Below are 56230 nucleotides of genomic sequence, written 5' to 3'. Positions count from 1 at the left end.
TCACGCCGGCCGGCTACCAGCGCATCCGCGACGAGCTGCTGCACCTGATCGATGTGGAGCGGCCGGAAGTGGTGAAGGTGGTGCACTGGGCCGCGTCCAATGGCGACCGCTCGGAGAATGGCGACTATATCTACGGCAAGCGGCGCCTGCGCGAAATCGACCGCCGCATCCGCTTCCTGACCAAGCGCATGGACGCAGCCGAAGTGGTCGATCCGACCGTGCATCACGGCAGCGACCAGGTGTACTTCGGCGCCACCGTCACCTATTGCAACGCGGCCGGGGAAGAGCACACGGTCACGATCGTGGGCATCGACGAGCTCGATCCGCTGCATGGAAAGATCAGCTGGGTATCGCCGGTGGCGCGGGCGCTGACCAAGGCGCATGTCGGCGACACCGTCGCCCTGCAGACGCCGGCCGGCCTGGATGAGCTGGAAGTGCTGGAGGTGGCTTATCCGGCGCCGTCGGCGTAGCCCGGTTGTGCCCGGAACGCCGGCCTGGCTGCACCGTAGAATGCGCCCTGGCTACGGCACCCGGACCGGGCAGGGCGCGGCATCGACCAAGGATGCAATACCCCTTTGGGGATTGCATCCTGCGGCCGGCCTGCCTGCTAGAGCGCAGGCCGGCGCTTGCCGGCGCCGTTGACGGCCTCGAAGGCATGCGCCATCTGCAGCAATGCCAGCTCGCCCTGGTGCCGGCCCATGATCTGCAAACCCACCGGCAGGCCTTCCGCGGTGAACCCCGCCGGCACCGACATCGCCGGATGGGTGGTGGCGGTGATGTAGTAGCAGGAACGCATCCAGTCGATGTAGTTGTCCATCTTCACGCCGGCGATCTCGTCCACATAGGGCTGGTCGATGTCGAACGGCGGCACCTGGTTCACCGGCGCTATAAAAAAATCATATTTCTCCATGAAGCGGTGCATGCGCATGAACAGCGCCGTGCGCAGCTTCTCGGCCCGCGCCAGCTGGGCAGCGCTGAGCTTGCGGCCGGCCTCGATGTTCCAGACGATGGTGTCCTTCAGCACGCCCGGATGACGGTCCATGATGGCGCCGTAATGCAGCTCGAAGGCATAGGCCCGCAGCGCCATGAAGATGTCGTGGGCGTCGCGAAAATCCGGGCAGTCGTCCTCGACGATGCAGCCGAGGTCCTCGAACACCTTGCGCTGCGCATCCAGCACCTTCGTCACCCGCGGGTCGACCGGCAGGCCGCCCAGGTCCATGCTCCAGGCGATGCGCTTGCCGCGCAGGTCGCTTTCCAGCGGCATGCGGAACTGCTCGCCGCCCTGGCTGATGGCCATCGGGTCGCGCGCATCATGGCCTGCCATCACCGACAGGTGCAGCGCCAGGTCGGCCACATTGCGCGCCATCGGGCCATGCACCGACAGGTTGCTCCAGCCGTTCTGCGAGGGAAAGTCAGGCACCCGGCCGACCGAGGGGCGCATGCCGACCACGTTGCAGTAGTTGGCCGGGCAGCGCAGCGAGCCGCCCATGTCGGTGCCGTCGGCCAGCGGCGCCATGCCGGTTGCCAGCGCCACCGCCGAACCGCCGGACGAGCCGCCGCAGGTCTTGCTCAGATCATACGGATTGCGGGTGGCGCCGAAGACGGCGTTGAAGGTCTGCGAGCCGGCGCCGAACTCGGGCGTGTTGGTCTTGCCGACGCTGATCGCGCCGGCCGCCTGCTGCCGCTCCACCAGCAGCGCGCTGCGGCTCGGCACATAGTCTTCATGCACCCTGGAGCCGTAGGTGGTGCGCATGCCGCGGGTCATGATGAGGTCCTTGTGCACCACCGGCAGGCCATGCAGCGGGCCCAGCGGCTCGCCGCGCGCCTGCGCCTCGTCGGCCGCCAGGGCCGCGGCCATCGCCTGCTCGGCATGCAGGGTGACGATCGCATTGACCTGCGGATTGACCGCTTCGATGCGCGCCAGGTGCGCTGCCATCACCTCGCGCGCCGACAGCCGGCCGGCGCGGATCTGCGCCGCCATCTCGACGGCGGAAAGAAAACAGAGATCGTCGTTCATCGTCAGTACCCCAGTGATTGCGGCAGCCACAGCGCCAGTTGCGGAAAGGCAGTAACAAGCAGCAGCGCCACCAGCATCGACGCCACCATCCACAGGGCCCAGCGCACGGTGGACTCCATGGTCACGCCGGCAATGCGGGTGGTCACCATCAGGTTCACCGCCATCGGCGGCGTGAACTGGCCGATGGCCATGTTCATCGTCAGGATGATCCCGAACCAGACCGGGTCCCACTTGTAGGCCGCAACGATGGGCATCAGGATGGGCAGGAACACCAGGAAGATCGAGACCGCATCCAGCAGCATGCCGGCAATCAGCATCATGATGGTGATCATCAGCAGCATCAGCGCCTCGTTCGAGGTGAAGCCCAGCAGCAGCTTGGCGAAGGCATCGAAGGCGCCCAGCGTCGAGCCGGCATGGGCGAACACGCCGGCCAGCGAGATGATCAGCAGTACGACAGCGGAAATCTCGGCCGATTCCACCAGGACTTCATACACCTTGCGCATGGTCAGCGTACGGTACACGAAGAGGCCGACGAAGAGACCATAGAAAGCCGCCACCACCGCCGCCTCGGTTGGCGTAAACAGCCCGGTGCGCAGGCCGCCGAGGATGATCACCGGCGCCAGCAGGCCCCAGATCGCTTCCCTGAAGCTGTCCCAGAAGCGCGGGGTGGGCTCGTCGGACGCGGTGCCCCAGCCGTTCTTGTAGGAGAAATACAGGGTCGGCATGATCAGCGATAGTCCCGCCATGATGCCCGGAACTACGCCGCCGGCGAACAGCGCCGGCACCGAGGCCGAGGGCACCAGCACGCTGTAGAGAATCAGCGCCACCGAAGGCGGGATCAGGATCGCGGTGGAACCGGCGGCGGCGATCAGCGTGGCGGAAAAGGTCTTGGGATACCCCTGCTTGAACATCGCGGGAATCATCACCATCGCCACCGCCGCCGCATCGGCCGGACCCGAGCCGGATATGCCGCCCAGGAACATGCACACCAGGATCGCGACGATCCCCTGCGCGCCGCGCCGCTTGCCCACCACGGCGGAAGCGAAGCGCACGATGCGCAGCGCCACGCCGGCGCGCTCGAACATCATGCCGGCCAGGATGAAGACCGGCAGCGCCAGCAAGGGATATTTGGCAATGCCGTTGTAGGCATTGGTCGGCACCGACATGATGCCCAGGCCCTCGATCAGAATGACCGCGGTGCCGCTGATGCCCAGCGCCACCGCCAGCGGCGCGCCGATGGCCATCAGCAGCGCAAAGCCGAGAAAGAGTATCAGGCTGCCTTCGGCGATCATGGGCGGCCTCCGGCGCGTGCCACGCGGATCAGGCGTCCCAGGATGCGCAGGCAGATCAGCACCGACAGCAGGGGCAGCCAGATGCTGTAGATCCACTGCGGTATGCCGATGCCGGGCGAGGTGGTGTCGTACTGCCAGTCATCGAGAAACAGGAAATAGCCATACCAGGCCATGACGGCGAACATCACGATGCCCAGCGCCATCGACAGCATGTCGAAGAGGCGCGACATCGGGCGTGGCAGCCGGTCGGTGATGAAGGTCATCTTGATGTGGCGGTCGCGGGCAAAGGCGGCGGCGGCGCCGAACAGGGTCAGCACTACCATCAGGAAGATCGAGAATTCTTCGGTGAAGGCAAAGGACACGCTGGTGAAATAGCGCACCAGCACGTTGGCAAAGGTAATGATGCAGATGAGGGCCATGGCCAGGGCGGCACAGGCTTCCTCTATCCTGAGCGGCACCCGCGGATGGTCTTCCGGGACGTCGTCTTTTTCAGGCAATTCACTCATGGTTTCTGGGCAGGAGGCGGCCAGGGGCCGCGTAAGAAAAACGCCGCCGGCGGGGAAGGCAGGCGGCGGGCGTAATGCGGAAGGCTTACTTGCGGCCGGCGATGTCGGCTTCGGCCTGCTTCACCAGGTTGGGGCCAATGGTCTTGGCCCACTTTTCGTAAACCGGCCGGGTCATCTGGCGGAATGGCGCGAGTTCGGCTTCGGACAGGCGGGTGATCTTCACGCCCGTGGCTTCGACTTCCTTGTAGGCGCTGTTGTCGGAAGCGGTCAGGCCTTTGCGTGCCAGCGCGGTTTCTTCCTTGCCTGCCTGAACGGCCGCGTCGCGCACCGCGTCCTGGTCTGCCTTGCTCCAGCTTTCCCAGACCTTCCGGTTGACCACGAAGATCAGCGGGTCAGCCACATAGCCCCAGACCGTCATGTATTTCTGGCCGACCGCATGGATCTTGGCGCCGGTAAAGACCGACACCGGATTCTCCTGGCCATCGACCGCGCCGGAGGCCAGCGCCGGCTGCGCATCGGCCCAGCTCATCTGGGTCGGATTCGCGCCCAGCGCGGTGAAGGTGTCGTTGAACAGCGGCGAGCCCACCACGCGGAACTTCATGCCCTTCATGTCGGCCGGCGTGCGGATCTCATGCTTGGAATTGCTGATCTCGCGATAGCCGTTTTCACCCCATGCCAGCGGCACCACGCCGTTCTTTTCCAGCACCTTGAACAGTTCCTTGCCGGTCTGGCCCTGGGTCAGCGCGTCCAGCGCCTTGTAGTCGGGCAGCAGGAAAGGCAGCGAGAACAGGTTCAGTTCCTTGACCTGCGGCGACCAGTTGATCGACGAGCCGACCGCCAGGTCGATCACGCCCTGGCGTATCGCGGTGAATTCGCGGGTCTGGTCGCCGGCCACCAGCGAGGTGCCGGGATACATCTTGATGTTGATGCGGCCCTGGGTCTTTTCCTTTACCAGCTCGGCCCAGCGCTCGCCGCCCTTGCCCCATGGGAAAGCGGTGCCGAGCACGGTTGAAAGGCGGTATTCGGGCTGGTACTTCTGCTGCGCGAACGCAGGCACGGATACGGCGAATGCGGCAGCGATCGCCGCGACGAACAGGGTTTTCTTCAAGATGTTCTCCAAGTGGCTGGCGGCTACATTCCACGGGAAACGCCGCTCTGAATAGGGTGCGCGAGGCACCCGCTGTTTTACAGCAATCTTGTGAGGGAGGCAACTGGAGGGGGCGATAGCGGGCTTTTGGGTTCGGCAGCGGGGCGCGTGAGTAAAGTTCGGCTTCATTGCCGGGACGAACAACCAGTCATGCAACAGTGCTGCGCTTTGGTAGATACTGTTATGCCCGTCAAGCCCCATGCAATGTTGAATCAAAGGCTTGCCGTGACTTAAGCACGCCGAAGGCGACATGGATGAGCTTGCGCATCATGGCGCCGATGATGAGCTTGGGCGGCTTTCCTGCTGCGGCCAGGCGCTGGCGGAACACCTTGCCCCACTTGGTCCTGTACAGGGTCACCATGGCAGGCATGTAAAGCGCCTTGCGCAGGAAGCTGTGACCCACCTTCGATCGCCGTGGCTTGCCCCTGACGCTGCTGCCGGACTCATGCTGACGCGGGTCCAGCCCGGCGAATGCCACGGCCTGCCGGGCATGGTCAAAACGCTGCAGATCGCCATAAAACGCCAGCAGGCACGCAATCGTGCGCTCGCCCAGCCCCGGAATGCTGTCGAGCAGTTCCTGCTTGTCCTTGAGGTCCGGGTCGTTGTCCATGTGCTGGCGAATCTGCCGGGCCAGCTTGTCGATTTCCTTGTCCAGCCAGGCGATGTGGCTGGCAATGCCGGCCCTGACCGCTTCGCGCGCCACGTCCAGCCGGTTGCTTTCCTGGGTGCGCATGTTCTGCAGCGCATCCAGGCGCAATACCATGGCCCGCAACGCCTGCTCAGTCGCTGAAGGCGCCTGCCATAACGCCGGGCGGCGCTCGAAGCAGAAGCTGGCAATCAACTGGGCGTCGACCCGATCGGTCTTGGTGCGCACCAGGTGCGAGGCGCCAAAGGCCTTGATCTGCGCGGGATTGACCACGCTCACGGGCAAGCCCTGCTGCGCCAGATACGCGGCGACTTCTTCCCAATACACGCCGGTGGCTTCCATGCAGACATGGGCGGCTGCGCCGCCATGCTTTTGCAGCCACTCGAGCAGGGCCGCAAAGCCGCTGGCGTTGTTGGTGACGACCTTGTTGCGATGTTTGCCATCCGGCAGGCGCAAAGCGCAATCGAGCTTGGCCTTGGCGACATCGATTCCCAAATGATACGAGTGCATGCAACGTCCTCTCATGATCTACCTTGTCAATGCGGGCTGCCGGCAAGCCGGGCCAAAGATACTGTCCGATCTTTTTTGCGAGGGTGGGCGGCTGCTGCAAGAATCTACGACACTGGATCGCGTCCTAAGGGTGCAATCGGCATCCAGCCGCCCGTTCCTCAGGTGCCCCTGAAGAACTGCTACAACGATGCCGGGTCTTGCCATGCAAGACCGTCGGAATTACTACACAACCGAACTGACGGAATAATACAAGGGTGCAATACCCGAAGGGCATTGCACGGTGGGCCGCAAGCCGAAATGGCCATATCGGCCGGCTTCCCTGATCGACCAATGGTGGAATGACCCTTCGGGGTATTCCACCCTACGAAAAAGCCGGCCTCGAGAAATTCGAGGCCGGCTCTGTGGGGACAAGGCGTCGTTCAATAACGCCATGGATTGTCGGGGCGGCGGTCGTGGCGGTTGGGCACGCCATCGCCGTCGCGGTCCCAGCGCGGACCGTAGCGGTGATCATATCCATGCCGTTCGCGCCATTCGTCGCGGTACAGCGGGCGCGGTTGCACATATACCGGCCCGGGCTGGACGTAGACCGTGCCCGGCTGCACGTAGCCGTAGCTGGGCGCGCCATAGACCGGCGGCGGGGCGATGTAGCGCGGCGGCGGCGCGATGTAGCGCGGCGGTGGTCCATAGGGCGAGGGTGCGACATAGGCGCCGGGAACGCCGACATTGATGTCTACATCCACCCGCGCCATCGCCGGCGCGGCAGCAAGCAGCGCGGCGCCAGCCAGCAGGGACAGCATTGCGGAAGAAATGAGCTTCATTGCAATCTCCATTCGTAGGCGCCCATTAAAGCGCTAAAACCGCAGCGCAGGCGCTGTGCAGCGGTAAGCGTCGTTACAAGATGTATCTGCGGAACGGTGTATCCGTAACGCCTGACGTAAGAAAGCGCTTACATCCTTAAGCGTGGATGTCTGATTCCTAATATCCGGCCGATGGCAAAGAATACAACACCCGATTCTTTCCGAGGCATCCAATGAACCAGCAGCCAGGCAATCCGCCGTTACATGCCGATCAGCAATCCGTTGCCGGCGCGCTGCAGAACGACGAGCAGCGGGTGCTGCCCGTCATCGAGGAACAGCTGGATGTGCGCAAGGTCACGGTGGAAACCGGCGCCGTGCGCGTCAGAAAGATCGTGCATGAGGAAAGCCGCACCATCGACATGCCGCTGACGCAGGAGGAAGTGAGCATTACGAGGGTGCCGGTGAACCGGATCGTGGAAGACAAGTTCCACTCCCGGCAGGAGGGCGACACGCTGGTGATTCCGGTGTTCAAGGAAGTCGTTACCAGGCATCTGGTGTTGCTGGAGGAAGTGCGCATCACGACCCGGCGCCATGTCGAGCAGGGTGCGCAGGAAGTCAGCGTGAAGCGGGAAGAAGCGGTGGTGGAGCGTTATGACGCAGAGAGCGGAACCTGGAAGCCCGACACTGCGCGCTAGCGTTAGCCACTTGTCACAGAACCAAGCAGCCAACTCAAGGAGCAAAGAAATGGACCAGACAGTGATAGGCGTATTCGATACGTATGACCATGCCGAGCGGGCCAAGCAGCAATTGATCGCGCGCGGTTTTTCGGCCAACGACGTGCAGGTCCGCGCCCACAGCGCCGACTTGGGCACGACAGGTACGACCGGCACTACCACCAGCACCACTGCCACGCGCGACGACGATGTCGGCTTCATGGATGGCGTGCGCAATTTCTTTGCCGACCTGTTCGGACCGGACCAGGACGACGCTGGTCATTACTCGGAAGCGGTGCGCCGCGGCGGCGCTGTTGTAGCCGTCACGGTATCGGATGAAACCCGTGTCGACAGTGCCCGCGAGGCGTTGGCTGCCACCGGCGCGGTCGATATCGAAAAGCGCGTCGCCGAATGGCGCGCTACCGGCTACGAAGGCTATCGCAGCGATGCGGCGCCCTATACCCGCGACGAGATCCAGCAGGAACGTTCGCGCGTGATCCCGGTGGTGCAGGAAGAGCTGGAAGTGGGCAAGCGCCAGGTCGACCTGGGCGCGGTGCGCGTGGTGTCGCGCATGGTTGAGACCCCGGTCAAGGAGTCGGTCACGCTGCGCGAGGAGCATGCCAGCATCGAGCGCCGCCCGGTGGATCGCCCGGCATCCGAGGCTGACCTGAATGCGTTGCGCGACCAGAGCATCGAAGTGCGTGAAACGGCGGAGAAGGCCGTGGTCAGCAAGACCGCGCGGGTGGTGGAGGAAGTGGTGGTTGGCAAGACCGCCTCCGAGCACACCGAGCAGATCAGCGACACGGTGCGCAACACCGTGGTGGACGTGCAGAACAACGGCCGCAGCACGACCGGCGCCACCACGGCTTCGGGCGCCACCGGCAGCATGATGGGCACGACTGCCGACAACATGGCGGCCACCAATACATCGGCTGACTATGACGATGACTTCCGAAGCGACTGGAACACCCGCTACGCATCGATGGGCGGCAGCTATGACGACTATGCGCCGGCCTACCGCTATGGCTCGACACTGGGTTCGGACACCCGCTACAAGGGCCGTTCCTGGGACGAGATCGAGACCAGTGCGCGCAGCGACTGGCAGACCAAATATCCCGGCAGCGACTGGGAACGCTTCAAGGCCGCGGCGCGCCACGGCTGGGAGCGGGTCACCGGCCAGCGTCGTTAAGCTGGCTTGAACTGAGCCCCGGTTTCGGCCCGGCAGGCCGAAAGGGCCAGCCAATGCCAACCTCATGCCCGCGATGTCCCATCGCGGGCATGTTCTTTTATGCTTTGACAATTGAACAATGCGGCGGCTCAAGTCGAGGCATTGATTCAGCGGGCAGTCGTTTCCGCGGCGTCCAGCAAGGCCTGAATCTCTGCACTCTGTGCGCCCGCCCGCGCGCTGAGCCCCGCCCAGTTCGGGGCGGAAACGCTGATGCCGTGCTCCAGCAGCTGCCGCACCAGCGCGGCATCATTGTCGCGAACCGCCGCATGCAGCAGGGTATCGCCGCGCACATGGTCATGCATGTCCAGGGGCAGGTCGAGAATGATCAGGCCATTGACCAGCATGGCGAGGTTGCACGGCAGGCCGCTTTCAAACAGGAATTTCTGGGAATTCACCTGCTGCCGCATGGCGGACGCATACTGGATTTCATCCTGGGCGCGCTGCTGCTGTTCAGCCGCGCTTTTCTCCTGTTCCAGCATGGCCGCGATCTCCTGAAGCCGGCTTTCCATCTCCTGCGCCGCGCTGCGGCCAGCCTTGTTGTCCTGTGCGGCGCCATCCTCCATGGCTGGCTGCGGTGTTGCGCCTGCTTCGGCGGACGCCAGCATGGGTTCGGTCCGTTCGAGGCCGGCGTCGGACGCAATGCAACTGCGCCACTGCACCGGCAGCCACAGCAGGATGCCGCTGACAGCCGCCGCGGCCCCTGCAGCAATGGCGATGCGCGGCATGCTGCCCGGCGCCAGGAAGCGATGTTCCAGGGCCAGAAGCGCCACGCCGGCTGCCAGCGGCAGCAACACCAGGGAACTGGCGGCGAGCGGCATCAGGCGCCTCAACCGCGGCGCGGGCCAGTAAGCCAGGCGCTGCAGCGCAAACAGCTGTGCCAGGCCGATTGCGGCATACAGGGCCCATGTCAGCAGACGTCCCGGATGCGCTGCCGGCAGCGGCGTACCGGCCTGTTGTGCCATCGCCAGGGCGCCAGCCAGGCAGGCAAACAGCAGCAGGGGCGCGGCCAGTGCGGACAGCGCCAGCAGCATGCCATGCCGTTGGCCTGCCGAGGGCGCCGTGTGGCGCAGCAGCGGCGGTGGCGAGAGGCAGTACCAGGCGCTGACTGCCAGCACGCCAGTCAGAACGCAGAGGCCGGCCAGGTCGGTGCCGGCGACGATCAATGATGGCGCAGATGCCCAGTTGAAGGCCCCCACGTCAGCTTCCACACAGGCCCAGCACTTTTTCCTGCTGGGTGCAGGGCCGGGCCGGCGCCGCCGTGCCCGGGACGGCGGCTGGCCTGCTGCTGCTTTGCGCGGTGCGCTGTGCGATGCAGCTGCGCATGGTCCGCTCCATGGGCGGGTAATAGCTCCAGCCCTTGCCGAGCGTGGGCAACTCCAGTTTCACTTCCTTCCACTTTGCATGCCCCTGGGCCTGCAGCTGATCGAAGTTCTGGCACAGCGACTCGGCGAAGGCATTCAGGTAGCGCGTGGTGTGCTGCAGGTTGTAGTCATAGGTGACCAGGAAGGCCTTGACCGTCAGCGTCGGCACTTCCTCGGTGATCCAGTTGGGATAGCTGGAAGGGCGTATCGATGCCGGATAGTAGGTCTCCACCGCGCGCCGGGTTTCCGCCGCCTTGTCGTCCAGCTTGAGCAGCTTGATGAACTGGCGCGCTTCCGGCTTCATGTCGGCAAACAGCTTGGCCGGCTGGCCTGCGACGATTACCGCGACATCCACCGACTTGTCGGTGGTCAGCTTGATCAGGGCCTCTTCATTGCTGACATAGGTTGCATTGGCCTCCGGCAGCGGCTGGTTGAACATCAGCCGGTACAGGGTGGTGGCCGACAGCGCGGTGCCGCTGCCCACCGGGCCGATGCTGAGCTTCTTGTCCTTGATTTCATGGATGTAGTTGAGCGGCGAATCGGCGCGGGCAACGAAGTAGATTTCCTCGTTGTAGAGCGGCATCACTACCCGCAGCGGCCGGATGATGCGGCCGGCGGAGCGGTTGCCGCTGGCGGCCTGGTCCAGGAAAGCCTGGTAGACGTCGGATTGCACCAGGGCGAATTTCACGCCCGGCTCGTCGCGCAGGCGTGCCACATTGTCGGCCGACCCCTTGGAGGGCAGCACCTCCAGGCTGATGTCGGCTGGGTCGGCAATGTACTTCGCCAGGTCGCGGCCGATCTGGATATAGGTGCCGCGCTCGGACGCCGTGACGATCTTGAATTCCGTTCTTGCCTGCACGATGGCTGGCAGCAGACCGAGCGTCAGCAGCAAGGGGATAAGGCGTCTCATGTCGGCTCCTGGTTCTGTCGTTATGGATGGGGTGCGCTGCAAAGATTCATGGCCGCCATGGCCGCGCTGCAGGCGGCGTCGCCCGCCGGCGTGCGCGGTGCGGCGGCGGGCTGGTCGGCGGGCGCTTGAGAAGGCTGCGAAGGCTGAGACGATCGGGGAGGCTGGCGCCGGGCAATGGGCGGGTCGGCCGGCCTGGCAATGGGCGTCGCGGCTGGCCCCGGTTTTTTCTCGATGGCTGCCTGTGCCTTCCTTGCGGGGGATGGCAAGTCAGGAGGTTGCAATGGCTCGTCGTCCGCTTTGGGCGTCACAGCCATGCTTGCTGGACCTGGCACCGGACCCTTCACCGACGCGTTGTCGTCGCGCGGCGTCAGCAGCATGGCTAGCGAAATGCCGATCAGCGCCAACAGGAAAAGAAACCAAAGCCGTACTGGCCAGGTCGCACGCGACGGCATGGCAGGGGGCTGCGGCCTGGAGGACAGCGCAAGTTGCGAGGCAATCGCATAGCCCGGTATCTGCAATTGCAAAGCCGATGCGGGGCCGTAATTTGGCTTGGCCGGCGCTTCTGTCAGGGGCGGTGACGCGGCGGACAGGCCTTGTGGACCGGCCTGCGTGGAAGCCGGCGGGACGGCTGCCGAGGCGGCCTCCTGATCCGGGCCTGGCGTCTCCCCATCCGTTCGGCCGTGGCCAATATTTTCCAGTTGGGAAAATAGACGACTCATGGTCCGTCCTTGTGGAAATAATAAATTTCTTGAAACAATGTTAAATAATTGCCTGCCGGATTCATGTTCTTGCCGGACAAGAACTTAGCAAATTATAACGAAAAAGGTTAGTGCGGTGAGTGGATTGTTAAACTTTGAATTACTTACGTTGTAGACGGTCGGCGCATGCGGGAAAACGCGATGCTGTCAAGTCGTTATGGCCTGCGTGGATGACAGCTGCAAGGCGAAGAAATGCAAAGCGAAGAAATGATGCGGTTTTTCATCGCTGAGCAAGGGCTTGGGGCTGGCTGCTTTTGCTATTCTTCGGCTTTTCCGGCAATTGCCGGAACCGCTCTTCCCTTGACTTAATGACTGCATCCACATCGCCTTCCCGTCCGCGCCTTTCCACGATGATCACCATCGGCATCTGCGGCACCGTGCTGATGACGGTGTTTGCGCTGGTGGCGGTGGTCGACGAGTTTGCCCGCAACTATGCGCAGCGCCAGGCCAGCGTCAGGCTGCAGCAGCTTGCCTGGCAAATGCGCGATTCCCTCAATCGCGGCATGCAGGAGGCATTTTCCGACGTGAGCCTGCTGGCCGAACTGACCGAGGTGCGGGAGGCGCGCGAGCCGGCGGACATGCGGCGCGCGATGGAGCACATGCAGCGCATGGTGCCCAACTACGCCTGGATAGGCATGGCCAATCCGGATGGCACGGTCTATGCCGCCACTCAGCAGCTTCTCGAAGGCAAGGACGTCAGCAGCCGGCCCTGGTTCCAGAATGCCCGCTCCGGCGTGACGGCGGTGGATTACCACCCCGCACTCCTGCTGGAAAAGAAGCTGCCGCAAGGCGTCGACCCCTGGCGTTTTGTCGATGTGTCGATTCCGGTGCTGCGCCGCGACGGCTCGGTGCGCGGCGTCATGGGCGCCCATCTGAGCTGGGGCTGGGCGCGCGAGATCGCGAAAAACCTGCTGGCCCCGACCAGCCAGCAATACGGCCTGCAGATACTGGTTGTACGCAATGACGGCACGGTGCTGCTCGGCCCCAAGTCCATGGAAGAAAAGATGCTTGCCTCGTCGTCGGTGGAACGGGCGCGCCGTGGCGGCAGTGGTTCGGTGGATGAGGTGGCGGATGGGAAACGCTACCTGACCGGCTTTGCCCTGACCGGCCAGGAAGTCAATTTTCCGGCATTGAAGTGGGCGGTCCTGGTGCGCCAGCCCTACCAGGTCGCGATGGCCGACTTCGAAGTGCTGCAGAATCGCATCATCCTGGTCGGCGCGGCGCTGGCGCTGTTGCTGGGCGGCGCCGGCCTGCTGTTCGCGCGCCGTGTATCGGCGCCGCTGATCAGCCTGGCCGACACCCTGGAACATTACAAGCCGGACCGCCCGACGCCGGTGCCCGTTGTCAGCCAGTTTCATGAAGTGCATCTGCTGTCGTCCACCCTGGCCGACATGGTGCGGCGCGAGGAGACGCACCTTGCATCGCTGCAGCGGCTCAATGAAAACCTGGAGCAGACGGTGCGCGAGCGCACCCGCGAGATCGAGACCAAGGCGCGCCAGCTGGAACAGGCACTGGAAAAGCAGGGCCAAATCCAGACCCGGCTGCAGGAAAGCGAAGCGGAACTGCGGGCCACCCTGCATAACGCCAATGACGCTTTCATCGCCTTCGACGAGCATTTCAGCGTGGAGGAATGGAACGGCCAGGCTGAACGCCTGCTTGGGTGGACCCGTTCGGACATGCTGGGAAGGTCGCTGGTGGAAGCCATTCTGACACCCGAAATGCGCTCGGCGCGCCAGATCGGCATGCGGCAGTTTCTCGAGCGAGGCGATTCTGCCATGGTCAACCGGCGGGTGGAAATCGAGGTGTTGCGGCGCGATGGCGCCAGCGTGCCGGTGGAAGTGTCGGTAGCGCATGTGATGCGCCGCACCGGCCATCTGTTCATCGCCTTCATGCATGACATCAGCGCCCGCCGCACCCTGCATGCCTCGCTGGAAAACATGGCCATGAAGGACATGCTCACCGACCTGCCGAACCGCCGCGCGCTGATGCACAAGCTGCCGGAGGCGCTGGCGCGGGCCGGGCGCACCGGCAAGCCCCTGGCGGTGTTCTTCCTCGACCTGGACGGCTTCAAGGCAATCAACGACCAGTACGGCCACGATGCCGGCGATGAACTGCTGCGCATCCTGGCGCAGCGCATCGTTTCCACGGTGCGCCGCACCGACATCGTGGCGCGCCTGGCAGGCGATGAATTCGTCGTCCTGCTGGACATGCTGACGGCACGCGACGATGCCATCGAGGTGGCCCGCAAGCTGCTGGCGGTGCTGTCGGAACCGTTTGCACTGGAGGCGGCAACCGTGCAGCTGAGCGGCTCGATCGGCATCGCCATGCACGAACCTGGCTCCAGCGAACAGGCCGACACCCTGCTGGGCCGGGCGGATGGCGCCATGTACGAGGCCAAGAAGGGCGGCAAGAGCCGTTTCGCGCTGGCGCAGCCGGCCTGAGTCTGGTTTGCTGCCGGCTGCCCGCCGGCGGCCTCCTTATACGCCATTGGCATAGCGGAATTGAAAAAATGTATTTCCGCTTGGCTGTCAATAGCCCTAAAATTGCCGACTTTGCAAAACGCGACGCCGCAGCGCTGTTTGCCGCGTCCATGGGCGCACGCGATGCGGCCCGATAACAACATGATCCAGATAGAATCCGTTTCCCAGCGCTTTGCCGGCGCCCATGGTCCGGTCGACGCGGTGCGCGATGTCAGCCTGCAGATCGCCCGGGGCGAAATTTTTGGCATCATCGGCCGCAGCGGCGCCGGCAAGAGCACGCTGGTGCGCACCCTCAACATGCTCAACCGTCCGAGCGAAGGCCGCATCCTGATCGACAGACGCGACATGACCGCGCTCGACGCCAGCGCGCTGCGCGCCGCGCGCCGCGAGATCGGCATGATCTTCCAGCACTTCAACCTGCTGTCCTCGCGCACCGTGCGCCAGAACGTGGCGCTGCCGCTGGAGCTGGCCGGCATGTCGGCCGCCGAGATCGACAAGCGGGTCGGCCCGCTGCTCGAGCTGGTGGGCCTGACGCAGCAGCAGGACCGCTATCCGGCCCAGATCAGCGGCGGCCAGAAGCAGCGGGTCGGCATTGCGCGGGCGCTGGCCAACCAGCCCAAGGTGCTGCTGTCGGACGAGGCCACCTCGGCGCTGGACCCGGAAACCACACGCTCCATCCTTGAACTGCTGCGCCGGATCAACCGCGAGCTGGGCTTGACCATCGTCCTCATTACCCACCAGATGGAAGTGATCAAGGCGGTCTGCGACCGCATGGCGGTGATGGACGCCGGCCGGGTCATCGAGCATGGCTCGGTCATCGACGTGTTCCGCCAGCCGCAGCATGAAGTCACGCGCGCCCTGATCGGCGACGTGATTTCCCAGGAATTGCCGCGCGGCGTGCTGGAACGGGTGCGTGCGCGCCTGGCCGATACCCGCGCCGGCACCGGCCGCGACCACCTGTTCCGCTTTGCCTTCACCGGCTCGGGCGTGGACCAGCCGCTGCTGTCGGAAGCGGTGCGCCGCTTCGGGCTGGATTTCAATATCCTGCACGGGCAGATCGACGAGATCCAGGGCCAGGCGTTCGGTTCGCTGGCCGTGCTGGCCAGCGGCGAGCCGGCCCAGGTGGCCGAAGCCGTGCAGTTTTTCCGCACCCATGGCGTGGTGGTGGAGGAGTTAAACCATGTCATCTGAAATGCTCGACCTGTTCATTGGCGCCTTCGGCGAAACCCTGCTGATGGTGGGCGTGTCCGGCCTCCTGGGCGGACTGATCGGGGTGCCGCTGGGCATCCTGCTGTACCTGACTGACAGCCGCGGCATCCTGCCCAATCCGGCCTTCAACCGGGTGGCCGGCCTGGTGGTCAATGCAGTGCGCTCCACGCCCTTCATCATCCTGCTGGTGGCCGTGATTCCGCTGACCCGCTTCTTCGTCGGCTCGTCGATCGGCACCGCCGCCGCCATCGTGCCGCTGACCATCGCCGCCGCGCCCTTCGTTGCGCGCCTGGTGGAAACCGCGCTGGCCGAAGTCGACCGCGGCCTGATCGAGGCGGCGCAGGCGATGGGCGCCACCACCCGCCAGATCGTGTTCAAGGTGCTGGTGCCCGAAGCCTTTCCCGGCATCGTCGCCGGCCTGACGATCACCTTCGTCAGCCTGGTCGGCTATTCGGCGATGGCCGGCGCGATCGGCGGCGGCGGGCTGGGCGATGTCGGCATCCGCTACGGCTACCAGCGCTTCCTGCCGGAAGTCATGCTGATGGTGGTGCTGATCCTGATCGTCTTCGTGCAACTGGTGCAGTCGCTCGGCGACTGGCTGGTGCGCCGCCTGCGGCACCGCTGATTTCTTGCAGTTCCCACTTACAAAGGAAAAGGAAAATCCATGAAACGTCGTCAACTGTTGAAAACCGCCGCGCTCGCCGGCCTGGTCGCCGCCGTCTATGCCGCGCCGCTGCAGGCGCAGGACAAGCCGCTCAAGGTGGGCGTCACCGCCGGCCCGCATGCCCAGATCATGGAAGTGGTGAAGAAGGTCGTGGAAAAGGATGGCGTGAAGCTGCAGATCGTCGAGTTTTCCGATTACGTCCAGCCCAATGCCGCGCTGGCCGCCGGCGACCTCGACGCCAACAGCTATCAGCACCTGCCTTACCTGGAAGCCCAGATCAAGGACCGCGGCTACAAGTTCACCTCGGTCGGCTACACCATCACCTTCCCGATGGGCATTTATTCCAAGAAGATCAAGTCGCTGAAGGAGCTGAAGGATGGCGCCCGTTTCGGCGTGCCGAACGACCCGACCAACGGCGGCCGCGGCCTGCTGCTGCTGCAATCGCAGGGCCTGATCAAGCTCAAGCCCGAAGCCGGCCTGAAGGCGACCGCGCTGGACATCGTCTCCAACCCGAAGAAGCTGAAGATCGCCGAGCTCGACGCCGCCCAGCTGCCGCGCTCGCTGGACGACCTCGACGCCGCCGCCATCAACGGCAACTATGCCGAATCCGCCGGCCTGAGCCCAACCCGCGACGCCATCGCCGTGGAAGAAGCCAAGGGCCCATATGCCAACGTGATCGCGGTGCGCACCGAAGACAAGGACAAGCCATGGGTCGCCAAGCTGGTCAAGGCTTACCACAGCCCTGAAGTCAAGCAGTTCATCAACGGCAAGTTCAAGGACTCGGTGATCACGTCCTGGTAAGCAGCACCTCTCATGGCCGGTCCGCGTTCGCTCGAACTGTTCTGCCGGGTCGTCGACAACTTCGGCGACATCGGGGTGTGCTGGCGTCTGGCGCGCCAGCTGGCCGGCGAACAGGGCATGGCGGTCAGGCTGTGGGTGGACGACCTGGCAAGCTTCCGGCGCATCTGCGCCGAGGTCGACCCGGCTGCCGAAGCGCAGGTGCGGCAGGGCGTGGTCGTGCGTCGCTGGCACGGGGCGATGGCGCTGCCGGCGCCGGCCGACATCGGCGATGCGGTGGTCGAAGCCTTTGGCTGCGTGCTGCCGCCGGCATTCGAGCAGGCGATGGCCCAACGGCCGTCGCCGCCGGTCTGGATCAACCTCGAATACCTGAGCGCGGAAGACTGGGTGACCGGCTGCCATGGCCTGCCGTCGCCGCATCCGAAGCTGCCGCTGACCAAATACTTCTTCTTTCCCGGCTTTGAAGCCGGCACCGGCGGGCTGCTGTGCGAAGCCGGCCTGGAAGCGCGCCGGGCCGCGTTTGTTGCTGACGCCACGCAGCGTGCCGAATTCCTTGCGCATCTCGGTGTGCGGCCGTCGCCCGATGCATTGCTGCTCTCCTTGTTCTGCTACCCGCAGGCGCCGTTGACCGCGCTGCTGGAGGCGTTGCGCGACGATCAGCGTCCCAGCCTGATGCTGGTGCCCCAGGGCGTGGCCAGCGCGCAGCTTGCCGCCTGGGCTGGCCGGCTGCCGGCGCCAGGCGAGGTGCTGCGCACGGGCAGCCTGTCATGGCAGCAGGTGCCTTTCCTGGACCAGCCCGACTATGATCGCCTGCTCTGGTGCTGCGACCTCAATTTCGTGCGTGGCGAGGACAGCATGGTGCGCGCCCAGTGGGCCCAGCGGCCGCTGGTATGGCAGATCTATCCGCAGCAGGACGACGCTCACCGCGTCAAGCTCGAAGCCTTCCTGTCGCTGTACTGCGCCGGCATGGCGCCGGAAGCGTCGCAGGCCTGCCGCAGCGCCTGGCAGGCGTGGAATGGGGAGGGCGATATGGGTGACAGCTGGCACGCCCTGCGCGACTGCCTGCCCGCATTGCAGTCCCATATGGCGGATTGGTGCGCAAGCCTGCGCAGCTTGGGCGACCTGGCTGCCAACCTGCTCGCATTCATTGCGGAGCGGGCGCGCCAAGGGTAGTACCCGTAGCGCATCACGGCCCGACGGTGTTGCCGCGTCGCACCTTCGCGCTAGCAGCGCGTGTTGAAAATCGGTTAGAATAGCAGGCTTTATTTTCGCGAGCGGCCGCATAACAGGCCGCGCGCGGCACTGCCGGGCAGCCCGCCGCGTATCTTTCCCAACGTTTTTCCCATTTTTAAATTCAGCTATGAAAACCGCACAAGAAATCCGCGTCGGCAATGTCGTAATGGTCTCGGGCGAGCCGATGGTGGTTCTGAAAACCGAATACACCAAGTCCGGCCGCAACTCTTCCGTCTGCAAGATGAAGATGAAGAACCTGCTGACCGACGCCGGCCAGGAAGCCGTCTACCGCGCAGACGACAAGTTCGACGTCGTCACGCTCGACCGCAAGGAAGCCACCTATTCCTACTTCGCCGATCCGCTGTATGTGTTCATGGACAGCGACTACAACCAGTACGAAGTCGAAGGCGAGAACCTCGGCGAAGCCATCAACTACCTCGAAGACGGCATGCCGTGCGAAGTGGTGTTCTACAACGAGAAGGCCATCTCGGTCGAACTGCCGACCACCGTCGTGCGCGAAGTGACCTACACCGAGCCGGCCGTCAAGGGCGACACCTCGGGCAAGGTTCTGAAGCCGGCCAAGATCTCCACCGGTTTCAACGTCAACGTGCCGCTGTTCGTGGGCCAGGGCGACAAGATCGAAATCGATACCCGCACCGGCGAATACCGCAGCCGCGCGAAGTAATCCGGTCGCATCGTTTTGAAGAAAAGGGGTTGCAGCATAGGCTGCAACCCCTTTTCTTATTGATCAGGCGTTCAGCGCAGTTTGCGCAGGCGGGCTATGCGTTCCGCCATGGCGGGATGGGTGGACAGATAGGTTGGGCCATCCTGCTTTTCATTGCTCAGGCGTTCCAGTGCCGCCGCCAGGCTCTGTGCGCTCAACCCGCTGCGCCTGAGCAGATTCGCGGCATACAGATCAGCCTCGCGTTCCGCGTCGCGTGAATAGTGCAGGTCCAGCATCAGCGTTGGCAGCGTGGCCACCAGGCCGGAAGCGTCGCCAAACAGCGCCATCCCGGCCGCGCCAACCGCTGCGCCATGCACCAGCCGCCGCACCAGGTGGCGATGGTGCACATGGCCCAGTTCATGCGCCAGCACCGCCATCAATGCCTCTTCATCGTCCGCCAGCAGCGCGACGAGTTCATCGGTCAGCACAATGCGGCCCGCCGGCAGCGCAAGCGCATTCGGGCCGATGCGGCTCTTGCGGAACAGCAGTTCGAACCGCGGCGTATCGGCAGTACTTCCGGCCAGCGTGCCGAAGCGGGTTGTTATGCGCTGTTGCTGCTCACTCTTCAGGCGGCTGGCATCGAACAGCCTGGCGTCCAGCGCCTGCAGGGTTGCCTCTCCCAGGCTGCGTTCCACCGTCGATGGCAACATGACAGCAGCCAGGTCCGCCGCCAGCGGTAACGCGAAACGCCATAGCAGAGCGATGATGGCGGCCATTGCCAGCGCCGCAAGCAGCGTGGCCCGCCAGCTCTGCTGCAGCCTGCTGACCAGGCTGTCGGCGTGGCCGGTTGCAGCCAGCATGCGCGCGAAGCCTTGCCGGTCCTGGATTTCCAGATAGGCGCCGTCCGGAAAGGTAACGAGGCGCATGCCGTGCTGGCTAGCTTCGGATACCCGCAACTGGGCCAGGAGACAGTGCCGGCTGGCCCCGCCGCTGATGCTTGCCACATTCCCTTCCACCGTCAGAACCACCTGGTGGCGGCGCGACGTCTTGCCATCGAAATAGGCGGCAGGAATGCTCATCGATCGAGTCTCACAGCGACAAGTCGAAATCCAGCAGGTCGGCCACGCCTTCGCCGGTGGCGCCGGCCCGGGCCTGTGCATCGGCGACGAAATCGTCGAGACTGCCATCGACCAGCAGCGCGACCGATTCAAGCCGGTATTTCATCATGCGTATTTTCGCGAAAGGCATGTAAAGGCCCAGTGTGCAGATAATGGCAAGCAGGTTGGTCAGCGCAATGAAGGCCACGCGCCCCGGAGCAACCCGGCTTTCGAAGCGGTGCGGGCCGATGGAAGTGTGATTCCAGACCAGGTTTTGAAGCATTGCGTTAAATACCGGATACATCAGCATGGCCCATGCATAAAACGCCGCCAGAAACAGCAGGGCACCGCGATAGGCTTCGGCTGGTACGTCGCTGCGCTTCGACAAGGCTGCCAGCATGTTGCCAAATAACAGCCCCAGCACGATACCCCCCGCCACGAAGACCAGGAAGGCTTTCAGGTACAGCAGATAGAACCGTCCGACCCTGGCATCGAAGGAAAACCGGCTGACGCCGTAACGGCTTTCATTATGCTGGAAGCGCTTGATGCGCTGGTGCGCCATCGGCGCCAGCAGGAATGCGGTCAGCGACGCAATTGCCGGCCACAGCAGATAGGCGATATACGCGCCCGCGGTGCTGCCACCGAAGCCAAAGCGTATGCCCCGATAGCTGGTGTTGTAGAGCCTGAACTGGAGGCTTTTCCAGATCAGCCAGGGCAATGCCGCGATCAGCAGCAGGGCCAGCGCACCGGCCAGCAGGCCCTGCATCTCCGAGAACACCTGATAGGCAATCAGCAGCACCACTGCCACCATGCGCCCCTTCAGAATGGCCTTGGGCTCGCCATGGTAGTCGAAGGTGGCTCCGGCCAGGCGGGTATTGCCGTAAAAGTAGCGGGTACGCCTGACCTTGGCCCAGGCCGAATAAATACCGAGCGTGATAATGGACAGAAAGGTATTGGTAATCCAGATCCGAAAGTATTCGGCGCCGGTGCCGGTGAAACTGACCGGCTCGACCATGACCAGCTGGCCGTTGGAGAAAGGCGTGTCGGTTGCGGGAATGATGGCTGACATCGAGGCTCCTGGAGGTGAAGGAAGCACGCAGATTGCCTGCCTCCAGGAAATTGTCAATCAATAATAAAAGTATTAGCGGCCACGCGGCTGCTTAGCCCTGTTCGTCAGCCACCTTCAGGATCAGCTTGCCGAAATTGCGACCTTCGAACAGCATCAGCAACGTCTGCGGGAAGTTTTCCAGGCCATCGACGATATCCTCGCGCGACTTGAAGCTGCCATCCTTCATCCATTGCGCCATCTGTGCCGCCGCTTCCGGATAGCGGTCGGCCCAGTCGAACACCACGATGCCTTCCATGCGCGCCCGGTTGACCAGCAGCGACAGGTAGTTTGCCGGGCCCTTGACCGGCGTGGTGTTGTTGTACTGCGAGATCGCGCCGCAGATGATGATGCGCGCCTTCATGTTGATGCGGGTCAGCACCGCATCCAGGATGTCGCCGCCGACATTGTCGAAGTAGACGTCCACGCCTTTCGGGCAATGCTGCTTCAGGCCATCCTTCACCGAACCGGTCTTGTAGTCGATGCAGGCGTCGAAGCCCAGCTCATTGACCACGAAATCGCATTTCTCCTTGCCGCCGGCGATGCCGACCACGCGGCAGCCGCGCTGCCTGGCGACTTGACCCACCGTTTGTCCCACTGCGCCGGCGGCGCCGGACACCACCACGGTTTCGCCGGCCTTGGGCTGGCCGACCTCCAGCAGGCCGAAATAGGCCGTCATGCCGGGCATGCCCAGCGCATTCAGGTATTTGGGCAGCGGCGCGGCCGAGGGGTCGACCTTGTAGAAGGCAGCGGCCTTGTCGTCGGCGGCGCCGATCCAGTATTGCTGCACGCCGGGGACGCCGGATACGTAATCGCCCACGGCAAATTTCGGCGACTTCGACGCGACCACGCGGCCGATACCGCCGGCGCGCATCACTTCGCCTATGCCCACCGGGCGGATGTAGGATTTGCCTTCATTCATCCAGCCGCGCATTGCAGGGTCGAGCGACAGGTAGATCACCTTGACCAGGATTTCGCCGTCAGCCAGTTCGCCTACCGGTTCGGATGTATGCTGCCAGTCGCTGTCCTTGGGCATGCCGACCGGGCGGGCGGCAAGGCGGAACTGCTGGTTGGTGAGCGTCGTGGTCATTCTGGTCTCCTGTTGAGTTGGGTGAAGCACTATACCGCAAATTGAAACGGTCGTGCTTTTTTCGGCATTTGTAAGAAAACAGGAACTTTCTGTTCGTTCATCAGACCAAGCCGGGAGCTTTGCGATCCGCAAGCTCAATATTGTTGCGCCAGAGCACAAACTCGATGATTTGCCGGTTCCGGCAAGCCAACAGCGACTTACCCGTAGGTTGAAACGCGCCACCGACGCGGCCCTACGTCCTTAAACCGGCCCTTGTTCTAGTTATTTCCAGGAGATCCCATGCTTCGTTCCGAAACCCTTTTTGGCAAGCGCGAACCCAATTCCACCACCCCCAACGCACCGCTGAACGCGTCCACCCCTGGCACTCAGCCGGGCGGCATGTCCAGCGCTGTCAAGCCCGCTCCGACTCCGACCGGCATGGGACCGGGCGGCGCCAGCGGTGCCGCGCCTGCGCCGGCCGCACCGGCCCCGGCATCGTCCGAAGGCGGCAGCAAGCTCATCGTCGGCCCCAAGATCAAGCTGACCGGCGGCCAGATCACCGACTGCGACACCCTGGTGGTGGAAGGCACGGTCGAGGCAACCATGGAAGCGCGTGAAATCCAGATCGCCGAGCAGGGTTCCTTCAGCGGCTCCGCCGAAATCGATGTCGCCCATGTGCGCGGCACCTTCGACGGCAATCTGACGGCCCGCCAGAAGCTGGTCATTTATTCGACCGGCAAGGTGATCGGTACCGTGCGTTACGGCAAGATCGTGATCGAAGAAGGCGGCGAACTGGCTGGCGACACCCAGGTTGGTTCTGACGGCGCTCGCTCCGGTCTGTCGGTGGCCAAGGCAGCTGTCTGATCGTAGAGCCGCATAGACCGTAACGATGCCGGCGCCCTGCAGGGCGCCGGCATTTTTGTTTCAGGGCTTTATCTTCCGAATCCCCGGCTCGTGCGACAATACCCGGCTTTGCCGCATCCGAACATCAATAACATGACGCACCCGGAATACATTCTTACCCTTTCCTGCCTGGACCAGCGTGGCATCGTTCACCGCGTATCGGGCTTCCTGGCCGATCACGGCTGCAACATCATCGATTCCGCACAGTTTGGCGACGCCCAGTCCAAACTGTTTTTCATGCGCGTGCATTTTTCGCTGGAAGACAGTGGCATCGGCGATGCGCTGCTGCGCAGCGACTTCGCCGTGCTGGGCGACAGCATGCAGATGAACTGGCAGTTGAATGATGCGCACAAGAAGCCGCGCATGCTGATCATGGTGTCGAAGATCGGCCATTGCCTGAACGACCTGCTGTTCCGCTACAAGAGCGGACTGCTGCCGGTGGAAATACCGGCCATCGTGTCCAATCACACCGATTTCTATCAGCTCTCGGCCAGCTACAACATTCCCTTCCACCATCTGCCCCTAGCGGCGGGCGCTTCGGCGGAAGCCAAGCGCACGCAGGAAGAAAAGGTGCTTGCCATCGCTCGCGAGCATGGCATCGACCTGGTGGTACTGGCGCGTTATATGCAAATCCTGTCGCCGCAGATGTGCGAGGCCTTGAAGGGCCGTGCGATCAACATCCATCATTCCTTCCTGCCCAGCTTCAAGGGCGCCAAGCCCTATTACCAGGCGCATGACCGCGGCGTAAAGCTGATCGGCGCGACGGCGCACTTCGTGACCAGCGACCTGGATGAAGGCCCGATCATTGAGCAGGATGTGGAGCGGGTAGACCACGCGATGGATCCGGACACCCTGACCGCCATCGGCCGCGATGTCGAATGCGTGGTGCTGGCGCGGGCGGTGAAATGGTTCGTGGAACACCGGATACTGCTGAACGGCCACAAGACGGTGGTGTTCAGGTAAGCCCGTGTATTGAGAAAAGCGTAACAGGCAGGTTTCCCTGCCTGTTTTTCATTGTGCGGCGGCGTTTTCCGCTGCGGTTGGAAAGGATCAGCCCAGCACGCGCCGGAACCAGGCGCTGATGTCGTCCACCTCTTCCTGGCAGACCGAGTGCGGCATCATGTATTCATGCCATTCCACCTCGTAGCCCAGCGATCGCAGGAGATCGCGCGACTGCTCGGCGCGGATGATGGGAATCACCTGGTCGCCGCGGCCATGGGCCATGAAGATCGGCGTGGCCTGGTTGGATGCATGCCGTTCCTCGGCGATCGTGGTGTGCAGCGGCACATAGCCCGACAGGCACAGCAGGCCGGCCAGTTTCTCGGGATGACGCAGGCCGGTCTGTATTGTCATTGCACAGCCTTGGGAAAAACCCGCCAGTACGATGCGCTCGGCGGGGATGCCGCGCGCTTTTTCCTGGGCGATCAGCTGTTCCACCATCGCCTGCGATGCACGCAGGCCTTTTTCATCCTCGCGGCGCGACAGGTCGGCGCCGATGATGTCGTACCAGGCCCGCATCACATAGCCGTTGTTGATGGTGACCGGCATGGTGGGCGCATGCGGAAAGACGAAGCGGATGTCCTGCATGCCGGCCAGGTCCAGTTCGCGCACGATGGGCACGAAGTCGTCGCCGCTGGCGCCCAGGCCGTGCAGCCAGATCACGGAGGCGGTGGGATTCGGGCCGGTTTCTATCTGTATGGTTTCAAGCGCTGCGGAAGTCATCTGGTGAAAGCCTCATGCGGTTTTGGGACGGATTGCCGATTTCGGACGGAAGGCCTTGCATACCGCCTCGTCGGTCTCGATGTACGGGCCGCCGATCAGGTCGATGCAGTAGGGCACGGCGGCGAAGATGCCTGCCACCAGCGGCTTGCCATCGGCGTCCTTCAGGCCTTCCAGGGTTTCGCGGATCGACTTGGGCTGGCCGGGCAGGTTGATGATGAGCGCCGCATGGCCGTCGGCTTCGCGGATTACCGCGACCTGGCGCGACAGGATGGCGGTAGGCACGAAATGCAGGCTGATCTGGCGCATCTGTTCGCCGAAGCCGGGCATCTCCTTGGTGCCTACGGCCAGCGTGGCTTCCGGCGTCACGTCGCGCCGGGCCGGGCCGGTGCCGCCGGTGGTGATCACCAGGTCGCATTGTAGCTGGTCCACCAGTTCGATCAGCGCGGCTTCGATCTGTTCGCGTTCATCGGCGACCAGGCGGGTTTCCACTTCGAAGGCGCTGGTCAGGGCGCCGGACAGCCATTCATTCAGGGCGGGTATGCCCTGGTCCTGGTAGACGCCGCCCGATGCCCGGTCCGACACCGAAACCAGGCCGATGCGCGCTGCGCCATCACGCCTCATCGTCTTCTCCTTCTTCCTGGTCTTCCTGGTTTTCCTGATCGGCTTGCGCCGCTTTGGTGCCACCCTGGAGTTGCTTCAATACCTGGAAAATTTCGCGGTACGCCTTGGGCGGCTTCTGCTCGGCCTGTTCGCGCCGGGCATTGCGGATCAGGGTGCGCATCTGCTGCACATCGAGTTCGGGATACTGGGCCCGCAATTCGGTCAGCGCGCCGTCGTCGGCCAGCAGCTTGTCGCGGCGGCGTTCCATCGCATGCATCGCGGCGGTTTCGGCGCGCGACGGCTGTTTCCAGCTGTCGATGGTCTTGCGGATCAGCGCGACTTCCTCTTCTTCGAGGGTGCGCATTTTCTTGCCGACATATTGCAGCTGGCGGCGGCGGCCCTCATGGTCCTTGATGGTCTGGCATTCGAGGATGGCGTCGCGCACGTCTTCCGGCATCGGCACGCGCTTGACGCGTTCGCGTGGTTCGGCAATCAGTTCTGCGCCCAGCTTCTGCAGGGCGGTCATTTCACGCTTGAGCTGGGATTTGGATGGGCGGTCGTATTCCTGTTCAAATTCATTCGACTGGAATCCGGTGGAGCCCCGGTTGGAGTTAGGCATGATAGGGATGCGGCATGAGCCATTCGGTAAACGGCTGCTATGATAACTCTTTTACACGGCCCCCTAAAATCCGCCATGAACGATACCTTGTTTATCCACAGCCAGGACCAGTTGCGCGCGCTTGCCGAGGATGTGCTGCGTTACGCCAGAGAGGCCGGCGCGTCCGATGCCGCGGTGCAGATCAGCGAGGGCAGCGGCCTGTCGGTCACGGTGCGGCGGGGGGATGTGGAAACCATCGAGCAGAACAAGGACAAGGGCATCTCGGTCACGATCTACATGGGCAGGCAGGGCGCCGTGCGGCGCGGCAGCGCCAGCACCTCCGACTTCGCGCAGCAGTCGCTGAAGGACACCGTGGACGCGGCCTGCAATATCGCGCGCTTCACCGCCGAGGACGACTGCGCCGGCCTGCCGGACGAGGACACGCTGGAATTCGAGCCGCGTGACCTGCAGCTCTGCTATCCCTGGACCATCAACGCCGAGGAGGCGATTGCGCTGGCCGCCCGTGCCGAGGCGGCGGCCTTCGCGGTCGATCCGCGGGTGGAAAACAGCGAAGGCGCCAGCGTGCATGCGCAGCAGTCGCATTTCGTCAGCGCCAATACCCGCGGCTTCATCGGCGGCTATCCCTATTCCCGCCACACGATGTCGGTCGTCCCGATCGCCGGCCGAGGCGGCAACATGCAGCGCGACAGCTGGTATTCCTCCACGCGCGACCCCGCCAGGCTGGCCGCGCCCGAGGCGATTGGCCGCTACGCCGCCGAACGCGCGCTTGCACGCCTGAATGCGCGCAAACTGGACACCCGCAAGTGCCCGGTGCTGTTCGAGGCGCCGCTGGCCGCCGGCCTGCTGGGCGCTTTCGTGCAGGCGGTGTCGGGCGGCGCGCTGTACCGCAAGTCCACCTTCCTGCACGACTCGGTCGGCAGCCGGGTGTTCGCCGACCACATCCAGATCATCGAGGACCCGCATCTGCCCGGCGCGGTCGGCTCGGCGCCGTTCGACGAGGAGGGCGTGAAAACCGCCCGGCGCGACGTGGTGCGCGACGGCGTGGTGCAGGGCTATTTCCTGTCCACCTATTCGGCCCGCAAGCTTGGCCTGAAGACGACCGGCAATGCGGGCGGCGCGCATAACCTCAGGATCACGTCCAGCCGTACCGGCGCCGACGATGACTTCGCCGGCATGCTCAGGAAAATGGGCACCGGCCTTCTGGTGACCGAGCTGATGGGGCAGGGCGTCAATTACGTCACCGGCGACTATTCGCGCGGCGCGTCGGGTTACTGGGTGGAGAATGGCGTGATCCAGTATCCGGTCGAGGAAATCACCATTGCCGGCAACATGAAATTGATGTTCGAGCAGATTGTTGGCATCGGCACCGATACGCTCATACGCGGCACCCGTGAAACCGGCTCCATCCTGATCGAAAGCATGACCGTCGCCGGCAATTGAACGCAGCGCCGGCGCGGATTGCACGGCAAGGCCCCTAACGCCAGCACACCCTGAAAAGAACTTGTGCATCGCCGCAGCTATTTGTATTGCGGCGTTTCCTTGCCGCCCCTACAATCTGCAACGCCGTTTGCCCGGCAACTTTTCAATTGCCGGGCTGCAGCCATTCCTATACATCACAAGTCTCTGGAGATAACAACATCATGGAACGACGTTCCTTCCTGAAAAAAGCCGCAGTTGGCGCATCGGTAGGCGCGATTGCAGCGCCAGCGCTGGCGCAGTCGCAGCCCACCGTCAACTGGCGCCTGGCGTCAAGCTTCCCGAAATCGCTGGACGTCATCTACGGCGCTGCGGAACGCATGTCCAAGCGGGTAGCCGAACTGACCGGCGGCAAATTCAACATCCGCGTGTTCGCAGCGGGTGAAATCGTTCCGGCGCTCCAGGTGGTGGATGCAGTGCAGGCTGGCACAGTCGAAATGGGCCATAGCGCAGGCTATTACTATTTCGGCAAGGACCCGGCATTCTGCTTCGACACCGCAGTGCCTTTCGGCCTGACTTCGCGCCAGCAGACGTCCTGGTTCGAATTCGGCGGCGGCAAGGAGCTGATGCGCGAGTTCTACAAGGACTACGGCATCCTGAACTTCATGGGCGGCAACACCGGCACCCAGATGGGCGGCTGGTACCGCAAGGAGATCAAGACCCTGAAGGACATGGACGGCCTGAAGATGCGCATCAGCGGCCTGGCCGGCCGCGTGGTGCAGCGCCTGGGCGTGGTGCCGCAGCAGATCGGCGGCGGCGACATCTACCCGGCGCTGGAAAAGGGCACGATCGACGCGGCGGAATGGGTGGGTCCGTACGACGACGAAAAGCTGGGCTTCAACCGCGTGGCGCCGTTCTACTACGCGCCGGGCTGGTGGGAAGCGAGCGCGCAGCTCAACTTCATGGTCGGCATCAAGGAATGGGAAAAGCTGCCGAAGGAATATCAGCATGCCTTCGAAGTGGCCAGCCATGAAGCGCACCTGTTCATGCAGGCCGACTTCGACAACCGCAATCCGGCCGCGCTGGCCCGCCTGCTGAAGGCAGGCGTCAAGCTGCGCACCTTCTCTCGCGACATCATGGAAGCCGCCTACAAGGCGTCGACCGAGGTGATGGAAGAGGAAGCCGCGAAGAACGCGAAGTTCAAGAAGATCTACGAGCCGTGGAAGCAGTTCCGCCAGAACCAGAACCAGTGGTACTCGGTGTCCGAAGCGCCGATCGCCAACTTCATGGTCAGCCGCAAGTAAGTCGAAGCACATCACAGGCCGGCGGATCCGCCGGCCGGCAGTTGTTTCAAAGCGCCCGTAGCACGCAAGTCCTACGGGCTTTTTTTCAGTGTCGTAGCCGCAGCAAAGGAGCAGTAAGCCAAGTCAGCATCATTCACTCAGGAGAAAATATGGAACGTCGTTCGTTCATCCGTACCGCTGGTGCCGGCGCCCTCGCCGGAACCCTCGCCTCGATTGCCACGCCGTCCGTGGCCCAAACCCACCCCTCAATCAACTGGCGCCTCGCCTCCAGTTTCCCAAAATCCCTGGACACCATCTACGGTGGCGCCGAAACCCTTGCCAGGCGTGTAGCCGCGCTTACTGACGGCAAATTCAATATCCGCGCCTTTCCCGGCGGCGAAATCGTACCCGCGCTGCAAGTGGCCGATGCCGTCCAGGCCAACACGGTCGAAGTCGGCCATACCTGCTCCTACTATTATTTTGGCAAGGATCCCACGTTCGCATTCGACTGCGCCGTGCCTTTTGGCCTTAATTCCCGGCAGCAGTCGTCCTGGTTCGATCAGGGCGGCGGCCGTGAGCTGATGCGCGATTTCCTGCGTGAATACGACATCGTCAACTTCATGGGCGGCAATACCGGCACTCAGATGGGCGGCTGGTTTCGCAGGGAGATCAAATCAGTTGAAGAGCTTAACGGGCTGAAGATGCGCATCGGCGGCTTTGCCGGGCGGGTAATGCAGCGCCTCGGCCTGGTGCCGCAGCAGCTTGCGGGTGGCGACATTTATCCGGCGCTGGAAAAGGGCACCATCGATGCAGCCGAGTGGATCGGACCGTACGACGATGAAAAGCTGGGCTTCAACAAGGTCGCGCCGTTTTACTATGCGCCCGGCTGGTGGGAGAGCGGTCCGCAGATTTCCTTCTATGTGAATGCAAAGGAATGGGAGAAGCTGCCCAAGGTCTATCAGGCGGCTTTTGAAGCGGCTTCATACGAGGCCCATGTGGTGATGCAGGCACAGTACGATGCGCGCAATCCGAGCGCGCTGGCGCGCCTGCTCAAGAGCGGCGTCAAGCTGCGCAGCTTCTCTCGCAACATCATGGACGCCTGTTACAAGGCTGCCCAGGAGGTGATGGAAGAGGAAGCGTCAAGGAACGCCAAGTTCAAGAAGGTTTATGAACCCTGGAAGCGCTTCCGCCAGGATGAAAACCAATGGTTTTCGGTGGCCGAGGCAACCTTGCAAAACTATATGAACAGCGCACGTTGATTCCCGCAGGGCGCTGATCCCGCCTTTGATACGCCGCGATGCGGTGTTATTCCACCGGCGGCCTTGCACCTGATGCGCAAACAGCCACCGGCACTGCAAAAACGGCAATCCATGGCAAAGGCCCCGTGATGAAGCGGGGCCTTTCTACTTGCGACCATGGCGATCGGTCCTGGATCGCCAGACTGGCGGATGCTACTTCTTCTCGCCCTCGGTGGAGAAGTTCAGCTGCGGCTCGCCGCCGTCGGCTGGCTTCTGTTCCTCGCTGGTCGAGAAGTCCAGGTTGGGCTGGCCTTCGGGCTGGCTATTCTCGGACGGCGTATCGATGCGCAGTTCAAGCTGTTCCTTCATGTCGGCATGCTTCTCGACGGATACCAGCTGCGGGAAGGCGATGATCAGCGACACCATGACCACCTGGATCAGCACGAAGGGCACCGAGCCCCAGTAGATATCCGAGGTCTTGACTTCCTTGGGCGCCACCGAACGCAGATAGAACAGCGCGAAACCGAATGGCGGATGCATGAAGGAGGTCTGCATGTTCACGCCCAGCAGGACGCCGAACCAGATCAGGTCGATGCCCATCTTCTCGGCAACCGGCCCAACCAGCGGCACCAGGATGAATGCCAGCTCGAAGAAGTCCAGGAAGAAGGCAAGCCCGAAGAACAGGATGTTCACCACGATCAGGAAGCCGGCCTTGCCGCCCGGGAGGGATGTCAGCAGATGCTCGACCCAGAGGTCGCCATTCACGCCGCGGAACACCAGGGAAAATACGCTGGAGCCGATCAGGATGAAGATCACGAAGCAGGACAGGCGGGTGGTGGAATCCATGGCCTGCTTCAACAGGCTCCAGTTCAGGCGCCGGTTCATCATGGCCAGGATCAGTGCGCCCAGCGCACCCATGCCGCCGCCCTCGGTCGGCGTGGCGATGCCCACGAAAATCGTGCCGAGCACCAGGAAGATCAGCGCCAGCGGCGGGATCAGCACAAATACCACACGCTCGGCCATGCGCGAGAGCATGTTCAGGCCCAGCTTGCGATTGACAAAGGCGAACAGGAAGCAGACTGCGGTTGCCAGGGAGGCGCCGTAGATCATCACTTCGTCGGCAGGCTTGTTTGGATGACGTGCGCCGAACCAGCCGTCGAACAGGTAGGTGATGCCGACTGCGATGGCCAGCAGCACCACCAGCGACTTGACGCCGCTCGATCCATCCGGCTGGCGCAGGTTGCGCGCTTCCAGCGGCAGCGCTGGTGCCGCGCCCGGGCGGAAGATCGATATCGCCATCACATAGCCAGCATACATTGCGGTGAGCATCAGGCCCGGGAAGAAAGCGGCCTTGTACATGTCGCCGACCGAGCGGCCGAGCTGGTCAGCCATCACGATCAGCACCAGCGACGGCGGGATGATCTGCGCCAGCGTGCCGGAGGCAGCGATCACGCCGCTGGCCAGCCGCTTGTCGTAACCGTAGCGCAGCATGACCGGCAGCGAGATCAGGCCCATCGAGATCACCGATGCCGCCACCACGCCGGTTGTTGCCGCCAGCAGCGCGCCGACGAAAATCACCGCATAGGCTACGCCGCCGCGTATCGGGCCGAACAGCTGACCGATGGTGTCGAGCAGGTCTTCCGCCATGCCGGAGCGTTCCAGGATCAGGCCCATGAAGGTAAAGAAGGGGATCGCCAGCAGGGTGTCATTGGCCATGATGCCGAACAGCCGGTTCGGCAGGGCTTGCAGCAATTCGGGCTTCAACAGCCCCAGTTCGATGCCGAGCAGGCCGAACAGCAGCCCGTTGGCCGCCAGCGCGAATGCCACCGGGAAGCCCGATAGCAGGAACAACACCAGTGCGCCGAACATGATCGGCGCCATATTTGCAATCAGGAATGCGCTCATGATTTTCTGTCCTAGTCGAGCTTGTTGGCGGCCTTGATGGCGGCGATTTCTTCTTCCGGATTGGCAGCATGCTTTTCAAACTCGCTTGCATCCACCAGGCCTGCGAGGAAGCCGAAGCGTTTGATCAGCTCGGAAAAGCCCTGCAGGATCATCAGCACGAAGCCGACCGGGATCAGCAGCTTGGCTGGCCACAGGATCAGGCCGCCGGCATTGCTCGACACTTCCTGGTTGCGCATCGATTCCATTGCATAGGGAACCGCAAAATAGAGGATCAGCAGGGACACCGGCAGCAGGAAGAACAGGAAGCCGAGGATGTCGATGATGGCCTGGGTGCGGCGCGAGAAACGGCCCACGATGACGTCGATGCGCACGTGTTCGTTGCGCTTCAAGGTATAGGCGCTGGCCAGCATGAACATCGCGGCAAACAGGTACCACTGGATTTCAAGCCAGGCATTCGAACTCATGTTCAGGCTGTAGCGGATGATGGCATTGCCGGCGCAGATCAGCACTGCCAGCAGCAGGGCCCAACTGACCGCGAGGCCAATCTTTTCATTGATCGCGTCGATCAGACGCGCAAGCGAAAGCAGTAAAGACATGGTTTGTCTCCGTCTTGATGTTCAGATATGGGGGGTTGCCCTCGAATGGCGTGGCGGCACGTCTGGTACGGGCTTGTTCCTGCGTGAGCGGGTGGGAGTATATGACATTTCTAGTAAGGAACAAGCATTTTGGCGTAAAAACCTGCAACGCCGCTAAGGCGCAATTGCAGGGGCTTTCTGTGGACATGCGGGTGTTTTAACGCACGATGACCCGGCTTCCTCGGCTCAGCGTCGACGGAGTATAGGAAAAAATGCCTGAGCTTGGAAAACAAATCCGCGCAGCCGGAGAAAAGTTTTGCTAGTTTGCCAAAATCGAATTGATAAGCGGAAAACCGTGCGGAAGACGAGTAATGAAGTCGTAAAAAAACATCATCATTTGCGCAGGCAGGCTGATTCTTTTGCAGCCGCCTGCCTGGCAAGCAACCGTCAGCCCAACTCCGCCCGTACCCTGGCAATGGCCGCCCGTACCTGATTCGGCGCAGTGCCGCCCACATGGTCACGCGCCGCGACCGAGCCTTCGAGCGTCAGCACATGAAAGACATCCTCTGCGACCAGATTGCTGAACTGGCGCAGGTCATCCAGCGACAGGTCGGCCAGATCGCAGCCGCGGTCGACGCAGGCGCGCACCGCATGGGCAACCGCTTCATGGGCATCGCGGAACGGCAGGCCTTTCTTGACCAGGTAATCGGCCAGGTCGGTCGCGGTGGCATAGCCCTGGAAAGCGGCGGCGCGCATCGCTTCCGGGCGCACCGTGATGCCGCGCGCCATGTCGGCAAAGATGCGCAGGGTGTCGGTAACGGTGTCGACCGTGTCGAACAGCGGCTCCTTGTCTTCCTGGTTGTCCTTGTTGTAGGCCAGCGGCTGGCCCTTCATCAGGGTAAGAAGGGCGATCAGGTGGCCGTTGACGCGGCCGGTCTTGCCGCGCGCCAGCTCGGGCACGTCCGGGTTCTTCTTCTGCGGCATGATGGACGAGCCGGTGCAGAAGCGGTCGGCAATGTCGATGAAGCCCACGCGCGGGCTCATCCAGATCACCAGTTCCTCCGACATGCGCGACACATGGGTCATTACCAGGGCGGCAGCGGCGCAGAACTCGATGGCGAAATCACGGTCGGATACGGCGTCCAGGGAATTGCGGCAGACATCGTCGAATCCCAGCGTGGCGGCGACCCGTTCGCGGTCGATCGGGAAGGTGGTGCCGGCCAATGCGGCCGCGCCCAGCGGCAGGCGGTTGACCCGCTTGCGGCAATCCGCCATGCGTTCGGCGTCACGGCCAAACATTTCCACATAAGCCAGCATGTGATGGCCGAAGGTAACCGGCTGCGCCACCTGCATATGGGTGAAGCCGGGCAGAATGGTGTCGGCATGCTGTTCGGCCAGGTCGGTCAGCGCCAGGCGCAGCTCGCGCAGCAGGCCGCTGATGTCATCGATCGCATCGCGCAGGTACAGCCGGATGTCGGTGGCGACCTGGTCATTTCGCGAACGGCCGGTGTGGAGCCGCTTGCCGGCGTCGCCGACCAGCTCGGTCAGGCGCTTTTCGATATTCAGGTGGACGTCTTCCAGGTCGAGCAGCCATTCGAACTGGCCGGCGGCGATTTCGGACTGGATCTGTGCCATGCCGCGCTGGATATCCTGGAGGTCCTGGCGGCTGATGATGCCCTGTTCGGCCAGCATGTCGGCATGGGCAAGCGAGCCCTGGATATCGAACTCGGCCAGGCGCTTGTCGAAAAACACCGATGCGGTGTAACGCTTGACCAGGTCGGAAACGGGTTCGGAAAAGCGCGCCGACCACGCTTCACTTTTTTTGGAGAGTTGTGCTGTCATAATTGTGTCCCGGAGAATTACGGGATTATAGAGCAAGCGGGTAGGCCTTCCGACTGGCAGGGACCGCTTGAGCCCGGACCATCTCGTTCTCGATCTTATCCATGTCCGCAACCGTTCCGGCCGCCGCGCCCGTATCCGTCCTGCCCGACTGCTGCAACCTCGGCGTGATCCTGCGCACCCTGGTGGCGGTGAACGGCGCCGTGATGGCGGCCATCCTGGCGCAGGCGCAGACGCTGGGCGCAGCCATCCTGTCCTTCATCGAGGCCTCGGTGCTGGTCGAACTCGCCAGCCTGGCCTCGCTGCTGATCCTGTGCGCGGCCAGGAAGCCGCTGGCCCATTTTCCCCCCTGGCTGCAGCGCCCGGCCTGCATGGTGGTGCCGGCCTCGGTCACGGCCATCATCATCCGTTTTCTGGCCACGCTCAACCTGTATGTGGTCGACCCGGCCGGGCTGGCGATGGTCCAGGGCGTGGTGACCGCGGCGCTGCTGGGCACGGTGCTGCAGCATTATTTCGAGCTGCGCACCCGCGCCTTCTCGCCGGCGCTGGCCGAGGCGCGACTGCAGGCGCTGCAGGCGCGGATCCGGCCGCATTTTCTGTTCAACAGCCTCAATGCGGTGCTGTCCCTGATACGCACTGCGCCGCGCCAGGCCGAGGCAACGCTGGAAGACTTGGCCGAACTCTTCCGCGCGCTGCTGCGCGACGCCCGTGACCTGACCACGCTCGAGCAGGAATTGCGGCTGTGCGAACAATATCTTTCCATCGAGAAAATTCGCTTGGGCGAGCGGCTGCAGGTGGAGTGGGAGCTGACCAATATGAGCGACGAAGTGCTGCACAGCGCGCAGATTCCGTCGCTGCTGCTGCAGCCGCTGCTGGAAAACGCGGTGCATCATGGCGTCGAACCGGCGCGGGAGCCGATGCTGGTGCAGATCCACCTGAGCCGATGGGGCGACAGACTGGACATTGCGGTGATCAATCCGCATCATCCTGACCGCAGTTCGCCCGGCAACCATATGGCGCTGGACAATATCCGGGAACGCCTGGCGCTGCTGTACGACGTCGAGGCCCAGCTGGTGACGACGATTGCGCGCGGCTTTTTCGAAGTGCGCCTGCGCTTTCCCTATGTCAAGGAGAGTTGATGAGTCAACGCATATTCATTGTGGACGATGAGGAACATGCCCGGTCGCGGCTGGCCATTCTGTTGTCGGATATCGCGGAAGAATGTCCGAATGAACTGGTGGGCCAGGCCAGCGACGCCGCCGGCGCATTGCAGGGCATTGTCGATACCCGCCCGGACATCGTGCTGCTGGATATCCAGATGCCTGGCATGAATGGCCTGGACCTGGCGGCGCGGCTGGCGCTGGAAGGCGAGGAAATGCCGGCGGTGGTGTTCGTCAGCGCCCATGAGGACTACGCGCTCAATGCCTTCGACGTGCATGCGCTGGATTACCTGGTCAAGCCGGTGCGGGCGGCGCGGCTGGCACAGGCGCTGAAGAGGGTTGCCACCCTGCGCGGCCGCAGCAGCGGCGGCGCCGCAGAAGCCACGCCGCGACGGGCGCATTTCACCGTCCACGAGCGCGATCGCCTGCTGCTGGTGCCGGTCAGCGATGTGCTCTATCTGAAGGCGGAACTCAAATACGTGACGCTGCGTACCCGCACCCGCGACTACCTGATCGAGGACTCGCTGTCTTCCATCGAGGAGGAACTGGACGATGTGTTCGTCCGCGTCCATCGCAACACCCTGGTGGCACGCAAGGCCATCATGGGTGTCGAGCGCGGCGTGGTGGGTGCCGACGGCGAGGGCGAGCGCGGGCAGGAAGCATGGCAGGTGATCCTGCGGGATGTCGCGGAACGGCTTCCCATTTCCCGCAGGCAATGGCCGGTGGTCAAAGCGCTGGTGCGCTAAGGCCCGCCATGAGCGTCATCGTTTTGATTGCGTTGAAATAATGCTCGTGCGCATGAGGTGCGCCGCCTATTGTTCGGTTGTGCGGCACAGGATACTCTGTTGACTGTATTGCCATTAGCCACTTTCTCCCTTCAGCCTGACGCGTGAACCCCGACCCTGGAAACGACCCGACCCCGACCTTGCCTGCGCCCCGACTGGCCAGCGGGGCGCGGCTGATCGCCTGCCGGGAGTGCGATCTGCTGCAATATGAGGTGGTGCTGGAGGGGCATGCCGATGCCCATTGCAGCCGCTGCAACAGCGTTCTCTACCGCGGCACACGCGCCAGCCTGGCGCGGATGCTGGCGCTGATGGCGAGCTGCGCGGTGCTGTTGGCGGTATCCAACCTGTTCCCGATCGCGGTGCTGGAGGTGCAGGGCGCGCATGTCGAGGCGACCCTGATCAATACCGTGATTACCGTCTACAACCAGGGGCGCGAACTGGTGGCCACGCTGGTGCTGCTGACCACCATCGTGCTGCCGGCAATCGAGATCGCCTGCATGCTGTACCTGCTGGTGCCGCTGGCGCTGGGCCGGATCGCGCCCGATACGCCGGCGGTGTTCCGCCTGGTGCTGGCCATCCATCCGTGGAGCATGATGGAAATCATGCTGCTGGGCGTGCTGGTCACGCTGGTCAAGCTGACCGATTTCGCCAACATCATTCCCGGCGTGTCCCTGTGGTCGTTCTGCGCATTGATCGTGTTCTTCACCATGGCGGCATCGGCCTTCAGCGTGCGCGATTTCTGGGCCTGGGTGGAAGAGCGCGACACGGCGCTTGAAATGAAGGAAAGCCTGCAATGAAAACATCGGCCAAGCCGGTCCGCGATGGGAGCGCCTGATGCCTTCCGCCCTCCAGCAGGGCCTGGTCTCCTGCCACAGCTGCGGCATGCTGGCGCGCCTGCCTGTGCATGCGCGCGGCCATTGTCCGCGCTGCCATGCGCGGCTCCATGCGCGCAAGCCCGACAGCATTTCCCGCACCTGGGCGCTGGTGATCCTGGCTTATATCCTGTACATCCCGGCCAACCTGCTGCCCATCCTCGAAAGCCGGGCGCTGCTCACCGCCGAGAGCGACACCATCATGAGCGGCATCCTGATGTTCTGGGAAAGCGGCTCCTGGATGATCGCCGGCCTGGTGTTCATCGCCAGCATCGTGGTCCCGCTGACCAAGCTGCTGGCGATGACCTGGCTGCTGGTGTCGGTGCAACTGAAGAGCCGGCGCCGCGCGCTGCAGCGCACCCAGCTGTTCCGGCTGGTGGAGTTCGTCGGCCGCTGGTCGATGCTGGATATCTACGTGGTGGCGCTGACGGTGACGCTGGTGCAGGTCGGCACGCTGGCGTCGATCCAGGTCGGCCCCGGCGCGCTGGCCTTCGGCGCGGTGGTGGTGGTGACCATGGTCGCGGCCCACACCTTCGACCCGCGCCTGATCTGGGATGCCGCTGGAGACGCCCGTGAGTGAAGACAATCTGCCGCCAGGCGCATCCCCGATCCCCCACGCGCTGCCGGTGCCCAAGCGGCGCTGGGCAGTCAACATCGTCTGGCTGATTCCGCTGGTGGCGGCGCTGGTGGGCGGCTGGGTCGCCATTCATTACCTGATGCAGCGCGGCCCGACCGTGACCATTGAATTCGCCAATGCCGACGGCCTGGAGGCCGGCAAGACCAAGCTGCGCTACAAGGAGGTCGACATCGGCACCGTGTCGGCGATCGCCATCGCCAAGGACCGCAGCCATGTGATCGTCACCGCGAAAATGGCCAAGCAGGCCGAGGACCTGCTGGTGGCCGACACCAAGTTCTGGGTGGTGCGTCCGCGCGTGACCTTAAACAGCATCAGCGGCCTGGGCACGCTGCTGTCCGGCGCCTATATCGGCCTGGATGCCGGCAAGTCGGAAGAGGGGAAGTGGGACTTCAAGGGCCTGGAGACGCCGCCGCCAATTCCGTCGGACCTGCCGGGCCGGCGCTTCAAGCTGCATGCCGACGACATCGGCTCGCTGTATGTCGGCGCGCCGGTGTACTACCGGCGGGTGGAAGTGGGCAGCATCACCGCCTACAAGCTCGATGAGAACGGCAAGGGCATCACGCTGGAAGTCTTCGTCAATGCGCCGCACGACCGCCTGGTCACCACCAATGCCCGCTTCTGGCATGCCAGCGGCATCGATGTGTCGATCGAATCCTCGGGCGTCAAGCTCAACACCGAGTCGCTCACTTCCATCATCGTCGGCGGCATTTCCTTCCAGGCGCCGGACGAAGCGGCAGCCGGCGATGCGGCCCTGGCAGACACCATGTTCCCGCTCTATGACAACAAGGCGTCGGCACTGAAGCTCATCAGCCGTGAAGTCCACAGCTATGTGCTGTACTTCGACGAGTCGCTGCGCGGCCTGTCGCCTGGCGCGCAGGTGGATTTCCGCGGCATACCGCTGGGCGAGGTGAAGTCGGTCAGCATCGAGTACGACCGGGAAGACAAGGTGGTGCGCTTCCCGGTGGAGATCGATATCTATCCGGAGCGCATGCGCGCCCGCTATCGTCCAGGCGCGCCGGAAATGTCGGCGATGGAGCGCAATCCGCAGCAGCTGCTGGACCGCATGGTGGCGCGCGGCTTCCGCGCCCAGTTGAAGAGCGCGAACCTGCTGACCGGCCAGCTGTACGTGGCGCTGGACTTCTTCCCCAAGGCGCCGAAGGCCAGGATCGACTGGAACAAGAAGCCGGTGGAATTGCCGACCGCTCCGGGCGCGCTGGAAGACATACAGCAAACCCTGGGCAATATCGCCGGCAAGCTGGAGAAGGTGCCTTTCGACACGATAGGCAATGACCTGAGCCGTGCGCTGAAGACCCTGGACACGACGTTGAAGAGCGCCAACAGCACCCTGAAGCAGGTCGACAGCAGCGTGGTGCCGGAACTGCGCGGCACGCTGGAATCGGCGCGCAAGGCGCTGGGCAATGCCGAACGCACCCTGGCATCGGATGCGCCGGTGCAGTCCGACCTGCGCGACACGCTGACCGAAGTCAGCCGCGCCGCGCGCACCCTGCAGGACCTGGCCGACTACCTGAGCCGGCATCCGGAGTCGCTGATACGCGGCAAGAAAGGCGATTGACATGACAAGAAAAGCCCGCGCCACTATTGGCTGCCTTGCGATGAGCCTCCTGCTGGCAGCTTGCGGCAGTGCGCCCAAGGACAGGTTCTATACGCTGGCGCCGGCCAATGCAATGGCGCCGGCGGCAGCCACGGCCATGGCGTCCGCGCCGGCGCGCTACGGCGTGGCGATCGGGCCGGTGCGGGTGCCGGAAGCGCTGGACCGCACGCAGATGGTGGTCAGGGAAGGCCCGAACCGGGTTGAGATCCTTGACCAGCACCGCTGGGCAGGTTCGCTCAGGAGCGAGATTGCGCGGGCGCTTGCCGCCGGCGTTGGCGCGCAACTGGCCGAGGCCCAGGTCAGCGTGCATGACGGTCAGGCCGGTCGCAATGCGGCTTACCGGGTGGCGGTGGATATCGAGCGTTTCGATGCGACGCTCAATGAAAGCGTGGCCGTGCAGGCGTTGTGGACCATACGGCAGGAGGGTGGCAAGGAAGTCGGCAGCGGCCGCTTCGCCGCCAGCGAGCCGACCGGGCCAGGCGGCCATGACGCCATTGCTGCCGCGTATGTCAGGGCGCTGTCGGCAATGAGTGCCGAGGTGGCGCAGGCATTGCGGACTGCGCCGGTGGCTGCGCGTTAGCGGCCTGCGCGGATCCGAATACAGGGGTCAGATAGCAGCATCCGTCCTACCTTGCTATGCCGGCCTTCCGCACCATGGCGCAGCGCTGCCCAACCCTGGGCGTCAGCGGCATTGACTGCAATGGCTAGCGCTGTCAGCACTTCCTTCACCAAGATTTCCCGACCATGCCTGGCTGCCCAGCGCAATGCCGTCCAGCCTTCCTTGTCCTCGGCATTGATATCCATGCGGTTGCAGCCGATAAGGTCGAATACGCTTTCATAAGCGTAATCGATGACCGCCAGATGTACTGGCGTACGGCCATGGGCATTTCGGGCGTTGATGTCGATCCGGGCGCTGCCCAGGAGCAGCCTGACGATGTCGGGCTTACCTTCCCGCACGGCAAGATGCAGCCCTGTGCCGCCGTCCTCGTCTTTTGCATTCACATCCACCAGCCTGCTTGCACGCATGGTCTGGATCAGCCCCTCATCCAGGCCGCCAGCAGCGCCTCGCCTTTTCTTCATCTCGCAAACCGGAGGATAGCCTGGCCAGCCAGCGTGGCGGGCTTTCGGGCTCCGGTTCAGCAGCATCCCGGGGCGCGAAGCAAGACGCTGCGCCCATGTTGTCCTGCCCTCGTTGCGAGGGATCGCGGGCTTCGTTCGCTGCGATGATGGCCTCGGAGTAGAATTCCGCCCGCCAGTGCCCGACGGGCTTCCAGGTTCCGGTTCAGCTTCTCGTGGCGCCAAGCGAGGCGCGCCGACGACGTTTTCGGAACCAGGTCGGGAAGCAGCCAGGGTTGCGTGGCTGGTATCTCGGCGTTGTCGAGCAGGGTGTTTTTGTCACGCCGACAGGCAAGCGCGTGCAGGACTAGTTGGCCGGAGCGGGCCACCGTGCCTGCCGTATCTTCGTCGGAGTGTTGCGGAAGCGGACGTGTCCGGCAATGGGCTGGCAGCCCAGGGTGGTTTCATTCATGGTCGGTCCCGGTGGAGGAAACAGGCTTGCGGCGTCTGCATGACCATGCAGAATGGCCGTCTACTTTGAAGACGCCGCCTGATTTTCCTGATTCCGGCCGGAGCTTAACGCACGAAGCGGTATCCGTGCCCGGAGGGCCGGCGCTAGTCCGCCACGGTCACCCCGCGCCAGAACGCCACGCGGCCGGCGATGTCCTTCGCCGCATCCTTGGGTTCGGGGTAGTACCAGGCCGCATCCTTGTTGACCTGGCCTCCGACCACCACGTCGTAATAGCTGGCCACGCCTTTCCACGGGCAGGTGGTATGCGTCGCGCTCGGACGCAGCATCGCGCCGTTGACTGCTGCCGCGGGAAAGTAGCGGTTCCCTTCGACGACCACGATGTCTTCCTGCGCTGCCTCGGCAATGACGGCCTGATTCCAGACTGCTTTGGTCATGATGCGTCTCCCAGTGGGGTGAATGAAGCGAAGTGTTACGGTGTTTCAGCCTGTGTTGCGCAAGCCGGCCGCGATGCCGTTGATCGACAGATGAATGCCGCGGCTGACCCGGCCATCCCGCGCCTTGTCCTCCGCGGCATTGGCGCGGTTGCGCTTGATCAGTTCGACCTGCAGATGGTTCAGCGGATCGAGATAGGCGAAGCGGTTCTTGATCGAGCGCGCCAGCAGCGGGTTGGCCGCCAGCCTTTCCTTCGTTCCCGTGATCTGCGCCAGGCAGGCTACGGTCTGCTCATGCTCGGCGCTGATGCGCTTGAAGATCGCGTTGCGCAGGCGCTTGTCCGGCACCAGCTCGGCATAGCGCGAGGCGACCGCCATGTCGGTCTTGGACAGCACCATGTCCATGTTCGACAGCAGGGTGGCGAAGAAGGGCCAGTCGCGGAACATCGACTTGAGCAGCGCCAGGCGACCGCTGCGCTCGCGCTTGCTCCCCGTTTCCAGCCAGGCCGAGATCGCGCTGCCGAAGCCATACCAGCCCGGCAGCAGCAGCCGGCACTGGCCCCAGGAAAAGCCCCACGGTATCGCGCGCAGGTCTTCGATGCGGCGGCTGGCCTTGCGCGAGGCCGGGCGCGAGCCGATGTTGAGTTCGGCGATCTCGGCAATCGGCGTGGCCGCGAAGAAGTAGTCGGTGAAGCCCGGCGTGCCATATACCAGGTCGCGATAGGCGTGATAGGCCAGCTCGGACAGTTCATCCATCACCCGCTCGAACTCGGCCAGGCGGCCGGCTTCGCGGCTGTTGTCGGAGGCCGGCATCAGGCTCGCTTCCAGCGTGGCCGACACCAGCAGCTCCAGGTTGCGCCGGCCGATTTCGGGGTTGGAGAATTTCGAGGCAATGATCTCGCCCTGTTCGGTCAGCCTGATCTGGCCGTTCACGGTGCCGCTGGGCTGAGCCAGGATCGCATCGTAGCTGGGGCCGCCGCCACGGCCGACGGTGCCGCCACGGCCATGGAACAGGCGCAGCGTGACACCGGCGCGCTTGAACACATCCACCAGCCGGGTCTCGGCCTTGTACAGCTCCCAGTTCGATGTCAGGAAGCCGCCGTCCTTGTTGGAGTCGGAATAGCCCAGCATCACTTCCTGCAGTTCGCCCTGCTTGGCGATGAGCCGCCGCACCACCGGAATGGCCATCAGGTTTTCCATGATCTCGGCCGCGCGGCGCAGGTCGGGAATGGTCTCGAACAGCGGGATCACCATCAGTTCCAGGTCGCTTTCCGGCCCGTCCGCGCCGGCCTCGTGCCAGCGGCTGCGCAACAGGCCGGTTTCCTTCTGCAGCAGGAAGACTTCCAGCAGGTCCGACACTTCCTCGGTGTGGGAAATGATGTAGTTGCGGATCGCCTTGACGCCATAGCGTGCCCGGATCTCGCGCGCCGTGCCCAGCACCGCCAGTTCCGACTTGGTCTCGTCGCTGTAGCTGATGTAGGGCGAGTACAGCAGGCCCGGCCGCGCCAGTTCGGCCAGCAGCAGCCTGACCTTGGCTTGTTCGTCCAGCGCGGCATAGTCGGACTCGACCCGGGCGCAGGCGAACAGCTCCGACAGCACCCGCTCATGCACGTCCGAACTCTGGCGCATGTCCAGCGTGGCGAGGTGAAAGCCGAAGATCTCGGAGGCCCGCAGCAGCGAGGCCAGCCGCGGCCGCACCATGGCGGCGCCGAAATGGCTGGTCAGCGAGTCGACGATGACCTGCAGGTCCAGCGTGAATTCGATCGCGCTGCCATACGGCTCGGCATGGCCGACTTCCTTGCGCAGGATGTTGGTCGCGCCCAGCGCGCGCGCGCTGGCGGCCAGCCTGGCGTAGATGTAGATCAGCGCGCGCCGGTAGGGCTCGTCGTTGCGATGGTCCGACAGGTCGGGCGAGGCATCGGCCAGCGCCTGCAGCGCCGGGCTGACGCCCACCAGCAGGGTGGAAATCGACAGTTCCGCGCCCAGCGCATGCACTTCCTGCAGATAGAAGTCGAGGATGGTGGTGGACTGGCGCACCAGCGCATGCTGCATCGTGGCGGCGTTCACGTTCGGATTGCCGTCGCGGTCGCCGCCAATCCAGCTGCCCATCTGCACGAAGGGCGGCAGCTTGGGGCTGGCGCTCTTGTTGCGCAATTGCGGGAACTGGGCGGCGAACTCGACTTCCATGTCCTCGTACAGCGCCGGCAGTTCGCGCAGGAAGGTGATGCGGTAATAGGAGAGCGCGTTCTCGATCTCGTCAGCCACGGTCAGCCTGGTGTAGCGCAGCATCCGGGTCTGCCACAGCGTGGCGACCTGGGCATGCAGCAGTTCGCCGTTGCGGGTGCGCTCGCGCGGCGTCAGCGGCAGGTCGCGTTCGGCCAGCAGGCGGGCGATCTCATGTTCGGCGTCCAGGATGCTCTTGCGCTGCACTTCGGTCGGGTGCGCCGTCAGCACCGGCGACACCAGGGCGCCATCGAAGAATTCCCGGATCGCCGCGCCGGACACGCCGGCGTCGTCCAGCTTCGATAGCGCATACGGAATGCTGCCCGGCTGGGCGGCCGAACCGGCCAGCAGATGGGCGCGGCGGCGCCGGTTGTGATGCTGGTCTTCGGCGATATTGGCCAGATGGGAAAAGTAGGAAAAGGCGCGCACCACCGAGATGGTCTGCTCGCGGGTGAGCTTCTTGAGCATGCGGTTCAGTTCGGCCCCGGCCGCCGAATCGGCCTCGCGCCGGAAGCGCACCGCGGTCTGGCGCACGGTTTCCACCACGTCGTAGACGGCGTCGCCTTCCTGTGCCCGCAGCACTTCGCCCAGCAGGCGGCCGAGGAGGCGGATGTCCTCCTTCAGCGGTTCGTCCTTGGCGATGGTGGAAGATGCGGGCCGGGTGGATGTCTTTACCTGCTTTGCCATGATGGGATTACGCGCTCCATAGAGGGGGGATGGGGTCAGCGGGCGCAAGTCGGCATGCTAAAATCGGCCGCCTTCCGCCCTGAAAACGAGTCTGTCTTGAATCCTGCTGCCTTGAATCCTTTTACCGGAAAACTTGTCATTGCCTCACGCGAAAGCCGGCTGGCGATGTGGCAGGCCGAAACGGTACGCGCACAGTTGCGCGAATTATATCCGCACAGTTCGGTTGAAATTCTCGGAATGACCACCCGCGGCGACCAGATCCTGGACCGCACCCTGTCCAAGGTCGGCGGCAAGGGCCTGTTCGTGAAGGAACTGGAGATCGCGATGCTGGAAGGCCATGCTCATCTGGCGGTCCATTCGCTGAAGGACGTGCCGATGGAACTGCCGCCGGAATTCGAACTGGCCGCGGTGCTGGAGCGCGAGGATGCGCGCGACGCCTTCGTCTCGAACGACTACGACAGCCTGGCCGCACTGCCGGCCGGCGCCGTGGTCGGCACCAGCAGCCTGCGCCGCCAGGCGCTGATCGCAGCCCGCTTTCCGCACCTGCTGATCCAGCCGCTGCGCGGCAATCTCGACACCCGTCTTGCCAAGCTGGACCGCGGCGACTATGCCGCCATCATCCTGGCCGCAGCCGGCCTGAAGCGTCTGGGCCTGCCGCAGCGCATCCGCAGCCTGCTGGAGCCCGAGCAAAGCCTGCCGGCGCCAGGGCAGGGCGCCATGGCGATCGAAATTCCCGCCGGCCGCGAAGACTTGCGCGCCCTGCTGGCGCCGCTCAACCATGCCGATACGGCGGCCGCGGTGCGCGCCGAGCGCACCTTGTCGCGGGCATTCGGCGGCAGCTGCCAGGTGCCGCTCGCGGCTTACGCCACCGTCAGCGGCGACCAGCTGCACATGCGCGCCATGGTCGGCACGCCGGACGGGCAACGCATCGCCAGGGCCGAAGCCAGCGGCCCGGCCAACGCGCCGGAGGCATTGGGAGAAAAGGTCGCGGCGGCGCTCGACACCCAGGGTGCGGCCGCCATCCTCGCGGCGTGCAAGGCGGATGCCTGATCCTGTCGTCATCACCCGGCCTGCGGCGCAGGGCACGGCGCTGGCGCAGCGGGTCGCCGCAGCGGGCCATGAGGCAGTCGTCTTTCCGCTGCTGGCGATCGACCCCTTGCCTGACCAGTCGGCCCTGCGGGCAACCCTGGCCGATGTCTCTTCCTATGCGCTGGTGGCCTTCGTCAGTCCGAACGCCATCGACGCCGCCTGCGCCATCCGCAAGGAATGGCCGCGCGAAGTAACGCTGGCAGTGGTGGGCGAGGGCAGCCGTGCCGCGCTCGCCCGGCATGGCATCACGGACGCCAATGCCACCATCGTCAGCCCGGCCAACACCCGGCGCACTGATTCCCAGACCCTGCTTGAAAACCTGGATCTCGACAGTCTGCGCAGCGGCCGGGCGCTGATCCTGCGCGGCGAAACCGGACGCGAACTGCTGGGCGATGCATTGCGGAGCGCGGGGATGGATGTGCAGCAGCTAGCCGCTTACCGGCGCAGCATTCCGGCGCTGAACGAGGAGCGCCGGCGAGAGTTGCTGCGGCTGCTCGACAGCGACAGCATCTGGATCATCACCAGTTCGGAAGCCCTGCGTGGCCTGATCGGTATGACGGAGCAGGCTGGCGGCAAGGATGGCGTTGTAAAATTGCAACAAAAGCGATTGCTGGTTCCGCACGAGCGTATCGAAGAAACCGCGCGGGAACTGGGTTTCTCCTCTGTGACGCTGACCGGATCAGGCGACGAAGCGCTGCTTGCCGCGTTACAATTCCGCGGATGAACGAACCGCCTTACAACCCTGACCTTCCCCAGCCGCCGCACTTCGCAGCGGGAACAGCGGACCCCATGGCGCCTTATCTACGCAATCGCAACGGACGTATCGGTTATGTGCTGCTGGCTGTGCTGGCCCTGCTGCTGGCATTGCAATGGTGGAGCAGTCGCTCCGAGCTGCGCCAGCTGCGCCGCGAGATGGCGCAGCGGCTCCAGACCGGCGACACCATGGCCACCGAGAGCCGGGCGATTGCCAAAACGGTCCAGGACGACGTCAAGGAATTGCAGGCAAAGGTCTCGGTACTGGAAAACAAGCAGGTGGAAGGCCAGAGCCAGCAACTGGCGCTGGAACAGCTGTACCAGGAGCTGTCGCGCAACAGCGACGACTGGGCGCTGGCGGAGATCGAGCAGGTGCTGTCGACCGCCAGCCAGCAGCTGCAACTGGCCGGCAATGTGCAGGGCGCGCTGATCGCGCTGCAAAACGCCGACGCCCGGCTGTCGCGCTCCGACAAGCCGCAGTTCATCACGATACGGCGCGCCCTGGCGCGCGACATGGAAAAGCTCAAGGCGCTGCCTTCGGTCGATGTGACCGGCATCGCATTGCGGCTTGACAGCCTGATCAGCCAGGTCGACCGGCTGCCGCTGCTGGCCGATGAAAAACCGTCGCTGCCGGCCACGCCGGCAAAGAACAATGCCGCGACGGCGGAAGGCGCGCCGGCGCCGGGGCCGGCCTGGCTTGGCGCCATCAATGACAAGTGGCAGAGCTTTTCCAGCGAGATGTGGACCGAGATCCGCCAGTTGCTGCGGGTGCGCACGGTGGACACGCCGGATGCGCTGATGATCTCGCCCAGCCAGGCCTACTATGTGCGCGAAAACCTGAAGCTGCGCCTGCTCAGCGCCCGCCTGGCCTTGCTGTCCCGTAATGAGAACGCTTTCCGCAGCGACCTGATGGCCGCGCAGGACACCATCAACCGCTATTTCGACACCCGCGCGCGCCAGACCCAGTCGGCGCAGACCCTGTTGAAGCAGGTGCAGGCAAGCGACCTGACGATCGAGATGCCGACCCTGAACGAAAGCCTCGGCGCCGTGCGCAACTACAAGTCCAAGCCCTGAACCCCATGCGCATCTTTCTCTGGCTCGTCGCCCTGCTGGCCACCGCGATCGGACTCGCGGTAATGGCCCGCTTCAATGCCGGCAACGTGGTGCTGTTCTATCCGCCGTACCGGGTCGATCTGTCGCTGAACTTCTTCCTCTTGCTGCTGGTGCTGCTGTTCCTGCTGAGCTATGGCGTGCTCAATGCCATCCGCACGGCACAGAAAATGCCGGCGCGGGTAGCGCAATATCGCCAGGGCCGGCGTGAGCGGGAAGGCAATCGCGCCTTCCGCGAAGCGCTGAAAGCCCTGTTCGAGGGGCGTTTCGGCCATTCGGAAAAGGCGGCGGCGCGGGCAGAGGACCTGGAAGAAAACCGCGGCCTGGCGGCGCTGATCGGCGCGCGCGCGGCGCACCGTATGCGCCAGACGGCGCGGCGCGACGCCTGGCTGGCCAAGGCCGAAGCTGAACCTACATTGAAGGCTGCCCGGCTGATGACGGCCATCGAGCTGCTGGTTGATGAGGAAAAGCCGGAAGCCGCGCTGGACCATGTGCGCGAACTCAACGCCACCGGCACCCGCCATATCCATGCGCTGCGGCTGGCGCTGAAAGCCAACCAGCGCGCGAAGAACTGGCCGGAAGTGCTGCGGCTGACCCGCTCGCTGGACAAGAACAATGCACTGCATCCGGCGCTCTCCCAGCGCCTGCGTGAACTCGCCTACGACGACCTGCTGTCCGCCCGCAGCCACGATGCCGAGTCGGTGCGCCGGGTCTGGGCGGATGTGCCGGCATCTGACCGTGTCAAGCCGGCGATTGCGGTGCGCGCCGCCGATGCCTTCAACACCCACGGCCTGCACGAGGAAGCGGCCGGCGTGGTCGAGAAGGCGCTGGCCGAGGCGTGGGACGACAGGCTGGTCTGCGCCTATCGGCGCGCCGCAGCGCCGCAGGGATCACCGGCGCTGCTGGCGCAGATCGAGCGTTGCGAGCAATGGGCAGGCAGCCATCCTGGCGATGCAGAACTTGGCCTGACATTGGGCACGCTTTGCCTGAAGCAGAAATTGTGGGGAAAGGCGCAGCGCTATCTGGAGCAGGCGCTATCGGATGCGATCGAGTCTGGCACCGTGCGCGAAATCCACCTGAAACTGGCGCAATTGCATGAAGCGCTGAACCATCCGGAGCAGGCGGCTGCCCATTATCGGCAGTGCGCGCTGACCAGCCTGATCTGATGGCCGGCTTGATCCGCATCTCGTGCGCTCAACGGCAAAGCCGTTATAATCTGCCGACTTAAAATTCTTACCACTTCTGGAAAGCACACCATGAGTCTTAACGACGTCAATTCGGGCCGCGACGTGCCCAATGATTTCAATGTCATTATTGAAATTCCGATGAATGCCGATCCGATCAAGTATGAAGTGGACAAGGATTCCGGCGCGATTTTCGTGGACCGCTTCATGGGCACCGCCATGCACTATCCGTGCAACTACGGCTATGTGCCGAAGACGATTTCCGACGACGGCGACCCGGTCGACGTGCTGGTGATCACGCCGTTCCCGCTGATTCCGGGCGTCGTGGTGCGCTGCCGTCCGCTGGGCATGCTGAAGATGAGCGACGAGGCCGGCGGCGACGCCAAGGTGCTGGCCGTGCCGGTGGACAAGGTGCTGTCGATCTACAGCCACTGGCAGAAGCCGGAAGACCTGAACGAGCTGCGCCTGCAGCAGATCCAGCATTTCTTCGAACACTACAAGGACCTGGAAAAAGGCAAGTGGGTCAAGGTCGAAGGCTGGGTCGGTCCCGAGGAAGCCAAGCAGGAAATCCTGGGCGGCATCGAGGCGTACAAGAAACTGGAAGCCCAGGGCCAGGCCTGATTCCGGTCCTGATCGCCTGATGAGCGGGCGCGCCGATCCGGAGAGGACGGCGCGCCCGTTCTTTATTGGATGGCGTTGTGGTCGAACTTGCGTCGATCAAGGAACATCGCCGCCATTACCATTCCGGTTTGCGGCGATAGTGCAATGCCCTTCGGGTATTGCACCCTACGAGGTAGCCGATTTTCCGAGTGTCCGGGGCTGGATTTCGTAGATACTGTTATGCCCGTCAAGCCCCATGCAATGTTGAATCAAAGGCTTGCCGTGACTTAAGCACGCCGAAGGCGACATGGATGAGCTTGCGCATCATGGCGCCGATGATGAGCTTGGGCGGCTTTCCTGCTGCGGCCAGGCGCTGGCGGAACACCTTGCCCCACTTGGTCCTGTACAGGGTCACCATGGCAGGCATGTAAAGCGCCTTGCGCAGGAAGCTGTGACCCACCTTCGATCGCCGTGGCTTGCCCCTGACGCTGCTGCCGGACTCATGCTGACGCGGGTCCAGCCCGGCGAATGCCACGGCCTGCCGGGCATGGTCAAAACGCTGCAGATCGCCATAAAACGCCAGCAGGCACGCAATCGTGCGCTCGCCCAGCCCCGGAATGCTGTCGAGCAGTTCCTGCTTGTCCTTGAGGTCCGGGTCGTTGTCCATGTGCTGGCGAATCTGCCGGGCCAGCTTGTCGATTTCCTTGTCCAGCCAGGCGATGTGGCTGGCAATGCCGGCCCTGACCGCTTCGCGCGCCACGTCCAGCCGGTTGCTTTCCTGGGTGCGCATGTTCTGCAGCGCATCCAGGCGCAATACCATGGCCCGCAACGCCTGCTCAGTCGCTGAAGGCGCCTGCCATAACGCCGGGCGGCGCTCGAAGCAGAAGCTGGCAATCAACTGGGCGTCGACCCGATCGGTCTTGGTACGCACCAGGTGCGAGGCGCCAAAGGCCTTGATCTGCGCGGGATTGACCACGCTTACCGGCAAGCCCTGCTGCGCCAGATAGAGGGCAACTTCTTCCCAATACACGCCGGTGGCTTCCATGCAGACATGGGCGGCTGCGCCGCCATGCTTTTGCAGCCACTCGAGCAGGGTGGCGAACCCGCTGGCGTTGTTGGTGACGACCTTGTTGCGATGTTTGCCATCCGGCAGGCGCAAAGCGCAATCGAGCTTGGCCTTGGCGACATCGATTCCCAAATGATACGAGTGCATGCAACGTCCTCTCATGATCTACCTTGTCAATGCGGGCTGCCGGCAAGCCGGGCCAAAGATACTGTCCGATCTTTTTTGCGAGGGTGGGCGGCTGCTGCAAGAATCTACGACACTGGATCGCGTCCTAAGGGTGCAATCGGCATCCAGCCGCCCGTTCTTCAGGTGCCCCTGAAGAACTGCTACAACGATCCCGGGTCTTGCCATGCAAGACCAGCGGAATTACTACACAACCGAACTGACGGAATAATACAAGGGTGTAATACCCCGAAGGGCATTGCACCGATGGTCGTTAAACAAGGATTTCCAATCTTGCGATGCAAGCCTGAATCCCCTGATCGATTGCAAAAGCGCCCGACGCCTGCCGCTCGCTAGCCGTGCGCCCCCCGCGCCTTCCTGAACGGATTACGCTCGTCGAGCTCATCCATATAAGCCGCAATCCCGCCGCTTTCCTGCTCCAGGAAACGCTCCACCGCGTCGCTGAACGCCGGATGCGCCAGCCAGTGCGCCGACCAGGTCTTCTGCGGCAGGAAGCCGCGCGCCATCTTGTGCTCTCCCTGGGCGCCGCCTTCGAAAGCGGCCAGGCCGCGCTCGATGCAGAATTCCAGCGGCTGGTAATAAGCGGTTTCGAAATGCAGGCAGGCATGCTGCTCCAGCGCGCCCCAGTAGCGGCCGTACAGGGTCTGGCTGTCATGCACCACCAGCGATGAGGCAATCGGCTTGCCGTCGCGCTCGGCAATTACCAGCAGAAGGTTGTCCGGCATCGATGCGCCAATGCGCAGGAAGAAGTCGAGATTCAGGTAGGGCGACGAATAATGCGCCGCATAGGTATGGTCGTAGCAGCGCTTGAAGAAGCGCCAGTCGGCTTCGCCAATCCGGGCGCCTTCCAGGCGCCGGAAGGTAATGCCGGCGTCCCGCACCTTGCGCCGCTCGGCGCGGATATTCTTGCGTTTTTTCTGTTCCAGCGTGGACAGGAACTGTTCGAAATCCCGGTAGCCATCATTCAGCCAGTGAAACTGCACGCCATTGCGCAGCAGAAAACCAGCCCGCTCCAGCGCTTCGGCCTGCTGCGGCGGCGGATACAGCACATGGGTGGACGACACGTCAGCCTGCTGCTGCAGGCCCAGCAACGCCTTGACCAGCGCCGACCTCGCCGTCCCGTCCCGCGCCAGCAGCCGGCCGCCGGTGACCGGCGTGAATGGAATCGCCGACAGCAGCTTGGGGTAGTACTCCAGGCCATTGCGCCGGTAGGCGTCTGCCCAGGCCCAGTCGAATACATATTCGCCGTAGGAATGGCTTTTCACATAGAGCGGCATGGCCGCCGCGAGCGTGTCGTCCTGCCACAGCGTAAGGAATTGGGGCTGCCAGCCGGACTTTCTCGATGCGCTGCCTGATGCATGCAGCGCATCGAGAAAGTCATAGGACAGGAACGGGTTGGCGTCTGCCTGAAGCGACAGCAGGGAAGTCCATTGCACCTGGCCGACCTCGGCCATGGAAGCAATAATGCGCGTGCGATAATTCAGGGTCAGCCTCATTCAAGCATCGTTGTTGGAAGAACCGCCAGGGCGCCGACCAGTGCGTTCGTATCCCGGCTTCGCCAGAAAGCGTGCGTTGCCGGGAAGCCGCCAGAGGGCAAGGCACAGGCCCGGTGCGAGCAGCCCATTCTACGCAAAAACCGCCGCTGCGTTTGCGCGGCCAGGCATAGGGCGGCAGCGGCGGGAATGCATGGCGCGCTTCCCGGTCCAATCCGTTTCTGGCAGGAGCTGCTTGCAAGTACCTCAGAACCGAGCATGTCATTAACCGCCCAATGGGCATTCCAAGGCAGAGCACATGAATAACAAGGAATTCTTCAACCTTTACTCCCACGATTTTGCCCGCGTATCGGTCGCCATCCCCTATTGCCGCGTCGCCGATCCGGCATTCAATGCGAAGGAAACCATTGCGCTGGCAACCGAAGCGGCCAATCGCGGCGCGGTACTGATCGCCTTTCCGGAACTGGGCTTGTCGGCCTATACCTGTGACGACCTGTTCCATCAGCGCGCGTTGCTGGATGCCTGCAAGACGGCGCTGGCAGGCATCGTCGAGGCGTCCAGGACGTTGCCGGCGGCGCTGGTGGTCGGCCTGCCGCTGCAGGTCGACCATATGCTGTTCAATTGCGCCGCAGTGGTGGCCGGCGGCCGGATACAGGGTGTAGTGCCCAAGACCTATCTGCCCAACTACGGCGAGTTTTACGAAGCCCGGCAGTTCAGCGAGGCCGATGCCGCCATCAGCGACCAGATCGAGCTGCTCGGCCAGAACGTGCCGTTCGGCGCGACCCTGCTGTTCGAAGTGGCCAACATGCCGCTCCTGCGCTTCCACGTGGAGATCTGCGAAGACCTGTGGACGCCGATTCCGCCGTCGTCCTATGCCGCACTGGCCGGCGCCACCGTGCTGGTGAACCTGTCGGCATCCAATATCGTGGTCGGCAAGTCGCGCTACCGCCATCAGCTGGTTGGCCAGCAATCGGCGCGCTGCCTGTCGGCCTATCTGTATTCGTCGGCCGGACGCGGCGAATCCTCGACCGACATGGGCTGGGATGGCCAGGCGCTGATCTACGAGAACGGTGAACTGCTGGCGCAATCGGAGCGGTTTTCCGATGCGTCGCACCTGATTTGCGCTGATGTCGACCTGGAGCGGCTATCGCGCGAGCGCATGCACGTGACAACCTTTGGCGACAGCGCCCGTCGCCATCGCGAACAGATAGCCGAATTCCGCACGATTTCCTTCGAAGTCAATGTGCCCGTGTCCGGGACGCTGAAACTGGAGCGGCATGTCGAGCGCTTCCCCTACGTGCCCTCGGACCACCGCTTGCGCGACGAACGCTGCATGGAGGTCTACAACATCCAGGTACAGGCGCTGGTGCAGCGGCTGTCGGCTTCCGGCATCAGGAAGGTGGTGATCGGCGTCTCGGGCGGCCTTGATTCCACCCATGCGCTCCTGGTCTGCGCCAAGGCGATGGACAGGCTGGGCTTGCCTCGCACCAATATCCTGGGCGTGACCATGCCGGGCTTCGCCACCAGCGGCCGCACCCTGGAACAGGCCAGAAAGCTGATGGAAGTGGTCGGCTGTTCGGCCAGCGAGATCGACATCCGGCCAAGCTGCCTGCAGATGCTGAAGGATATCGGCCATCCGTATGCAGAAGGCCAGGAAGACTATGACGTCACCTTCGAGAATGTGCAGGCGGGCGAGCGCACCAGCCACCTGTTCCGCCTGGCCAATTTCCACAACGGCATCGTGCTGGGTACCGGCGACCTGAGCGAACTGGCGCTCGGCTGGTGCACCTATGGCGTCGGCGACCACATGTCGCACTACAACGTCAATGCCAGCGTGCCCAAGACGCTGATCGTCCATCTGGTGCGCTGGGTAGCGGAAACCCACCAGATCGGCGCCTCCGGTTCCGATGTGCTGATCAAGGTGCTGGAAACCGACATCAGCCCGGAACTCGTGCCCGGCAAGTCAGCCGACGTGCCCGACCAGAAAACCGAAAACGTGATCGGCCCCTATGAGCTGCAGGATTTCAATCTCTACTACACCCTGCGCTTCGGCCTCACTCCTACCAAGGTTGCCTTCCTGGCGCTGTCGGCCTGGGGCGACCGTGATGCGGGAAGCTGGCCGGAAGGGCCGCATGTGGCGCGCAACCAGTACACCCTGGCTGAAATCAAGAAAAACCTCGGTATTTTCCTGTATCGCTTCTTCAAGACCAGCCAGTTCAAGCGGTCCTGCATCCCGAACGGACCCAAGGTTGGCTCGGGCGGATCGCTGTCGCCGCGCGGCGACTGGCGTGCGCCGAGCGACTCCGAAGCCTCGGTGTGGATGGCGGATTTGAAAAATATTCCCGAACAATAAGCGCGTCAGTTGCGCCGCAGGACTTATTTATCGGAGAAAATTGCAGGGCGTCGGCTATACTCCCGGCCGGTTATCGCAATGATGGTGCAAATTTGTTCAAAGGATCCGCACCATCTTGCTTCCCGGTTCCGGGACGACTGACAGACACTGTGCAATCCAACAGAAGGAGCTTTTCGTGAAACAGATTACTGCGATTATCAAACCGTTCAAGCTCGACGAAGTGCGCGAAGCGCTGGCCGAAGTCGGCGTGAGCGGCTTGACGGTGACCGAAGTCAAGGGCTTCGGACGGCAGAAAGGCCATACCGAACTTTATCGCGGCGCCGAATACGTGGTGGATTTTCTGCCCAAGGTCAAGGTCGAGGCGGTGGTGGACGATGGCGTGGTGGATGCGGCGGTCGACGCCGTGATCAAGGCCGCCCGTACCGGCAAGATCGGCGACGGCAAGATCTTTGTGCGCGCCGTCGAGCAGGTGATCCGCATCCGCACCGGCGAGACGGGTCCGGATGCGGTTTGACGGTAAATGTCATGGTAACTGTCGCAGGCGGCGCCCGCCGCCTGCGCAGGTTCTGCTGAAGACCGGCTAGCTCTGGGCCTTCAGCAGCACCATCACCGCGCCAGCGCCGCCGTCGGCGGCACGCGCCTGGCAAAAAGCCAGCACCTCCTCCTTTTGCACCAGCCAGTTCCGCACCTTCTTCTTCAGCACCGGTTCGCGGTTGACTGAACCCAAGCCCTTGCCATGGATCACCCGCACGCAGCGCAGTCCGCGGCGGGTGGCAAGCCGCAGAAACTCCGCCAGCGCCTCACGCGCTTCGTCGGTGCGCATGCCATGCAGGTCGAGCTGGCTTTGCGTGACCCAGTGGCCGCGCCGCAGCTTGCGCACCACTTCCTGGCCGATGCCGGTACGGGCATAGCTGAGTCCCTCGTCGGTTTCCAGCAGCGATTCGACACTGAATTCATCCGACAGCGACTGCGCCAGCGCTGCCTGCTCGTCGGCCAGATGGTGGCGCGCCACCGGCTCGGGCAGCGGCGGGGCGTGCGGCGCCTTCTCGCTGGCGCGCAGCGGCGCCACCTGGCCGATGCTGTGACGGAACAGGTTGGCCTCGCGCTGCGCCAGCGCCTCTTCCTCCCGCCGCCTGGCCTCGGCCAGCGCACGCGCTTCCTCCTGCTGCTTCAGCCGGTCGCGCAGCGACTGCAGCGCCGCAAAGTCCTTGATGCCCGCCATGACTGCTTCATCCGATCAATGACGATGACTAGGATTCCTGGCTTTCCAGGTAACGCTGGGCGTCCAGCGCCGCCATGCAGCCGGTACCGGAACTGGTGATGGCCTGACGGTACACGTGGTCCTGCACGTCGCCGGCGGCGAACACGCCGGGGGCGCTGGTGGCGGTGGCCATGCCTTCCAGGCCGGTCTTGGTCACGATGTAGCCGTTCTTCATTTCCAGCTGGCCTTCGAAGATGCCGGTGTTGGGCTTGTGGCCGATGGCAATGAACACGCCGTGCAGGGGCACTTCGCTGACGTTGCCGTCCTGGGCGGACTTGATGCGAATGCCGGTCACGCCGCTGTTGTCGCCCACCACTTCATCGAGCGTATGGTTCCACTTGATCTCGACCTTGCCTTCGGCAACCTTGGCCATCAGGCGGTCGATCAGGATCGCCTCGGCGCGGAACTTGTCGCGGCGATGCACCACGGTGACCTTTTTGGCGATATTGGACAGATACAGCGCTTCCTCCACCGCCGTATTGCCGCCGCCAACCACCGCCACTTCCTGGTTCTTGTAGAAAAAGCCGTCGCAGGTGGCGCAGGCCGACACGCCCTTGCCCATGAAGGCCTCTTCCGACGGCAGGCCCAGGTACTGGGCCGAGGCGCCGGTGGCGATGATCAGCGCGTCGCAGGTGTATTCGCCGGCGTCGCCGATCAGGCGGATCGGCTTTTCGCTGAGCTTGGTGGTGTGGATGTGGTCGAACACGATTTCCGTATCGAAGCGCTCGGCATGCTGCAGCAGGCGCTGCATCAACTCCGGCCCCTGCACGCCCATCGGGTCGCCCGGCCAGTTCTCGACGTCGGTGGTGGTCATCAGCTGGCCGCCCTGCTCGATGCCGGTGATCAGCACCGGCTTGAGATTGGCGCGGGCGGCATAGACGGCGGCGCTGTAACCGGCG

52 protein-coding genes (2 of these 52 cut by a window edge) are annotated in these 56230 nt (G+C 63.6%); 27 read left to right on the top strand and 25 right to left on the bottom strand.

Annotated features, from left to right (window positions below; genetic code table 11):
- Positions 1 to 470 carry the 3' portion of a transcription elongation factor GreB gene (greB, locus tag KTQ42_RS08580; protein ID WP_217345133.1) on the top strand. The gene continues 91 nt to the left of window position 1, outside the view, so only the last 470 of its 561 coding nucleotides appear in the window; its start codon lies off the left edge, out of view; the stop codon is at positions 468 to 470.
- 137 nt (positions 471 to 607) lie between these two features.
- Here greB and KTQ42_RS08575 read toward each other — a convergent pair whose 3' ends face one another.
- The 6 genes from KTQ42_RS08575 to KTQ42_RS08550 form a co-directional block, all read right to left on the bottom strand.
- The gene (locus KTQ42_RS08575) at positions 608 to 2017 is read right to left on the bottom strand and encodes an amidase (protein ID WP_217345132.1); all 1410 of its coding nucleotides are present in this window, start codon (positions 2015 to 2017) and stop codon (positions 608 to 610) included.
- A gap of 2 nt (positions 2018 to 2019) precedes the next feature.
- Entirely contained in the window at positions 2020 to 3309 is a 1290-nt protein-coding gene (locus KTQ42_RS08570) for a TRAP transporter large permease (protein WP_217345131.1), read from the bottom strand.
- Positions 3306 to 3815, bottom strand: a complete 510-nt coding sequence (locus KTQ42_RS08565; protein ID WP_217345130.1) for a TRAP transporter small permease — start codon at positions 3813 to 3815, stop codon at positions 3306 to 3308. The genes KTQ42_RS08570 and KTQ42_RS08565 overlap by 4 nt, the downstream gene beginning before the upstream one ends.
- Before the next feature lie 85 nt (positions 3816 to 3900).
- Complete coding sequence (locus KTQ42_RS08560) at positions 3901 to 4923, bottom strand: DctP family TRAP transporter solute-binding subunit (RefSeq protein WP_217345129.1); 1023 nt, start codon at positions 4921 to 4923, stop codon at positions 3901 to 3903.
- Between the two features lie 229 nt (positions 4924 to 5152).
- Positions 5153 to 6118 carry an IS110 family transposase gene (locus KTQ42_RS08555; protein ID WP_217345128.1) on the bottom strand — a complete coding sequence of 322 codons (966 nt, stop codon included), beginning with the start codon at positions 6116 to 6118 and terminating at the stop codon, positions 5153 to 5155.
- 419 nt (positions 6119 to 6537) lie between these two features.
- Positions 6538 to 6936, bottom strand: a complete 399-nt coding sequence (locus tag KTQ42_RS08550; protein ID WP_217345127.1) for a hypothetical protein — start codon at positions 6934 to 6936, stop codon at positions 6538 to 6540.
- Between the two features lie 212 nt (positions 6937 to 7148).
- On the opposite strand from KTQ42_RS08550, the gene KTQ42_RS08545 reads away from it, so the two are divergent.
- Complete coding sequence (locus tag KTQ42_RS08545) at positions 7149 to 7610, top strand: YsnF/AvaK domain-containing protein (RefSeq protein WP_217345126.1); 462 nt, start codon at positions 7149 to 7151, stop codon at positions 7608 to 7610.
- Between the two features lie 49 nt (positions 7611 to 7659).
- Positions 7660 to 8817, top strand: coding sequence for a YsnF/AvaK domain-containing protein (locus tag KTQ42_RS08540; RefSeq protein ID WP_217345125.1), 1158 nt, complete (start codon positions 7660 to 7662; stop codon positions 8815 to 8817).
- A 146-nt stretch (positions 8818 to 8963) separates the two neighbouring features.
- Here the strand turns inward: KTQ42_RS08540 and KTQ42_RS08535 are convergent, their stop codons facing one another.
- Genes KTQ42_RS08535 through KTQ42_RS08525 form a run of 3 tightly spaced genes read right to left on the bottom strand, consistent with a single transcriptional unit; the run spans position 8964 to position 11846 of the window.
- Entirely contained in the window at positions 8964 to 10052 is a 1089-nt protein-coding gene (locus tag KTQ42_RS08535) for an ankyrin repeat domain-containing protein (RefSeq protein WP_217345124.1), read from the bottom strand.
- A gap of 1 nt (position 10053) precedes the next feature.
- Entirely contained in the window at positions 10054 to 11127 is a 1074-nt protein-coding gene (locus tag KTQ42_RS08530) for a TAXI family TRAP transporter solute-binding subunit (RefSeq protein ID WP_217345123.1), read from the bottom strand.
- Between the two features lie 20 nt (positions 11128 to 11147).
- A complete protein-coding gene (locus tag KTQ42_RS08525) occupies positions 11148 to 11846 on the bottom strand; it encodes a hypothetical protein (protein ID WP_217345122.1) in 699 nt (232 codons plus the stop codon).
- Between the two features lie 347 nt (positions 11847 to 12193).
- Here KTQ42_RS08525 and KTQ42_RS08520 point away from each other — a divergent pair, with 347 nt between their 5' ends.
- The 6 genes from KTQ42_RS08520 to efp all read left to right on the top strand — a co-directional run bounded on the left by KTQ42_RS08520 (position 12194) and on the right by efp (position 18954).
- Positions 12194 to 14326 (top strand): diguanylate cyclase, encoded by a 2133-nt coding sequence (locus KTQ42_RS08520; RefSeq protein WP_217345121.1) that lies wholly within the window; start codon positions 12194 to 12196, stop codon positions 14324 to 14326.
- A 180-nt stretch (positions 14327 to 14506) separates the two neighbouring features.
- Entirely contained in the window at positions 14507 to 15556 is a 1050-nt protein-coding gene (locus KTQ42_RS08515) for a methionine ABC transporter ATP-binding protein (protein WP_217345120.1), read from the top strand.
- Positions 15546 to 16199: a methionine ABC transporter permease gene (locus tag KTQ42_RS08510; RefSeq protein ID WP_194713566.1), complete on the top strand. Its 654-nt coding sequence runs from the start codon at positions 15546 to 15548 to the stop codon at positions 16197 to 16199. The genes KTQ42_RS08515 and KTQ42_RS08510 overlap by 11 nt, the downstream gene beginning before the upstream one ends.
- 39 nt (positions 16200 to 16238) lie before the next feature.
- A complete protein-coding gene (locus KTQ42_RS08505; RefSeq protein WP_217345119.1) occupies positions 16239 to 17039 on the top strand; it encodes a MetQ/NlpA family ABC transporter substrate-binding protein in 801 nt (266 codons plus the stop codon).
- Between the two features lie 12 nt (positions 17040 to 17051).
- Entirely contained in the window at positions 17052 to 18209 is a 1158-nt protein-coding gene (gene earP, locus KTQ42_RS08500) for an elongation factor P maturation arginine rhamnosyltransferase EarP (protein ID WP_217345118.1), read from the top strand.
- A 187-nt stretch (positions 18210 to 18396) separates the two neighbouring features.
- Positions 18397 to 18954: an elongation factor P gene (efp, locus tag KTQ42_RS08495; protein WP_217345117.1), complete on the top strand. Its 558-nt coding sequence runs from the start codon at positions 18397 to 18399 to the stop codon at positions 18952 to 18954.
- Between the two features lie 71 nt (positions 18955 to 19025).
- Here the strand turns inward: efp and KTQ42_RS08490 are convergent, their stop codons facing one another.
- From KTQ42_RS08490 to KTQ42_RS08480, 3 genes are all read right to left on the bottom strand, one after another.
- Complete coding sequence (locus KTQ42_RS08490; RefSeq protein WP_217345116.1) at positions 19026 to 20012, bottom strand: M48 family metallopeptidase; 987 nt, start codon at positions 20010 to 20012, stop codon at positions 19026 to 19028.
- A gap of 10 nt (positions 20013 to 20022) precedes the next feature.
- Positions 20023 to 21099, bottom strand: a complete 1077-nt coding sequence (locus tag KTQ42_RS08485) for a YjgN family protein (protein WP_249222689.1) — start codon at positions 21097 to 21099, stop codon at positions 20023 to 20025.
- 91 nt (positions 21100 to 21190) lie between these two features.
- Complete coding sequence (locus tag KTQ42_RS08480; protein ID WP_217345115.1) at positions 21191 to 22225, bottom strand: NADP-dependent oxidoreductase; 1035 nt, start codon at positions 22223 to 22225, stop codon at positions 21191 to 21193.
- Positions 22226 to 22504: 279 nt separating this feature from the next.
- Here KTQ42_RS08480 and KTQ42_RS08475 point away from each other — a divergent pair, with 279 nt between their 5' ends.
- Positions 22505 to 23068, top strand: a complete 564-nt coding sequence (locus KTQ42_RS08475) for a polymer-forming cytoskeletal protein (RefSeq protein ID WP_217345114.1) — start codon at positions 22505 to 22507, stop codon at positions 23066 to 23068.
- Positions 23069 to 23200: 132 nt separating this feature from the next.
- Entirely contained in the window at positions 23201 to 24070 is an 870-nt protein-coding gene (gene purU / locus KTQ42_RS08470) for a formyltetrahydrofolate deformylase (protein ID WP_217345113.1), read from the top strand.
- Between the two features lie 87 nt (positions 24071 to 24157).
- Here the strand turns inward: purU and KTQ42_RS08465 are convergent, their stop codons facing one another.
- Genes KTQ42_RS08465 through yjgA form a run of 3 tightly spaced genes read right to left on the bottom strand, consistent with a single transcriptional unit; the run spans position 24158 to position 26048 of the window.
- Positions 24158 to 24829 carry an alpha/beta hydrolase gene (locus KTQ42_RS08465; RefSeq protein ID WP_217345112.1) on the bottom strand — a complete coding sequence of 224 codons (672 nt, stop codon included), beginning with the start codon at positions 24827 to 24829 and terminating at the stop codon, positions 24158 to 24160.
- A 12-nt stretch (positions 24830 to 24841) separates the two neighbouring features.
- A complete protein-coding gene (mog, locus tag KTQ42_RS08460) occupies positions 24842 to 25450 on the bottom strand; it encodes a molybdopterin adenylyltransferase (RefSeq protein ID WP_217345111.1) in 609 nt (202 codons plus the stop codon).
- Complete coding sequence (gene yjgA, locus KTQ42_RS08455; protein WP_217345110.1) at positions 25440 to 26048, bottom strand: ribosome biogenesis factor YjgA; 609 nt, start codon at positions 26046 to 26048, stop codon at positions 25440 to 25442. Before yjgA ends, mog begins: the two co-directional genes overlap by 11 nt.
- A 75-nt stretch (positions 26049 to 26123) precedes the next feature.
- Here yjgA and pmbA point away from each other — a divergent pair, with 75 nt between their 5' ends.
- The 3 genes from pmbA (at position 26124) to KTQ42_RS08440 (ending at position 30006) form a co-directional block, all read left to right on the top strand.
- On the top strand, positions 26124 to 27488 hold the full coding sequence (gene pmbA, locus KTQ42_RS08450; protein WP_217345109.1) for a metalloprotease PmbA: 1365 nt from the start codon (positions 26124 to 26126) through the stop codon (positions 27486 to 27488).
- A gap of 200 nt (positions 27489 to 27688) precedes the next feature.
- Positions 27689 to 28768: a TRAP transporter substrate-binding protein gene (locus KTQ42_RS08445; protein WP_217345108.1), complete on the top strand. Its 1080-nt coding sequence runs from the start codon at positions 27689 to 27691 to the stop codon at positions 28766 to 28768.
- A 149-nt stretch (positions 28769 to 28917) separates the two neighbouring features.
- The gene (locus tag KTQ42_RS08440) at positions 28918 to 30006 is read left to right on the top strand and encodes a TRAP transporter substrate-binding protein (RefSeq protein ID WP_217346871.1); all 1089 of its coding nucleotides are present in this window, start codon (positions 28918 to 28920) and stop codon (positions 30004 to 30006) included.
- A 192-nt stretch (positions 30007 to 30198) separates the two neighbouring features.
- On the opposite strand, the gene KTQ42_RS08435 is transcribed toward KTQ42_RS08440, so the two are convergent.
- The 3 genes from KTQ42_RS08435 to argH all read right to left on the bottom strand — a co-directional run bounded on the left by KTQ42_RS08435 (position 30199) and on the right by argH (position 34307).
- A complete protein-coding gene (locus KTQ42_RS08435; protein WP_217345107.1) occupies positions 30199 to 31890 on the bottom strand; it encodes a TRAP transporter large permease subunit in 1692 nt (563 codons plus the stop codon).
- A gap of 11 nt (positions 31891 to 31901) precedes the next feature.
- Complete coding sequence (locus tag KTQ42_RS08430; RefSeq protein ID WP_217345106.1) at positions 31902 to 32486, bottom strand: TRAP transporter small permease subunit; 585 nt, start codon at positions 32484 to 32486, stop codon at positions 31902 to 31904.
- A gap of 426 nt (positions 32487 to 32912) precedes the next feature.
- Entirely contained in the window at positions 32913 to 34307 is a 1395-nt protein-coding gene (gene argH / locus KTQ42_RS08425) for an argininosuccinate lyase (RefSeq protein ID WP_217345105.1), read from the bottom strand.
- Between the two features lie 101 nt (positions 34308 to 34408).
- On the opposite strand from argH, the gene KTQ42_RS08420 reads away from it, so the two are divergent.
- The 6 genes from KTQ42_RS08420 (at position 34409) to KTQ42_RS08395 (ending at position 39950) form a co-directional block, all read left to right on the top strand.
- On the top strand, positions 34409 to 35443 hold the full coding sequence (locus tag KTQ42_RS08420) for a histidine kinase (protein ID WP_217345104.1): 1035 nt from the start codon (positions 34409 to 34411) through the stop codon (positions 35441 to 35443).
- Complete coding sequence (locus KTQ42_RS08415; protein WP_217345103.1) at positions 35443 to 36210, top strand: LytTR family DNA-binding domain-containing protein; 768 nt, start codon at positions 35443 to 35445, stop codon at positions 36208 to 36210. The genes KTQ42_RS08420 and KTQ42_RS08415 overlap by 1 nt, the downstream gene beginning before the upstream one ends.
- A gap of 143 nt (positions 36211 to 36353) precedes the next feature.
- Complete coding sequence (locus tag KTQ42_RS08410; protein WP_217345102.1) at positions 36354 to 37046, top strand: paraquat-inducible protein A; 693 nt, start codon at positions 36354 to 36356, stop codon at positions 37044 to 37046.
- A gap of 37 nt (positions 37047 to 37083) precedes the next feature.
- Entirely contained in the window at positions 37084 to 37701 is a 618-nt protein-coding gene (locus KTQ42_RS08405) for a paraquat-inducible protein A (RefSeq protein ID WP_217345101.1), read from the top strand.
- A complete protein-coding gene (locus tag KTQ42_RS08400; protein WP_349292132.1) occupies positions 37694 to 39331 on the top strand; it encodes an MlaD family protein in 1638 nt (545 codons plus the stop codon). The genes KTQ42_RS08405 and KTQ42_RS08400 overlap by 8 nt, the downstream gene beginning before the upstream one ends.
- A 1-nt stretch (position 39332) precedes the next feature.
- Positions 39333 to 39950: a PqiC family protein gene (locus tag KTQ42_RS08395; RefSeq protein ID WP_217345099.1), complete on the top strand. Its 618-nt coding sequence runs from the start codon at positions 39333 to 39335 to the stop codon at positions 39948 to 39950.
- Here KTQ42_RS08395 and KTQ42_RS08390 read toward each other — a convergent pair.
- The 3 genes from KTQ42_RS08390 to ppc all read right to left on the bottom strand — a co-directional run bounded on the left by KTQ42_RS08390 (position 39947) and on the right by ppc (position 44239).
- Entirely contained in the window at positions 39947 to 40450 is a 504-nt protein-coding gene (locus tag KTQ42_RS08390; RefSeq protein WP_217345098.1) for an ankyrin repeat domain-containing protein, read from the bottom strand. The two genes, KTQ42_RS08395 and KTQ42_RS08390, sit on opposite strands and share 4 nt — an antisense overlap.
- A gap of 591 nt (positions 40451 to 41041) precedes the next feature.
- Positions 41042 to 41332 carry a DUF427 domain-containing protein gene (locus tag KTQ42_RS08385; RefSeq protein ID WP_217345097.1) on the bottom strand — a complete coding sequence of 97 codons (291 nt, stop codon included), beginning with the start codon at positions 41330 to 41332 and terminating at the stop codon, positions 41042 to 41044.
- Positions 41333 to 41377: 45 nt separating this feature from the next.
- Positions 41378 to 44239, bottom strand: coding sequence for a phosphoenolpyruvate carboxylase (gene ppc, locus KTQ42_RS08380; protein WP_217345096.1), 2862 nt, complete (start codon positions 44237 to 44239; stop codon positions 41378 to 41380).
- Between the two features lie 54 nt (positions 44240 to 44293).
- Between ppc and hemC the strand changes: the two genes are divergently transcribed.
- The 5 genes from hemC (at position 44294) to ppa (ending at position 48996) form a co-directional block, all read left to right on the top strand.
- A complete protein-coding gene (hemC, locus tag KTQ42_RS08375) occupies positions 44294 to 45289 on the top strand; it encodes a hydroxymethylbilane synthase (RefSeq protein WP_217345095.1) in 996 nt (331 codons plus the stop codon).
- Positions 45282 to 46052 (top strand): uroporphyrinogen-III synthase, encoded by a 771-nt coding sequence (locus KTQ42_RS08370; protein WP_217345094.1) that lies wholly within the window; start codon positions 45282 to 45284, stop codon positions 46050 to 46052. Before hemC ends, KTQ42_RS08370 begins: the two co-directional genes overlap by 8 nt.
- Before the next feature lie 65 nt (positions 46053 to 46117).
- Positions 46118 to 47155: a uroporphyrinogen-III C-methyltransferase gene (locus tag KTQ42_RS08365; RefSeq protein ID WP_249222688.1), complete on the top strand. Its 1038-nt coding sequence runs from the start codon at positions 46118 to 46120 to the stop codon at positions 47153 to 47155.
- A 5-nt stretch (positions 47156 to 47160) separates the two neighbouring features.
- Complete coding sequence (locus KTQ42_RS08360; RefSeq protein WP_217345092.1) at positions 47161 to 48357, top strand: heme biosynthesis HemY N-terminal domain-containing protein; 1197 nt, start codon at positions 47161 to 47163, stop codon at positions 48355 to 48357.
- A gap of 90 nt (positions 48358 to 48447) precedes the next feature.
- Positions 48448 to 48996, top strand: a complete 549-nt coding sequence (gene ppa, locus KTQ42_RS08355) for an inorganic diphosphatase (protein WP_217345091.1) — start codon at positions 48448 to 48450, stop codon at positions 48994 to 48996.
- 226 nt (positions 48997 to 49222) lie between these two features.
- Here ppa and KTQ42_RS08350 read toward each other — a convergent pair whose 3' ends face one another.
- Both KTQ42_RS08350 and KTQ42_RS08345 read right to left on the bottom strand, forming a co-directional pair.
- Complete coding sequence (locus KTQ42_RS08350; RefSeq protein WP_217345090.1) at positions 49223 to 50188, bottom strand: IS110 family transposase; 966 nt, start codon at positions 50186 to 50188, stop codon at positions 49223 to 49225.
- Positions 50189 to 50556: 368 nt separating this feature from the next.
- Positions 50557 to 51720 (bottom strand): GNAT family N-acetyltransferase, encoded by a 1164-nt coding sequence (locus KTQ42_RS08345; RefSeq protein ID WP_217345089.1) that lies wholly within the window; start codon positions 51718 to 51720, stop codon positions 50557 to 50559.
- A gap of 295 nt (positions 51721 to 52015) precedes the next feature.
- Here KTQ42_RS08345 and KTQ42_RS08340 point away from each other — a divergent pair, with 295 nt between their 5' ends.
- Together KTQ42_RS08340 and KTQ42_RS08335 are read left to right on the top strand one after the other, a co-directional pair.
- Complete coding sequence (locus tag KTQ42_RS08340; RefSeq protein ID WP_217345088.1) at positions 52016 to 54070, top strand: NAD(+) synthase; 2055 nt, start codon at positions 52016 to 52018, stop codon at positions 54068 to 54070.
- Positions 54071 to 54245: 175 nt separating this feature from the next.
- A complete protein-coding gene (locus KTQ42_RS08335) occupies positions 54246 to 54584 on the top strand; it encodes a P-II family nitrogen regulator (protein ID WP_194713138.1) in 339 nt (112 codons plus the stop codon).
- A gap of 66 nt (positions 54585 to 54650) precedes the next feature.
- Here KTQ42_RS08335 and KTQ42_RS08330 read toward each other — a convergent pair whose 3' ends face one another.
- The gene (locus KTQ42_RS08330) at positions 54651 to 55292 is read right to left on the bottom strand and encodes a Smr/MutS family protein (RefSeq protein WP_217345087.1); all 642 of its coding nucleotides are present in this window, start codon (positions 55290 to 55292) and stop codon (positions 54651 to 54653) included.
- Positions 55293 to 55320: 28 nt separating this feature from the next.
- A protein-coding gene (trxB, locus tag KTQ42_RS08325; protein WP_217345086.1) for a thioredoxin-disulfide reductase crosses the window boundary here: on the bottom strand, positions 55321 to 56230 show its 3' portion. The gene runs 47 nt beyond the window's last position; the window shows 910 of its 957 coding nt (coding positions 48–957); its start codon lies beyond the right edge, outside the window; its stop codon occupies positions 55321 to 55323.

Source organism: Noviherbaspirillum sp. L7-7A, assembly GCF_019052805.1.
Classification (GTDB): Bacteria; Pseudomonadota; Gammaproteobacteria; order Burkholderiales; family Burkholderiaceae_D; genus Noviherbaspirillum_A.
Note: the sequence above shows the minus strand (reverse complement) of the source record. Positions and strands in the feature narration are given on the sequence as shown.

Bases quoted from the DNA above. Each gene is read 5' to 3' on its own strand.
- KTQ42_RS08435 (WP_217345107.1), bottom strand. From the start codon at position 31,890: ATGAGCGCATTCCTGATTGCAAATATGGCGCCGATCATGTTCGGCGCA.
- KTQ42_RS08520 (WP_217345121.1), top strand. From the start codon at position 12,194: ATGACTGCATCCACATCGCCTTCCCGTCCGCGCCTTTCCACGATGATC.
- KTQ42_RS08575 (WP_217345132.1), bottom strand. From the start codon at position 2,017: ATGAACGACGATCTCTGTTTTCTTTCCGCCGTCGAGATGGCGGCGCAG.
- KTQ42_RS08350 (WP_217345090.1), bottom strand. From the start codon at position 50,188: ATGCACTCGTATCATTTGGGAATCGATGTCGCCAAGGCCAAGCTCGAT.
- KTQ42_RS08345 (WP_217345089.1), bottom strand. From the start codon at position 51,720: ATGAGGCTGACCCTGAATTATCGCACGCGCATTATTGCTTCCATGGCC.
- KTQ42_RS08430 (WP_217345106.1), bottom strand. From the start codon at position 32,486: ATGTCTTTACTGCTTTCGCTTGCGCGTCTGATCGACGCGATCAATGAA.
- KTQ42_RS08540 (WP_217345125.1), top strand. From the start codon at position 7,660: ATGGACCAGACAGTGATAGGCGTATTCGATACGTATGACCATGCCGAG.
- KTQ42_RS08525 (WP_217345122.1), bottom strand. From the start codon at position 11,846: ATGAGTCGTCTATTTTCCCAACTGGAAAATATTGGCCACGGCCGAACG.
- KTQ42_RS08465 (WP_217345112.1), bottom strand. From the start codon at position 24,829: ATGACTTCCGCAGCGCTTGAAACCATACAGATAGAAACCGGCCCGAAT.
- KTQ42_RS08330 (WP_217345087.1), bottom strand. From the start codon at position 55,292: ATGGCGGGCATCAAGGACTTTGCGGCGCTGCAGTCGCTGCGCGACCGG.
- KTQ42_RS08360 (WP_217345092.1), top strand. From the start codon at position 47,161: ATGCGCATCTTTCTCTGGCTCGTCGCCCTGCTGGCCACCGCGATCGGA.
- KTQ42_RS08550 (WP_217345127.1), bottom strand. From the start codon at position 6,936: ATGAAGCTCATTTCTTCCGCAATGCTGTCCCTGCTGGCTGGCGCCGCG.
- KTQ42_RS08340 (WP_217345088.1), top strand. From the start codon at position 52,016: ATGAATAACAAGGAATTCTTCAACCTTTACTCCCACGATTTTGCCCGC.
- hemC (WP_217345095.1), top strand. From the start codon at position 44,294: ATGCTAAAATCGGCCGCCTTCCGCCCTGAAAACGAGTCTGTCTTGAAT.
- KTQ42_RS08395 (WP_217345099.1), top strand. From the start codon at position 39,333: ATGACAAGAAAAGCCCGCGCCACTATTGGCTGCCTTGCGATGAGCCTC.
- yjgA (WP_217345110.1), bottom strand. From the start codon at position 26,048: ATGCCTAACTCCAACCGGGGCTCCACCGGATTCCAGTCGAATGAATTT.
- purU (WP_217345113.1), top strand. From the start codon at position 23,201: ATGACGCACCCGGAATACATTCTTACCCTTTCCTGCCTGGACCAGCGT.
- earP (WP_217345118.1), top strand. From the start codon at position 17,052: ATGGCCGGTCCGCGTTCGCTCGAACTGTTCTGCCGGGTCGTCGACAAC.
- KTQ42_RS08505 (WP_217345119.1), top strand. From the start codon at position 16,239: ATGAAACGTCGTCAACTGTTGAAAACCGCCGCGCTCGCCGGCCTGGTC.
- ppc (WP_217345096.1), bottom strand. From the start codon at position 44,239: ATGGCAAAGCAGGTAAAGACATCCACCCGGCCCGCATCTTCCACCATC.
- argH (WP_217345105.1), bottom strand. From the start codon at position 34,307: ATGACAGCACAACTCTCCAAAAAAAGTGAAGCGTGGTCGGCGCGCTTT.
- KTQ42_RS08390 (WP_217345098.1), bottom strand. From the start codon at position 40,450: ATGAAGAAAAGGCGAGGCGCTGCTGGCGGCCTGGATGAGGGGCTGATC.
- mog (WP_217345111.1), bottom strand. From the start codon at position 25,450: ATGAGGCGTGATGGCGCAGCGCGCATCGGCCTGGTTTCGGTGTCGGAC.
- KTQ42_RS08545 (WP_217345126.1), top strand. From the start codon at position 7,149: ATGAACCAGCAGCCAGGCAATCCGCCGTTACATGCCGATCAGCAATCC.
- KTQ42_RS08530 (WP_217345123.1), bottom strand. From the start codon at position 11,127: ATGAGACGCCTTATCCCCTTGCTGCTGACGCTCGGTCTGCTGCCAGCC.
- KTQ42_RS08490 (WP_217345116.1), bottom strand. From the start codon at position 20,012: ATGAGCATTCCTGCCGCCTATTTCGATGGCAAGACGTCGCGCCGCCAC.
- KTQ42_RS08445 (WP_217345108.1), top strand. From the start codon at position 27,689: ATGGAACGACGTTCCTTCCTGAAAAAAGCCGCAGTTGGCGCATCGGTA.
- ppa (WP_217345091.1), top strand. From the start codon at position 48,448: ATGAGTCTTAACGACGTCAATTCGGGCCGCGACGTGCCCAATGATTTC.
- pmbA (WP_217345109.1), top strand. From the start codon at position 26,124: ATGAACGATACCTTGTTTATCCACAGCCAGGACCAGTTGCGCGCGCTT.
- KTQ42_RS08555 (WP_217345128.1), bottom strand. From the start codon at position 6,118: ATGCACTCGTATCATTTGGGAATCGATGTCGCCAAGGCCAAGCTCGAT.
- KTQ42_RS08510 (WP_194713566.1), top strand. From the start codon at position 15,546: ATGTCATCTGAAATGCTCGACCTGTTCATTGGCGCCTTCGGCGAAACC.
- KTQ42_RS08485 (WP_249222689.1), bottom strand. From the start codon at position 21,099: ATGTCAGCCATCATTCCCGCAACCGACACGCCTTTCTCCAACGGCCAG.
- KTQ42_RS08440 (WP_217346871.1), top strand. From the start codon at position 28,918: ATGGAACGTCGTTCGTTCATCCGTACCGCTGGTGCCGGCGCCCTCGCC.
- KTQ42_RS08415 (WP_217345103.1), top strand. From the start codon at position 35,443: ATGAGTCAACGCATATTCATTGTGGACGATGAGGAACATGCCCGGTCG.
- KTQ42_RS08420 (WP_217345104.1), top strand. From the start codon at position 34,409: ATGTCCGCAACCGTTCCGGCCGCCGCGCCCGTATCCGTCCTGCCCGAC.
- KTQ42_RS08385 (WP_217345097.1), bottom strand. From the start codon at position 41,332: ATGACCAAAGCAGTCTGGAATCAGGCCGTCATTGCCGAGGCAGCGCAG.
- KTQ42_RS08480 (WP_217345115.1), bottom strand. From the start codon at position 22,225: ATGACCACGACGCTCACCAACCAGCAGTTCCGCCTTGCCGCCCGCCCG.
- KTQ42_RS08515 (WP_217345120.1), top strand. From the start codon at position 14,507: ATGATCCAGATAGAATCCGTTTCCCAGCGCTTTGCCGGCGCCCATGGT.
- efp (WP_217345117.1), top strand. From the start codon at position 18,397: ATGAAAACCGCACAAGAAATCCGCGTCGGCAATGTCGTAATGGTCTCG.
- KTQ42_RS08570 (WP_217345131.1), bottom strand. From the start codon at position 3,309: ATGATCGCCGAAGGCAGCCTGATACTCTTTCTCGGCTTTGCGCTGCTG.
- KTQ42_RS08365 (WP_249222688.1), top strand. From the start codon at position 46,118: ATGGCGCCTTATCTACGCAATCGCAACGGACGTATCGGTTATGTGCTG.
- KTQ42_RS08405 (WP_217345101.1), top strand. From the start codon at position 37,084: ATGCCTTCCGCCCTCCAGCAGGGCCTGGTCTCCTGCCACAGCTGCGGC.
- KTQ42_RS08370 (WP_217345094.1), top strand. From the start codon at position 45,282: ATGCCTGATCCTGTCGTCATCACCCGGCCTGCGGCGCAGGGCACGGCG.
- KTQ42_RS08565 (WP_217345130.1), bottom strand. From the start codon at position 3,815: ATGAGTGAATTGCCTGAAAAAGACGACGTCCCGGAAGACCATCCGCGG.
- KTQ42_RS08475 (WP_217345114.1), top strand. From the start codon at position 22,505: ATGCTTCGTTCCGAAACCCTTTTTGGCAAGCGCGAACCCAATTCCACC.